General features: G+C 72.7%; 51 protein-coding genes, 1 pseudogene and 1 riboswitch (1 of these 53 only partly in view). Of the genes and pseudogenes, 19 read left to right on the top strand and 33 right to left on the bottom strand.

The window, feature by feature from the left end:
* Positions 1-524, bottom strand: the 5' portion of a protein-coding gene (locus AB0H64_RS23045) for a 6-phosphofructokinase (protein ID WP_357627794.1). It extends 502 nt beyond the left edge of the window; the window shows 524 of its 1026 coding nt (coding positions 1-524); the start codon lies at positions 522-524; its stop codon lies beyond the left edge, outside the window.
* Between the two features lie 396 nt (positions 525-920).
* On the opposite strand from AB0H64_RS23045, the pseudogene AB0H64_RS23050 reads away from it, so the two are divergent.
* Positions 921-1660, top strand: a pseudogene (locus AB0H64_RS23050) (NmrA/HSCARG family protein).
* Positions 1661-1745: 85 nt separating this feature from the next.
* Positions 1746-2423, top strand: a complete 678-nt coding sequence (locus AB0H64_RS23055; RefSeq protein WP_357627796.1) for an SDR family NAD(P)-dependent oxidoreductase — start codon at positions 1746-1748, stop codon at positions 2421-2423.
* Positions 2424-2475: 52 nt separating this feature from the next.
* Here AB0H64_RS23055 and AB0H64_RS23060 read toward each other — a convergent pair whose 3' ends face one another.
* Positions 2476-3648, bottom strand: coding sequence for an MFS transporter (locus AB0H64_RS23060; RefSeq protein WP_357627799.1), 1173 nt, complete (start codon positions 3646-3648; stop codon positions 2476-2478).
* 185 nt (positions 3649-3833) lie between these two features.
* Here AB0H64_RS23060 and AB0H64_RS23065 point away from each other — a divergent pair, with 185 nt between their 5' ends.
* Positions 3834-4589, top strand: a complete 756-nt coding sequence (locus tag AB0H64_RS23065; protein WP_357627801.1) for a Clp protease N-terminal domain-containing protein — start codon at positions 3834-3836, stop codon at positions 4587-4589.
* Positions 4590-4607: 18 nt separating this feature from the next.
* Here AB0H64_RS23065 and AB0H64_RS23070 read toward each other — a convergent pair whose 3' ends face one another.
* Positions 4608-5855, bottom strand: coding sequence for a N,N-dimethylformamidase beta subunit family domain-containing protein (locus AB0H64_RS23070; protein WP_357627804.1), 1248 nt, complete (start codon positions 5853-5855; stop codon positions 4608-4610).
* Positions 5856-5960: 105 nt separating this feature from the next.
* Positions 5961-6863 (bottom strand): beta-propeller fold lactonase family protein, encoded by a 903-nt coding sequence (locus AB0H64_RS23075; RefSeq protein ID WP_357627807.1) that lies wholly within the window; start codon positions 6861-6863, stop codon positions 5961-5963.
* Between the two features lie 118 nt (positions 6864-6981).
* On the opposite strand from AB0H64_RS23075, the gene AB0H64_RS23080 reads away from it, so the two are divergent.
* Positions 6982-7809 carry a helix-turn-helix domain-containing GNAT family N-acetyltransferase gene (locus tag AB0H64_RS23080; protein WP_357627809.1) on the top strand — a complete coding sequence of 276 codons (828 nt, stop codon included), beginning with the start codon at positions 6982-6984 and terminating at the stop codon, positions 7807-7809.
* Positions 7810-7847: 38 nt separating this feature from the next.
* Here the strand turns inward: AB0H64_RS23080 and AB0H64_RS23085 are convergent, their stop codons facing one another.
* A complete protein-coding gene (locus tag AB0H64_RS23085; RefSeq protein WP_357627812.1) occupies positions 7848-10058 on the bottom strand; it encodes an MMPL family transporter in 2211 nt (736 codons plus the stop codon).
* Between the two features lie 98 nt (positions 10059-10156).
* Here AB0H64_RS23085 and AB0H64_RS23090 point away from each other — a divergent pair, with 98 nt between their 5' ends.
* Positions 10157-10759: a TetR/AcrR family transcriptional regulator gene (locus AB0H64_RS23090; RefSeq protein WP_357627814.1), complete on the top strand. Its 603-nt coding sequence runs from the start codon at positions 10157-10159 to the stop codon at positions 10757-10759.
* Here the strand turns inward: AB0H64_RS23090 and AB0H64_RS23095 are convergent.
* Together AB0H64_RS23095 and AB0H64_RS23100 are read right to left on the bottom strand one after the other, a co-directional pair.
* The gene (locus AB0H64_RS23095; RefSeq protein ID WP_357627817.1) at positions 10753-11787 is read right to left on the bottom strand and encodes an alkaline phosphatase PhoX; all 1035 of its coding nucleotides are present in this window, start codon (positions 11785-11787) and stop codon (positions 10753-10755) included. The genes AB0H64_RS23090 and AB0H64_RS23095 overlap by 7 nt on opposite strands.
* Positions 11788-11977: 190 nt before the next feature.
* Positions 11978-12445 carry a DNA starvation/stationary phase protection protein gene (locus AB0H64_RS23100; RefSeq protein WP_357627820.1) on the bottom strand — a complete coding sequence of 156 codons (468 nt, stop codon included), beginning with the start codon at positions 12443-12445 and terminating at the stop codon, positions 11978-11980.
* A gap of 107 nt (positions 12446-12552) precedes the next feature.
* On the opposite strand from AB0H64_RS23100, the gene AB0H64_RS23105 reads away from it, so the two are divergent.
* The 3 genes from AB0H64_RS23105 to mmuM all read left to right on the top strand — a co-directional run bounded on the left by AB0H64_RS23105 (position 12553) and on the right by mmuM (position 16971).
* Positions 12553-13275, top strand: a complete 723-nt coding sequence (locus AB0H64_RS23105; protein ID WP_357627823.1) for a MerR family transcriptional regulator — start codon at positions 12553-12555, stop codon at positions 13273-13275.
* Positions 13272-15662, top strand: a complete 2391-nt coding sequence (locus AB0H64_RS23110; RefSeq protein WP_357627826.1) for a VIT domain-containing protein — start codon at positions 13272-13274, stop codon at positions 15660-15662. Before AB0H64_RS23105 ends, AB0H64_RS23110 begins: the two co-directional genes overlap by 4 nt.
* A gap of 433 nt (positions 15663-16095) precedes the next feature.
* A complete protein-coding gene (gene mmuM, locus AB0H64_RS23115; RefSeq protein WP_357627939.1) occupies positions 16096-16971 on the top strand; it encodes a homocysteine S-methyltransferase in 876 nt (291 codons plus the stop codon).
* A 123-nt stretch (positions 16972-17094) separates the two neighbouring features.
* On the opposite strand, the gene AB0H64_RS23120 is transcribed toward mmuM, so the two are convergent.
* Complete coding sequence (locus AB0H64_RS23120; protein ID WP_357627828.1) at positions 17095-17526, bottom strand: DoxX family protein; 432 nt, start codon at positions 17524-17526, stop codon at positions 17095-17097.
* 85 nt (positions 17527-17611) lie between these two features.
* Between AB0H64_RS23120 and AB0H64_RS23125 the strand changes: the two genes are divergently transcribed.
* Complete coding sequence (locus AB0H64_RS23125; RefSeq protein ID WP_357627830.1) at positions 17612-18067, top strand: MarR family transcriptional regulator; 456 nt, start codon at positions 17612-17614, stop codon at positions 18065-18067.
* A 10-nt stretch (positions 18068-18077) separates the two neighbouring features.
* On the opposite strand, the gene AB0H64_RS23130 is transcribed toward AB0H64_RS23125, so the two are convergent.
* The gene (locus AB0H64_RS23130; RefSeq protein WP_357627942.1) at positions 18078-18779 is read right to left on the bottom strand and encodes a lysophospholipid acyltransferase family protein; all 702 of its coding nucleotides are present in this window, start codon (positions 18777-18779) and stop codon (positions 18078-18080) included.
* A 146-nt stretch (positions 18780-18925) separates the two neighbouring features.
* On the opposite strand from AB0H64_RS23130, the gene AB0H64_RS23135 reads away from it, so the two are divergent.
* Both AB0H64_RS23135 and AB0H64_RS23140 read left to right on the top strand, forming a co-directional pair.
* Positions 18926-19684 (top strand): alpha/beta fold hydrolase, encoded by a 759-nt coding sequence (locus AB0H64_RS23135; RefSeq protein ID WP_357627833.1) that lies wholly within the window; start codon positions 18926-18928, stop codon positions 19682-19684.
* A gap of 46 nt (positions 19685-19730) precedes the next feature.
* Positions 19731-20186: a hypothetical protein gene (locus AB0H64_RS23140; protein ID WP_357627835.1), complete on the top strand. Its 456-nt coding sequence runs from the start codon at positions 19731-19733 to the stop codon at positions 20184-20186.
* Between the two features lie 27 nt (positions 20187-20213).
* Here the strand turns inward: AB0H64_RS23140 and AB0H64_RS23145 are convergent, their stop codons facing one another.
* The 7 genes from AB0H64_RS23145 to AB0H64_RS23175 form a co-directional block, all read right to left on the bottom strand.
* Positions 20214-21320 (bottom strand): hypothetical protein, encoded by a 1107-nt coding sequence (locus AB0H64_RS23145; RefSeq protein ID WP_357627838.1) that lies wholly within the window; start codon positions 21318-21320, stop codon positions 20214-20216.
* A gap of 48 nt (positions 21321-21368) precedes the next feature.
* On the bottom strand, positions 21369-22091 hold the full coding sequence (locus AB0H64_RS23150) for an endonuclease/exonuclease/phosphatase family protein (protein WP_357627841.1): 723 nt from the start codon (positions 22089-22091) through the stop codon (positions 21369-21371).
* 18 nt (positions 22092-22109) lie between these two features.
* Positions 22110-23042, bottom strand: coding sequence for an ROK family glucokinase (locus AB0H64_RS23155; RefSeq protein ID WP_357627844.1), 933 nt, complete (start codon positions 23040-23042; stop codon positions 22110-22112).
* 12 nt (positions 23043-23054) lie between these two features.
* A complete protein-coding gene (locus AB0H64_RS23160) occupies positions 23055-23609 on the bottom strand; it encodes a hypothetical protein (RefSeq protein WP_357627847.1) in 555 nt (184 codons plus the stop codon).
* 38 nt (positions 23610-23647) lie between these two features.
* A complete protein-coding gene (locus tag AB0H64_RS23165) occupies positions 23648-24868 on the bottom strand; it encodes an ArsA family ATPase (RefSeq protein ID WP_357627850.1) in 1221 nt (406 codons plus the stop codon).
* A complete protein-coding gene (locus AB0H64_RS23170) occupies positions 24852-25289 on the bottom strand; it encodes an SRPBCC family protein (protein ID WP_357627853.1) in 438 nt (145 codons plus the stop codon). Before AB0H64_RS23170 ends, AB0H64_RS23165 begins: the two co-directional genes overlap by 17 nt.
* A gap of 69 nt (positions 25290-25358) precedes the next feature.
* On the bottom strand, positions 25359-26126 hold the full coding sequence (locus tag AB0H64_RS23175) for a metallophosphoesterase (protein ID WP_357627856.1): 768 nt from the start codon (positions 26124-26126) through the stop codon (positions 25359-25361).
* Between the two features lie 206 nt (positions 26127-26332).
* On the opposite strand from AB0H64_RS23175, the gene AB0H64_RS23180 reads away from it, so the two are divergent.
* Complete coding sequence (locus AB0H64_RS23180; RefSeq protein WP_357627860.1) at positions 26333-28111, top strand: AMP-dependent synthetase/ligase; 1779 nt, start codon at positions 26333-26335, stop codon at positions 28109-28111.
* 37 nt (positions 28112-28148) lie between these two features.
* Here AB0H64_RS23180 and AB0H64_RS23185 read toward each other — a convergent pair whose 3' ends face one another.
* The gene (locus AB0H64_RS23185; RefSeq protein ID WP_357627863.1) at positions 28149-28517 is read right to left on the bottom strand and encodes a MerR family transcriptional regulator; all 369 of its coding nucleotides are present in this window, start codon (positions 28515-28517) and stop codon (positions 28149-28151) included.
* A gap of 270 nt (positions 28518-28787) precedes the next feature.
* Here AB0H64_RS23185 and AB0H64_RS23190 point away from each other — a divergent pair, with 270 nt between their 5' ends.
* Positions 28788-29096: a hypothetical protein gene (locus tag AB0H64_RS23190; protein WP_357627866.1), complete on the top strand. Its 309-nt coding sequence runs from the start codon at positions 28788-28790 to the stop codon at positions 29094-29096.
* A gap of 26 nt (positions 29097-29122) precedes the next feature.
* Here AB0H64_RS23190 and AB0H64_RS23195 read toward each other — a convergent pair whose 3' ends face one another.
* The 8 genes from AB0H64_RS23195 to AB0H64_RS23230 form a co-directional block, all read right to left on the bottom strand.
* The gene (locus tag AB0H64_RS23195) at positions 29123-29953 is read right to left on the bottom strand and encodes a carbohydrate ABC transporter permease (protein ID WP_357627868.1); all 831 of its coding nucleotides are present in this window, start codon (positions 29951-29953) and stop codon (positions 29123-29125) included.
* Positions 29950-30906 carry a sugar ABC transporter permease gene (locus AB0H64_RS23200; RefSeq protein WP_357627871.1) on the bottom strand — a complete coding sequence of 319 codons (957 nt, stop codon included), beginning with the start codon at positions 30904-30906 and terminating at the stop codon, positions 29950-29952. The genes AB0H64_RS23195 and AB0H64_RS23200 overlap by 4 nt, the downstream gene beginning before the upstream one ends.
* A gap of 7 nt (positions 30907-30913) precedes the next feature.
* Positions 30914-32209, bottom strand: a complete 1296-nt coding sequence (locus AB0H64_RS23205; protein WP_357627873.1) for an extracellular solute-binding protein — start codon at positions 32207-32209, stop codon at positions 30914-30916.
* Positions 32210-32463: 254 nt separating this feature from the next.
* Positions 32464-33564 carry a glycosyltransferase family 4 protein gene (locus AB0H64_RS23210; protein ID WP_357627876.1) on the bottom strand — a complete coding sequence of 367 codons (1101 nt, stop codon included), beginning with the start codon at positions 33562-33564 and terminating at the stop codon, positions 32464-32466.
* A complete protein-coding gene (locus AB0H64_RS23215) occupies positions 33561-34892 on the bottom strand; it encodes a M48 family metallopeptidase (protein ID WP_357627878.1) in 1332 nt (443 codons plus the stop codon). The genes AB0H64_RS23210 and AB0H64_RS23215 overlap by 4 nt, the downstream gene beginning before the upstream one ends.
* A gap of 12 nt (positions 34893-34904) precedes the next feature.
* On the bottom strand, positions 34905-35744 hold the full coding sequence (locus tag AB0H64_RS23220) for a hypothetical protein (protein ID WP_357627881.1): 840 nt from the start codon (positions 35742-35744) through the stop codon (positions 34905-34907).
* A 115-nt stretch (positions 35745-35859) separates the two neighbouring features.
* The gene (locus AB0H64_RS23225; RefSeq protein WP_357627883.1) at positions 35860-36795 is read right to left on the bottom strand and encodes a hypothetical protein; all 936 of its coding nucleotides are present in this window, start codon (positions 36793-36795) and stop codon (positions 35860-35862) included.
* Between the two features lie 927 nt (positions 36796-37722).
* Entirely contained in the window at positions 37723-38031 is a 309-nt protein-coding gene (locus AB0H64_RS23230) for a hypothetical protein (protein ID WP_357627886.1), read from the bottom strand.
* 36 nt (positions 38032-38067) lie between these two features.
* Between AB0H64_RS23230 and AB0H64_RS23235 the strand changes: the two genes are divergently transcribed.
* The 3 genes from AB0H64_RS23235 to AB0H64_RS23245 are packed head-to-tail and all read left to right on the top strand — an operon-like array spanning position 38068 to position 40308.
* Positions 38068-38997: an alpha/beta fold hydrolase gene (locus tag AB0H64_RS23235; protein WP_357627889.1), complete on the top strand. Its 930-nt coding sequence runs from the start codon at positions 38068-38070 to the stop codon at positions 38995-38997.
* Positions 38998-39030: 33 nt separating this feature from the next.
* Positions 39031-39486, top strand: coding sequence for a transcriptional regulator (locus AB0H64_RS23240; protein WP_357627891.1), 456 nt, complete (start codon positions 39031-39033; stop codon positions 39484-39486).
* A gap of 9 nt (positions 39487-39495) precedes the next feature.
* The gene (locus AB0H64_RS23245) at positions 39496-40308 is read left to right on the top strand and encodes a class I SAM-dependent methyltransferase (RefSeq protein ID WP_357627894.1); all 813 of its coding nucleotides are present in this window, start codon (positions 39496-39498) and stop codon (positions 40306-40308) included.
* An 857-nt stretch (positions 40309-41165) separates the two neighbouring features.
* Here AB0H64_RS23245 and AB0H64_RS23250 read toward each other — a convergent pair.
* The 3 genes from AB0H64_RS23250 to AB0H64_RS23260 all read right to left on the bottom strand — a co-directional run bounded on the left by AB0H64_RS23250 (position 41166) and on the right by AB0H64_RS23260 (position 44795).
* A complete protein-coding gene (locus tag AB0H64_RS23250) occupies positions 41166-41693 on the bottom strand; it encodes a C40 family peptidase (protein ID WP_357627896.1) in 528 nt (175 codons plus the stop codon).
* Positions 41694-41766: 73 nt separating this feature from the next.
* Positions 41767-41923, bottom strand: a riboswitch (cyclic di-AMP (ydaO/yuaA leader).
* A 450-nt stretch (positions 41924-42373) separates the two neighbouring features.
* The gene (locus AB0H64_RS23255; RefSeq protein ID WP_357627898.1) at positions 42374-43348 is read right to left on the bottom strand and encodes an NlpC/P60 family protein; all 975 of its coding nucleotides are present in this window, start codon (positions 43346-43348) and stop codon (positions 42374-42376) included.
* Between the two features lie 124 nt (positions 43349-43472).
* Complete coding sequence (locus tag AB0H64_RS23260) at positions 43473-44795, bottom strand: NYN domain-containing protein (protein ID WP_357627901.1); 1323 nt, start codon at positions 44793-44795, stop codon at positions 43473-43475.
* Between the two features lie 141 nt (positions 44796-44936).
* On the opposite strand from AB0H64_RS23260, the gene AB0H64_RS23265 reads away from it, so the two are divergent.
* Complete coding sequence (locus tag AB0H64_RS23265) at positions 44937-46055, top strand: phosphotransferase family protein (RefSeq protein ID WP_357627904.1); 1119 nt, start codon at positions 44937-44939, stop codon at positions 46053-46055.
* Between the two features lie 71 nt (positions 46056-46126).
* Here the strand turns inward: AB0H64_RS23265 and AB0H64_RS23270 are convergent, their stop codons facing one another.
* Entirely contained in the window at positions 46127-46795 is a 669-nt protein-coding gene (locus AB0H64_RS23270; RefSeq protein WP_357627907.1) for a response regulator transcription factor, read from the bottom strand.
* Positions 46796-46964: 169 nt separating this feature from the next.
* Complete coding sequence (locus AB0H64_RS23275; protein WP_357627910.1) at positions 46965-48194, bottom strand: histidine kinase; 1230 nt, start codon at positions 48192-48194, stop codon at positions 46965-46967.
* Positions 48195-48427: 233 nt separating this feature from the next.
* Between AB0H64_RS23275 and AB0H64_RS23280 the strand changes: the two genes are divergently transcribed.
* Together AB0H64_RS23280 and AB0H64_RS23285 are read left to right on the top strand one after the other, a co-directional pair.
* Positions 48428-48934: a PH domain-containing protein gene (locus tag AB0H64_RS23280; protein ID WP_357627913.1), complete on the top strand. Its 507-nt coding sequence runs from the start codon at positions 48428-48430 to the stop codon at positions 48932-48934.
* Positions 48931-50769, top strand: coding sequence for a PH domain-containing protein (locus AB0H64_RS23285; RefSeq protein ID WP_357627916.1), 1839 nt, complete (start codon positions 48931-48933; stop codon positions 50767-50769). Before AB0H64_RS23280 ends, AB0H64_RS23285 begins: the two co-directional genes overlap by 4 nt.
* Before the next feature lie 385 nt (positions 50770-51154).
* Here AB0H64_RS23285 and AB0H64_RS23290 read toward each other — a convergent pair whose 3' ends face one another.
* From AB0H64_RS23290 to AB0H64_RS23300, 3 genes are all read right to left on the bottom strand, one after another.
* A complete protein-coding gene (locus tag AB0H64_RS23290) occupies positions 51155-52702 on the bottom strand; it encodes a hypothetical protein (RefSeq protein ID WP_357627919.1) in 1548 nt (515 codons plus the stop codon).
* Between the two features lie 1023 nt (positions 52703-53725).
* Positions 53726-55171, bottom strand: coding sequence for a serine/threonine-protein kinase (locus AB0H64_RS23295; RefSeq protein ID WP_357627922.1), 1446 nt, complete (start codon positions 55169-55171; stop codon positions 53726-53728).
* The gene (locus tag AB0H64_RS23300; protein ID WP_357627926.1) at positions 55161-56663 is read right to left on the bottom strand and encodes a serine/threonine-protein kinase; all 1503 of its coding nucleotides are present in this window, start codon (positions 56661-56663) and stop codon (positions 55161-55163) included. Before AB0H64_RS23300 ends, AB0H64_RS23295 begins: the two co-directional genes overlap by 11 nt.
* Positions 56664-56740: the final 77 nt, after the last annotated feature.

The raw sequence follows: 56740 nt of genomic DNA on the forward strand, positions 1-56740 counted from the left end.
CACCCGGCGTGACGGCCCATCACCTCGCAGATCAGCGCGCGGTGGTGGGACTCGGCGGTCGTGTGGAGCCGGTCGATGGCCTCGGTGGCGATGTTGACGGCCGTGTCGAAGCCGAAGGTGTAGTCGGTGCCGGACAGGTCGTTGTCGATGGTCTTGGGCACGCCCACGACCTTGACGCCGCGCTCGAACAGCTGCCGGGCGACCCCCAGCGTGTCCTCGCCGCCGATGGCGATCAGCGCGTCGACGCCGCCCGACGCGAGGTTCTCCTTGATCCGGTCGACGCCGCCCTCGATCTTGATGGGATTGGTGCGCGAGGACCCGAGGATCGTGCCGCCGCGCGGCAGGATGCCCCGCACGGCCTGGATGTCCAGCGGCATCGTGTCGCCTTCGAGGGGCCCGCGCCAGCCGTCGCGGAACCCGACGAACTCGTGCCCGTAGACGCTGACTCCCTTGCGGACGACGGCCCTGATGACAGCGTTGAGACCGGGGCAGTCGCCGCCCCCGGTCAGCACTCCAATACGCATGACGGGTTCCTCCCGTTGGGCTTCACACGACCAGAACCGCATTGTGCCCACATCCGCGGGCACTGGTCTAGACCAAACGCGGGGCGTAGTGATCGCCAGACCCTCAGGACGTCGCCTGCCGCATCCCTACCCGGGTCGCATACGGCACAATCCGGAAAGACGATCTTCGCCGTGGGTCCACCGGCCCGTCGCCGTCGTGGTTGCCGCTGACGGCCCCGGCCGGCGGGGCCAGGACACCGAAGCCGAAAGCCGCCCTGTCAGGTGTCCATCAGCCGGACCGTTGCGGGCCGGGCCGCGACGCGTTCCATCGAGTCGACGCACAGCCGCTGGAGAAGCTCTTCCCTGGTGCGGTGCCGGCGCACCCTGCTTGCTCCGATAAGAGGCGGTTATCCCACCATGTCTGCTTCCCGGGTAGTTCTCGTCACCGGCGCCACCGGCAACCAGGGCGGAGCCACCGCCCGCCGGCTGCTGGACCGCGGCTGGGCGGTCCGCGCGCTGGTGCGCGACCCCGGCAAGCCCGCCGCCCAGACGCTGCGCGACCAGGGCGCCGAGCTGGTCCGGGGCGATCCCGACGACCCCATCGCCGTGACAGCGGCATCGACCACCTGGGCTACAGCTCCGCCGGCGGCGCCGAACGCCACACCGGCATCGACCACTTCGATAGCAAGGCCGAGATCGAGCGGTACATCCTGGCGCTGGGCATACCCGCCACCATCCTGCGGCCACGGCCGGGTTCTTCACCGGTGTTCTTCATGAACAACCTGCTGCACTACGCCGACGCCGAGGGCGAGCGGCTCCTGTCCCTGCCGGCCAAGCCGGACCAGCCGATGCAGTTCATCGCCGCCGACGACATCGGGGTCTTCGCCGCGGACGCCTTCGACGATCCCAGCCGCTTCGTCGGCCGCCAGGTCGAACTCGCCGGCGACGAGCTCACCTTCCCCGAGGTAGCCGAGATCTACGAGCCCGTCACCGGGACCCCGACCCGGTTCGAGGCGCTACCGATCGAGGAGCGCATGTTCGAGTGGTTCGCCGAAGAGGGTTACCAGGCCGACATCCCGGCCCTGCGCCGGCAGCACCCGGACCTGCTGACTTTCGAGCAGTTCCTGACCCGGCGGCTGCATCCGGGCCGGTCCTGACCCCGCGCCCACCCCGGCCAGGGCTGGCCAATCGTTCCCCCGACGGCGATGATCAGCCTTTGCACCGCGGAGAACGGGAGCCGTCATGGGAGACGTACTGGTGACCGGAGCCACCGGAGGGATTGGAACGGCGCTGGTCAGCGCGCTCGTGGAGGCCGGGCATCGGGTGATCGCCGTGGGGCGCGACGTCGGGCGGCTGGACGTGCGCGGGATCGAGGCGGACCTGGCCGAACCGGAGACGCTGGCCGCCGCCGTGGCAAAGCTGGAGGAGACGGGCGAACTGGCGGACGTGCAGGCGGTGGTGCACTGCGCGGGGATCTCCCCCGTCGAGGCCGTCGCCGAGGCCGGCCCCGAGACGTGGCGGCGGACGATGGCGGTGAACGTGGCCTCCGCCGCCGAGCTGGTACGGCTGACCCTGCCCGCGTTGCGGCGGTCCAGGGGCCATGTGGTCTTCGTCAACGCCTCACCCGGGATGACCGGCGTCCCCCGCTGGTCGGCGTTCGTCGCCAGCAAGGCGGCACTGCGCGAACTGGCCGATTCGCTGCGCGAGGAGGAGTCCGTCCATGGGGTACGCGTCACCACGATCTATCCCGCGGCGACGGCGACCGACCTGCTGGGTGAGGTCAGGAGCGCGTTCGGGCGCCCGTACGATCCCGAGGCCTGCATCCGGCCGCAGACGCTGGCCGCGATGATCGTCTGGGCGCTGAGCGCACCGGCCGACGCCTACGCCTGCGAGCTGTCCGTCCTGCCATCGCCGCGCTGACCCTCCTGCCAGAAGTGGACCATCGCCCGGCCCCCTTGGCTCTCGATTCCGACTACGTAGTGTCGCGGAAGAGCCGCCACAGGGCCAGGTCGTAGCCGATCTTCGTGACCCCGGCGAACAAGAACGGCGCGGCCAGGCTGACCGATTGCAGTACGCCTGCCAGCGCCGGTCCCAGGGGCCTGGTGAGGTAGCGGGCGGTGTTGGTGATCGCGGCGGCGGCGGTGCGTTCCTCGGGCGGGACCATCGCCATCACGTACGCCTGCCGGGCGGGCACGTCCATCGACGACAGGCAGGCACGCCCGAGCAGGAGGGCGATCGCCGGCGCGAGGGAGGGAGCGAACGGCACCGCGGCCAGCATGACGTTGGCGGGCAGGTGGGTGAAGACCATCGTGGGCAGCAGCCCGATCCGGTCGGCCACCCGCGGCGCGGCCAGCAGCGAGGCGGTCTGGAGGATCCCCGCCACGGCGAAGGTGATCCCGATCGTGTGGGTGGTGGCCCCGAAGCGGACCGCGAGCCAGTAGCCGACATAGGCCTGGATGACGAACCCGCCGGCGAGGCTGTCGGTGGCGAACAGCCCCGCCAGGCGGGCCACCGGGCCGTGGGAGCGGGCCAGTATGCGCGATTGCGGTGGTCCGGGTGCGGGAGTCGGCGCCGGAGCTTCGACGGTGGCGGGCAGCCGGCGGGCGAGGAGCATTCCGGCGGCGGCTGTGCCGGCCAGGATGCCGCCGAGCAGTACCCTGCCGGCGGGCAGGCTCCCCAGGAGCGCGCCGAGCGTCCCGGCGACGGCGGCGATCGCGTTGTAGAGGCCGAATCCCCGCACGATCTGCCTCTGGGGGCGGCCGGTGCCGGCCAGCATGACCTGTTCCAGCGTGGTGAACGGCCCGGACTCGATGACCTCGACCGACATCGCTCCGCTGAAGGCGGCCACGGCCAGCAGCCACCAGGGCAGACCGGTGGCGATGACCAGGCCGCACAGGAGCAGGGCGGCGTACAGGCCCGCGTAGGCACGGCGGCGGCCGAGACGGTCGCCCCACCGAGCCAGGACCAGACTGGCGAGAAGACTGCCGACCAGAACCGCCGCCAGCACCAGACCGACCTCGGTGGCCGACAGCCCGTCGCTGCCCATGAGCGCGCCGAGCTGGACGGCGGCCACGCCGTACCCGAGACCGCGAAACGCCTGCGACGCCAGCAGCACGCCCACGGTGCGGTCGTGGGCAGCGCTCATGCCGGTTCGCTAGCCGACACGCTGACCGGCGAAAGAATGTACGGAAAGGTCCATGATTCGATCATGGACCGAAACCCGTGGCTGTGACGGCTGTTTCCTGGCATTGACCCCAGACGTCTGGACACGCGGCCTCAAGGCGTCAACCTTCGGTTGACGTCCGAGTGTCGTCAACCTATGGTTGACGCATGGATGGAACCGTTCGCCTCGACGAACTCATCAACGCGATCAAGAGCCGTCATCCCGACGGCGACCCGCTGGGGCAGCTCGCCGACGCCGTCGTGCTGGGTGAGCAGCTCGGTGAGGTGGCCGACCACCTGATCGGCCACTTCGTGGACCGGGCCCGGCACTCCGGCGCCTCGTGGACCGAGATCGGGCGCAGCATGGGCGTGACCAAGCAGGCCGCTCAGAAGCGCTTCGTGCCCAAGGAGGCCTCGCTGGCCGAGGACCTGCGCTCGTACGGGCGCTTCACCGAGCGGACCCGGGCCGTCATCGTGGCCGCGCAGACCGTGGCCCGGGAGGCCGGGGCGGGGCACATCGAGCCCGAGCATCTGGTCCTCGGGCTGCTGAGCGAGCCGGGGTGCCTGGCCGTGAAGGCGATGGACAAGCTCGGCGCGCCGCCCGGCACGGTGCGTGAGGCCATGGAGGCCTTCGCGTCCAACCGGCCCGGTGACGACTCGGCCGCCGGGGCGGAGCCGGGTGCCGGGGGGCCGCCGTTCTCGCCGCAGTCCAGGAAGGCGCTGGAGCTCACGCTGCGCGAGGCCCTGCGGCTCGGCCACAACTACGTCGGCACGGAGCACGTGCTGCTGGGCGTGCTCTCGCTGGACGACGGCCCGGCGGCGCACCCGGTCGCGACGGTGCTGGAAGGGCTCGGCGTGACCAAGGAGGCGGCGGAACGGGAGATCAGGGAGGCCCTCGCCGGCATCCTCCGCGACCGCGGTTGACCGGCCTCCGGGGCTCAGCTAGCCGGCGGCCGGCGGGGACGGGAGCAGGCGCGGGCCCGGCGCGCGGTCGCGGGCGATCCGTCGCAGCAGCTCGTGCAGGCCGAGGGGCGTCCGCGCCGGTCCCGGCGCCTTCCAGCGGGGGCACGGGCCCTCGCAGCGGATCAGCCGCCCGTACAACCCGACGCGGGTGCGTCCGGGGCCGGGGTGCAGGAAGGCCAGGGGCGCGCCGCTCCGGCCGGCACGCGTGAGGGCGGCGCGCATGTCCGGCGACCAGTACGCGTCCCACCCGGGGGACACCACGGCCCGCGCCCCGCGCAACGCGCCCGGTGTCAGGTCCACGCTGGTCAGGTACGCCAGCGGCACCCCGCTCCGCTCGGCCACGGCGACGGCGTGCCGCTCGTAGGCGGTGAAGAAGTCTGCGCCCGTCCCGTCGTAGGGCCGGTCGAAGGTGACCTTCGGCGCGGGCCCGCCGCCGGTCGCGAGGTCCTGGCCGCCCCAGGTGTTGTGCGCCTGCCAGGTGGTGACCGCGTTGACGAGGACCACGCGGCCCTGCGCGGAGGCGGAGCGGACGGTGATCGGCACGTACCGGCCGCCTCCGGTGGAGGCGTCGAGCCGCACCAGGTAGGCGCCCTCCCTCCAGCCGGTGGTGTCCACGGTCAGGGAGGGCCGCCAGTGGGCGGCGGTCACCATGCCGCCGACGATGATGGGCGCCGCCTGGCGTACCCCCGGAACGGCCTCGGACCGCCAGACCGGCTCGGGACTGGCGCCCATGCGGAAGGCCCGCGCGGTGAAGGTCGGCGCGGTCGTGGACACCAGCAGCCGGAACCGCTCGCCCGGCAGCACGCTGACGCGGTCCGCGTAGCCCTCGATCTCGTGCTCGCCGCCCTGCTCGCCGACGCGCCACGCGGCCCGCGCGCCGCGCGCCCCCTGCCGCTCGAGGACCGGCCCGGCCGCCTGTTCACCATCACCCGGCCTCCCGGCGTCCGGGCCCGCCCCGCTCCCGGAGGGCCGGCCGGAGACGGCGGGGGTGGGCAGCGGCGAGGGGCTCGGGGGCGGGGCGAGGCCGGGCGGCGGGGCGGCGCCGCACCCGGCGGCGAGCACGAGCGCCAGCCCGGCGGCCGTGACCCTGAACGCCGTGACCCTGAACGCCGGGAGCCTGAACGCCGGGAGACCGGACGCGGGAACACCGGATGCGGGAACACCGGATGCGGGAACACCGAGGGTGAAGCCCCGCGACGACGCCTTGGCGGCGGGAGACGTACGCACGGGACCCCATCGTCACGACCCCGGACCGGACCGGCCGCCACTTGACCCACTCCTTACGACCCCCGTACCCCGCCGCGACACGGCCCCCGTACCCGGCCGCGACCGTCACACCGGCAGCACGCAGCCCGGGCTCTCCACCTCGTAGGCCTCCCCCGTCGGCACCGGCACCCCGTCCTCCAGCGCGAACACCGTCACCACGCCCGCGTGCTGGTTGGCCACGTACATCCGGTCGCCGTCGATGGCGAAGTGGCGCGGCCAGGCGCCACCGGAGGGCACCTCCGCCACCAGGGTCAGGTCGTCGGCCCGCAGCACGGAGACGGTGTCCGGGCCCCGGTTGGCCACGTACACGAAGTCTCCCGCCACCTCCAGGTGGGACGGCTGGTTGCCGGAGCCCGCCCGCGAGGCGGAGCCGGTCACGCGGCTGTCGCCGTCGATGGCGGTGACGACGCCGTCAAGCTCTCCCACGACGTACAGGCGCGACCCGGCGAAGGCCATGTGGCGCGGGCCCGTGCCGGGCGGGAGGCGCAGCGGCTCCAGCGGCTCCCCGTCGAGCGTGTAGCGGCGGATCTCGTCCGTGCCGAGGTCGCTGACGTGCAGGACGTCCTCGTGGAAGACCGCCTGGTGGGCGTGCGGGCCCTCCTGGCGGTCGGTCACGGGGCCGGAGCCCTCGTGGCGCAGGGCGGCCGCCGCGCCGGTGAAGGCTCCGCGCTCGTCGAGCCGGTGCAGGGAGAGGGTGCCGTCGCCGTAGTTGGCGACCGCGAGGAGCGTGCCGGACGGGTGGACGGCCACGTGGCACGGGAACCGGCCCTCGCTGGGACGCTCGGCCAGTGGCGACAGGCCGTCCTCGGCCCCGAAGGCCGTGAGCCAGCCCTGCTCCAGCTCCCCCACCGCGTACAGCACCGGCAGATCGGGATGGGCGGCCAGGAATGACGGCGAGGCGATGCGGGTCAGCTCGCCGTCACCCGTGACGATGCCCGGGCCGTATCCGCCTATGTACAGGTGCTTCACGACAAGCGTCCTCTCATGGTTGACTGGGGCAATGAATTCGTTGACCCAAGCAAAGGTTTCTGAGATCAGAGCCTTCAACCGGTTCTATACGAAGGTCATCGGGGTTCTCCAGGCGGGGATGCACGACTCGGCGTACTCCCTCACGGAGGCGCGGGTGCTGTACGAGCTGGCGCACGCCGAGCCGATGGAGACCGGGGAGCTGCGCGGGCTGCTGGGGCTCGACGCGGGCTACCTGAGCCGAATCCTCGCCCGGCTGGAGGGCGACGGGCTGCTGTCGCGGGAGCGGTCGGCCGCCGACGCGCGCAAGCAGGTCGTACGGCTCAGCGACGCGGGCAGGACCACGTTCCGCACGCTCGACGCCCGGTCCGGCGAGGAGATCCAGCGGATGCTCGGCGGCATGGCCGAGGGCGACCAGGAGCGGCTGATGGCAGCCATGGCCGCGATCAGGCGACTGCTCGGCGACGCCCCGGAGCGCGAACCGTTCGTGATCCGGCCGCCGCGCACCGGCGACCTCGGCTGGGCCGTCCAGCGGCACGCCGACATCTACAGCCGCGAGTACGGCTGGGGCATCGCGTTCGAGCGGATCGTGGCCGGGCTCATGGGGAAGCTGGACTTCTCCTCCCGCGACGCGGGCTGGATCGCCGAGGCGGGCGGCGAGCGGCTGGGCTGCGTGTTCTTCGAGCACGTCGACGACGGCACCGCCAAGCTGCGGATGCTGCTGGTCGAGCCGTCCGCCCGGGGGCTGGGCCTCGGGCGGCGGCTCGTCGAGGAGTGCGTGCGCCACGCCGCGGACTCCGGGTACGAGCGGATCACGCTGTGGACCCGCGACTGCCTGGTGAGCGCCCGGCGCATCTACGCGGGGCTGGGATTCGTCCTGGAGTCCAGCGCGAAGGGGCAGGAGAACGGCGTCGAGGTGATCGACGAGATCTGGTCCCGCGACCTGTGACGGGCGCCGCCCGTCAGCACGCCGGCAGGCCCGGCCCGTCAGCGCCGCCGGCCCGGCCACCAGTTGAGCGGCCCGGCCAGCCGCATCAGGCTGGGCACCAGCACCGCCCTGATCACCGTCGCGTCCACCAGCACGGCAACCGCCATGCCGACGCCGAGCATCTGCACGAACGTCACCCCGGCGGTGGCGTACGCGGCGAAAGACAGCGCCAGGATGCCGCCCGCCGCGGTGATCAGGGGCGCGCCCCGCTGGAGGCCGGCCGCCACGGCCTCCGTGGTGTCGCCCGTCCTGGCGTACTCCTCCTCGATCCCGGACAGCAGGAACACCTCGTAGTCCATGGACAGGCCGTACGCGATGCACAGCATGAGGATGGGGATGCTGGGGTCGAGGCTGCCCGTGGGCGTGAACCCGAGCAGGCCGGACAGGTGCCCGTCCTGGTAGACCCAGACGAGCGCGCCGAACATGACGCCGAGGCTGAGCAGGTTGAGCACGGTCGCCTTGACCGGGATGAGCAGGCTGCGGGTCATGGCGAACAGCAGGACGAACGTGACGCCCAGCATCAGCCCGAGGACCAGGGGCAGCCGGTCGACGATCGAGGCCCGGTAGTCCGCCAGCTCCGCCGGATAGCCGCCCACCAGTACGGGGAACGGCGGCTCGACGGCCCGCACGGCCGCCACCAGCCGCACCGGGTCGCCGGCCAGCGCCTCGGCCGAGGGCACCACCGACAGCCACGTGCCCTCCTCGCCGGTGAAGCGGGCCGTGGTGAACCTGGACGGGTCTCCGGCGCCGGTCCGCCGACCCTTCGCGTACGAGCCGGCCGCCGAGTCGACCTGGGCCACGCCGGGCAGCCTCGACAGCGCCACGGCGTAGGCGTCCACCGGCCCGCCGGTGCCTGGTGCGGCGGCCCGGCCCCGTGAGACGACCTGGATGGCGTCGGTCTCCTCGGCGGGGAAGCCCTGCCGGATCACCTCCTGCGTCTGCCGGGCCGGGGCGTCGGCCGGCAGGATGCGGTCGTCGGCCACGCCGAACCGCAGCCCCATGAACGGCGACCCGAGCAGGAGCAGCAGCGCGGTCGCCAGGCCCCCGAAGATGAGCGGCCGGCGCATCACCCGGCCGGCGAGCGCGTGCCAGAAGCCGCCGGCCCGCTCCCGCCCGCCCCGCCGGGGCAGGAACGCGCCGCCGGCGTAGGCGAGGACAGCCGGCAGCACGAGCACGGCCGCGACCATCCCTCCGGCGACGACGGCGATGCCCGCGTACGCGAACGAGCGCAGGAACCCGAACGGCAGCGCGAACAGCACCGCCAGCGAGGCGGCCACGGTCAGCCCACTGAAGAGCACGGTCCGCCCCGCGTGCTCGACGGCCGCGGCGACCGCCTCCACCCGGTCCAGCCCGCGCCGCGACTCCTCGCGGAAGCGGGCGATCATGAACAGGCAGTAGTCGACGCCGAGCCCGAGGCCCATCGCCAGCGTGAGGTTGAGGGCGAAGGTGGAGATCTCCGCGAACGCGAGCACCCCGCGCAGCAGCGCCAGCCCGACGACCATGGCGAACACCCCGGCCAGGATCGGCACCAGGGCCGCGGCGACCCGCCTCTGGTAGAGCCAGAGCAGGACGAACACCAGCGGGAAGACGATCAGCTCGGCGCGGACGAAGTCCTGGCGGGCCAGCGGCACGGTCTGGCGGAACACCTCCTCCCCTCCCCCGGCCCGCACCTGGAGGAGCGCGTCGCCCCGGGTGATCTCGGGGACCAGGCGGGGCAGCACGTCCTGCCGGACGTGGCCGGCGTCTCCGGGGACGCGCACGACGATCAGGGCGTGCCGGCCGTCCTCGCTGCGCAGGGTCGCCGGGTTGCCGCGGGTCCAGTACGAGGCGGCCTCGGCCACGCCGTACGAGCCGGCCACGCGGGCGGTGAGCGCCCGGCCCGCCTCGGCGACGGCGGGGTCGTCCACGGTCCCGATCCTGGGGCTGACCAGGAAGATCAGGTCGGGGCTGCCGGTGGCGAACCTCGCGGCCAGCTCGGTCTGCGCCTGGTCGGACTCGGAGCCGGGCGCCTCGAACCTGGCCAGGGACAGGCGCGGCACCGTGCCTGCCGCGAGGGCGGCGGCGGCCACCAGCAGGGCAAGGGCGAGCGCGAGAACCGTACCGCGCCGCCGGGCGAGGAGGCGGCCGAGCCGGCGCAGTGGCGGCCCGCCCTCGCGTACGGGCGGCGGAGGGCCGGTGTCCGGGACCACAGGCGCCGTCGGGTTGGTCATGCGGGCTCCCCGAAAAAGTCGGTAATCTACTCGTGTTTCGTTCTTCGAGGCTCAGGAATACAAGTAAATGCTCGTATTTGTCAACGGGGAGGGCCGCCATGACTGAGCGCGTGGTGCGCAGGCAGGCGCGCGGGCTGAGGCGCATGGCGGAGATCCTGGACGCGGCGGAGCTGGTGATCGCCGACGTGGGCTATCCGGAGCTGACGACCAACCAGGTCGCGGCCCGGGCCGGGCTGTCACCGGGGTCGCTGTACCAGTTCTTCCGCAACAAGGAGGAGATCCTCGACGGGCTGGTGGCGCGCTACACCGACGAGCGGGAGGAGTTCTGGGCGGCCAGGCTGGCGGAGGTCACGCCGGAGGTGCCGCTGGAGGCGCTGGTCGGCCGGCTCGTGGACGAGAGCGTGGCGTTCAAGACGCGCTCGCCCGCGTACTGGGCCCTGCTGTACGGCTCGGCGACCGGCGACAAGCTGGCCGCCGCGGCGGCGCGGCTGCACGAGGCGATCGCCGGGCAGGTCGCGGCCATGCTGCGGCGCCGCTCCCCCGGCCTGGAGCCGGCCCGGGCGCTCACGCTCGGCACGATGGCGGTGGCGGCCGTGAAGGCGGTCATGCCGCTCGTCACCACGGCTCCGCCGCAACGGGCGGAGGAGCTCGTGGCCGAGCTGAAGGTCATGCTCGTGCGCTACCTGGGCGGAGATCAGTGACGGAAGGGGCCGGCCACCTCGAAGGTGTGGCCGTCCGCCGGGTCGCCCGCCGGGCCGCGCCGGGAGGAGAAGTACAGATGCGAGCCGTCGGGCGAGAACGCGGGCCCGGCCAGCTCGGACGCGGCGTGGCCCGTCAGCAGCAGGAACGGGCTGATCGTCCGGTCGGGGGTGATGACGTCGATCTGCATGGTGTCCCTGGCCACGAAGAGGTCGCCGGACGGGGCGGCGGTGACGGCCCGCACGCCCTCGCACAGCCGCTCGATCGTGGACGTCTGCGCGTCGTAGGCCCACAGGCCGCGGTCGCCCTTGGTGGTGAACCAGCAGACGCCGCCGGCGTAGTGGCAGCCCTCGGCGCCGTCGAACCGGCGCGCCTCCTCCACCTGGTGGCGCGCGGCCTTCAGCAGCGCGGCGGGTGACGGCACCGGCCGCCACGCGCCCGAGACGCACAGCACCTCCAGCCGGCCCTCGGTCAGGTCGCCCCAGTCGCCCGGCACGAACCGGTAGAAGCACCCGTCGGCCTCCCCCTCGGTGAGGTAGACGACCTCCCGGTCGGGGTCGCACGCGGCGGCCTCGTGCTTGAAGCGGCCCATGGCCAGGCGGGGGCGGGCGGCGCGGGTGCCGTACGGGTCGCACTCGAAGACCCGCCCGCGGTGGCCGAGCTCGCACGACAGCCACGTGTTCCAGGGGGTGGCGCCGCCCGCGCGGTTGAGGTCGGTGCCGGACAGGATGCGGTAGGCGTCGGCGACCGCCCCGCCGGGCCCGAACCTGATCGCCGCGGCGCCGCCGAGCAGCGGCAGGTCGGAGTTGGAGACGTAGATCCAGCCGGTGCCGTCGGGGAAGCAGGCGCCGCCGTCGGGCGCCGCGTGCCACGTCAGACCGGCCACCCTACGGCCCGTGCGCGCCACCACCCGGCCGGTGAACCCGGCGGGCAGGACCAGCCCGTCGCCGCCGTACGGTGCGAGCGGGCCGTACGGGCCCACCGCCTCCCGGCGGAGCGGGCCCGTGCGGAGGAGAGTCTTGCGGGACATGGTCAGGCCTCCCTCTGGGTCCACGCTAGTCGACAGCATGGACATGAATGGCGGGATCCCGGACACCGAACAGCACGCGAACCGCGGCCCACCGGCCCCTCGCAACCGTGCATATCGCCCACGCCCCCGCCCTCCGGCAGCAGAAGCCCGGGGGCCGCACGGGCTCCCGGGCTTCGCCGGCGCGACGCGGTCAGCGCTGGGCCTGGAACATCCAGCGTTCCTTGTCGATGTCCTGCGCTATCGCGATGAGCACGTCTTGGGTGACCGGGTCGGGCTCCTCCGTCTGCTCGATCCGCTCCCGCATCCGCCGTCCGACGCCGTCGAGGATGTCGGTGATCGTGGCGATGACCTTGCCGTCCTCGACCCAGCCGCTCTCCGGCTGCGCCAGCTTGGTGCTCTTGGCCAGGGTGGAGGAGCGGCCGTCGGGGTTGATCCCCAGCGCCGCCGCGCGCTCGGCCACGGTGTCGGCGTGCTCGCGCGCCAGCGAGACCAGCTCGTCGAGCTGGAGGTGGATCGAGCGGAAGTTCGGCCCCACGATGTTCCAGTGCATCTGCTTGCCGACGAGCGACAGGTCGATGAGGTCGACCAGGGCGCCCTGCAGGCACTCGGCCACCGTGCTCTTCGCCTCGCCCGAGAGCGGTCCGGTGATCTGCACCATGATGTTCTTCCTCCCCGTAGTAGGACATCTCTCCTTCTTCTGAACCAATTCGCCCGCTTTAATCCTGCACATTGACACTGCAACAGTGACAGTGTCATCGTGGAGACATGGATGACACCTGGACCATCGGCGAGCTGGCCGAGCGGGCGGCCGGCCTGCTGCGAGCCGGCGGGCCGAACGGCAACGGCCGGGTGCGGGAGGTGCCGGGCGAGCGTCTGATCAGGTGGTACACGACGATCGGCCTGGTGGACCCGCCGCTGTCCCGGCGCGGCAGGGTCGCCCGGTACGGCCGGCGCCACCTGCTGCAGCTCGTCGCCGTCAAGCGCCTGCAGGCCGCCGGGCTGTCGATCGCCGACATCCAGGTGGCCCTCGCGGGCGCCACGGACGCCATGCTGGAAGCGGCCACCCACCCGGACGCCACGCTGGAAACGGCCGCCCGCCCGGAAACCGCTCCACCGCAGACCGGCCGCCCGGACGCCGCCGTGCCACCGGCCGCGCGGCTGGACGGGAAGGCCGTCTCCGTGTCCCGTCCCGATGGCGCCTCTTCCCCGGGCCCTACGGCCGGGGGCGGCGGGTCGCCCGAGGGAGAGGCCGCCCGCTTCTGGGCCCGCACCCCACGCGACCTGCCCCCTGCCCCAGCCATCGCATCAACCGCCCGACAGGCCGCCGGAGAGGCGGCAGGCGGGCTGGTGCGCGGGATCAGGATCGCGCCCGGCGTGACGCTGGTGCTCGACGGCGCGGGCCGCGTCCCTTCCACCGACGACGTCCAGGCCGTGCTCGGCGCGGCCGCCCCGCTGCTGGCGGTGCTCGAAGAGAGGAAGCTCGCATGAAGATCGTTCCACTCGAGGCCGAACGGTGCCGGCCCGTGCCGGACGCCGGGTTCGGCGCCCTGCGCACCGACCGGGGCAACCTGCCGCTGGACAGCGTGGACGTCACGGCCGCGATCTCCGGCCTGGTCGCCGGGGTGGAGGTGGCCCAGGGCTTCCGGAACCCGTTCGACGTCACGCTGGAGGCGACATACGTCTTCCCGCTCCCCGACCGGGCGGCCGTGACGGCGTTCCGGATGGAGGCCGACGACCGGGTGATCGAGGGCGTGCTCAAGGAGCGCGGCCAGGCGCGGGCCGACTACCACCGGGCGCTGCGCGAGGGCAGGCGGGCGGCGATCGCCGAGGAGGAGCGGCCGGACGTGTTCACGATCCGGGTGGGCAACATCCTGCCCGGCGAGCGGGTCACCGTCCGGATGTCGCTCAGCCAGCCGCTGCCGTACGAGGACGGCGCGGCCACGTTCCGCTTCCCGCTGGTGGTGGCGCCCCGCTACATCCCGGGGACACCGCTCGACGGCGCGCCCGCCGGGGACGGCACGGCACCCGACACCGGCGCGGTGCCCGACGCCTCGCGGATCACCCCGCCGGTGCTGCTGCCCGGCTTCCCCTCGCCGGTGCGGCTGTCGCTGGCCGTGACCCTCGAACCCACCGGGCTGGACCTGCGCGACGTCTCCTCCAGCCTGCACGTCGTGGAGGAGGACGCCCACACGGTACGGCTGCGCCCCGGCGAGCGGCTGGACCGGGACTTCATCCTCAGGCTGGCGTTCGACGCCTCGACCTCACTCCAGCTCGACACCAGCGAGAGCACCGGCGAGAGCACCGGCGAGAGCTCCGGCGCCGGGGGGACGTTCGCGCTGACCGTCGTCCCGCCCGCGCTGGAGGCGCCGCGCGCCCCCCGCGACCTGGTGCTGCTGCTGGACCGTTCGGGCAGCATGGCGGGCTGGAAGATGGTCGCCGCCCGGCGGGCCGCCGCCCGCATCGTCGACACCCTCACCTCCGCGGACCGGTTCGCGGTGCTGACGTTCGACTCGGTGGTGGAGCAGCCGTTCGAGGGGCTCGTGGAGGCGTCGGACCGCAACCGGTACCGCGCCGTCGAGCACCTGTCCCGCGTGGACGCCCGGGGCGGCACCGAGCTGCTGGAGCCGCTGCGCGAGGCCGTGTCGCTGCTGCCGCCGGCCGAGGGCCGCGAGCGAGTGCTCGTCCTCGTCACCGACGGCCAGGTGGGCAACGAGGACCAGATCCTGGAGCAGGCCGGCGGCGCGCTGTCGGCCATGCGCGTCCACGCCGTCGGCATCGACCGCGCCGTGAACGCCGGCTTCCTCGGCAGGCTCGCCGGGCTCGGCGCGGGCCGGTGCGAGCTGGTCGAGTCGGAGGACCGGCTCGACGCCGCCATGGAGCAGATCCACCGGCGCATCGGCGCGCCCCTGGTCACGGACCTGGAGCTCAAGGGCCTCGACGTGGAGCCGGGCACGCTCACGCACCTGGGCTCGATCTTCCCGGGCGTGCCGCTGCGGGTGTACGGGCGTCACCGGGGCGGCGGGCCGGTGACCGTGCGCGGCCTGGCGGCGGGCGAGCCGTGGGAGCGGCAGGTCGCCGGGACGGCCGTGGACAACCCGGCCCTGCGCGCCGTCTGGGCCCGCGCGCACCTGCGCGAGCTGGAGGACCGGTACGCGATGGGCGAGCACGAGCTGGAGGAGCGGATCGTCCGCGTCTCCCTGGAGCACGGCGTGCTGTGCAGGTTCACGGCGTACGTGGCGGTGGACAGCAGGACGGTGGCCGAGGGCGGGCCGGAGCACCGGGTCATCCAGCCGGTCGAGCCGCCGAGCGGGTGGGAGATGCCGTCGGCGCCGGCGATGCCCGGGTTCATGGCGCAGGCCGCGGTGATGGCGGCGCCGAGCCCGATGCGGGCGTCCGCGCCGACGTTCGAGGCGGCGTTGGACCAGGGGATCCCGATGAGCCCGGGCGGCGCTCCGGCCGCGGGGGACGCCGGAGGCTACGGAGGCTCCTCGGGCGGTTCGGTGGGGCCGCGGGGCCCGATGTTCGGGCGGCCGGGGGCGGTGCCGCGTCCCGCCCGCCGCGCCTCGCGCGAGCTGGGGTCGGTACGGGGACAGCTCGTGGCGGAGCTCGACCGGCTCAGGGCGCTGCACACGGCCGACGCGCTCTACCTGGCCGACCTCGGCTCCCGGCTGGCGGCTCTGTCGGCGTACCTGGGCGGTCAGGCGGAGCTGTCGGACCTGGCGCGCGAGCTGGAGGCGGCCGAGCGTCCGGGCACGGACCTGATGGCACTGCGGCGGCACGCCATCGAGGTCCTCACGTCCCTGACGGACGGCGGCGGCCCCGGCGGCGGCCCCGGGGAGGAGCCGCCGCGCGCTCCCTTCTGGAAGCGCGCCTGACGAGCCGGTCCCGTCCTGACCATGACCCGGTCAGGACGGGACCGGCGTTCCGGCGATATTCCGACGTGCGCGGCAATGCGGAGAGAACCGGCGAAATCGCACAGCGTGCCGAATGCGTTCCGCCATCATGACGGCGCGGTCCGGCACAACAGAAAGAGGCCCGAATCTCTCCCGAGAGCGCCGTGCGGGAAATGTCACGACTCGCGCCCCAGCGTGACGCGACCCTGCGTGACACCTTCCCCATGCCCTGTGACCTGCCGCCGCGCCTCCCGGGCCGGACCTCAGGCAAGGTGCCACCACAATCGCCGAAATCCGCCGATAAATACGGACCAGGAACGACGGTCGCCTTTCCCGGTAAACGCGGAAAACCCGCGCCCATCGGCGCCCCCGAAATACCGCACACCGTCCGGTCCGGTACGGCGCGGCCCATAGGCTGGAGCGTGTGAGCACTCTTGTCCTGGATGGCGGCCTGGCCACCCACCTCGAAACGCTCGGCGCCGACCTGAGCGACGAGCTGTGGTCGGCGCGGCTGCTGATGGAAGACCCGGACCTGATCCGGCGCGTCCACGCCGACTACTTCGCGGCGGGCGCCCACGTGGCGACCACGGCCAGCTACCAGGCGTCGATCCCCGGCTTCCTGCGGCGCGGCGCGAGCGTGGCGCAGGCCGAGCGCCTCATCAGGCTCTCGGTCGAGCTGGCCGCGCAGGCGCGCGACGAGGCCGGGGGCGGGCTGGTGGCGGCCAGCGTGGGCCCGTACGGGGCCTGCCTGGCCAACGGCGCCGAGTACACCGGCGACTACGACCTCGGCGAGGAGGGGCTGCTGGCCTGGCACCGGCCCCGCTGGGAGATCCTCGCCTCGGCCGGCGCCGATTTGCTGGCCTGCGAGACCATCCCGTCGTACGCGGAGGCGCGGGCGCTGGCCCGGCTGCTGAAGGAGACGCCGGGACTCAAGGCGTGGGTGAGCTTCTCCTGCCGGGACGGCGAGCACATCAGCGACGGCACGCCCATCCGCGAGGCGGCCGCCCTGTTCACCGGCGACCCGCAGGTGGTGGCGGTGGGCGCCAACTGCATGGCGCCGCGCCACGTGCCCGGTGTGATCGCGGCCCTGTCCGGAGGGCTGCCGGTGGTCGTCTACCCCAACTCGGGTGAGACGTGGGACGCGGAGGGCCGCCGCTGGCTCGGGCTGACCGATCCGGTGGAGTACGGCCAGGCGGCCAAGGAGTGGGAGCGCGCGGGGGCGTCCCTGATCGGCGGCTGCTGCCGCAGCACCCCCGACCACATCAGGCAGATCCGCACCCACCTGTCCTGACCCCTCGGCCGGCCCCGACCCCTCGGCCTGCCCCGACCTCCGGCCGGGCGCCGAGCGAGGCGGGCAGCCCCCTCCGGGCGCGGCGCGCCCCGGCCCTGGCCGAGGCGCGCGGCCCGAACCGGGTCAGGCGGAGGCGTTCACCGATGTGTCGCGGCGGCGGCGCAGCAGCGCGTCCACCGCCAGGGCGCCGCCCCCGGTGAAGCCGACCGCCAGCGCCCCGGCGGCGAGCGACAGCACGAACTCGTAGCCGCCCTTGTCCGCGCCGAACCCGCTGGCCCCGTGGACGAACACGATCGCGCCCACCATGTCGAGCGCCAGCAGCGTGCCCGCGACGGGCAGCGCCGCGCCGAGGATCAGCGCCAGGCCGCCGGCCACCTCCAGCACCGCGACGGCCGGAGCGGCGACACCGGCCAGCGGTACGCCGATCGACTCGAAGAACTTCGTGGTGCCCGCGATGCCCATGACGGCGAACTTCTGGTAGCCGTGCACGAGGAAGATGACGCCGAGCGCCACCCGGGCGAGCAGCAGGGCGACGGGGCGCGCCTGGTCGATCATGCTGTCTCCTCAGACAAGTGAGTCGTTCAGTTTTGAACGACTGTAGCAGGATGGTTCAAATCTGAACAACAAGTACACTTGGGCCGTGACGGACACCCGGTGGCTAGACGACAGGGAAATGGCGGCGTGGCGCGCCTTCCTGTCCACCTCTCACCTGCTGGAGCGGCGCATCGAGGAGCAGCTCAAGGCCGCGGCGGGGCTGACGCACCCGCAGTACGAGATCCTGGTGCGGCTGGCCGACGCCCCCGGCCGCCAGTTGCGCATGACGGAGCTGGCCCGGGACGTGGTGGTGTCGAAGAGCGCGCTGACGTACCAGATCACCCGCCTGGAGCAGGCGGGCCTGGTGGAGCGCGCCACGTGCCCGTCGGACGACCGCGGCGTGCTGGCCGTGCTCACCGAGGCCGGCCTGCGCTGCCTCGAACGGGTGGCGCCGGGCCACCTCGGCGTCGTGCGCTCCTACCTCATCGACCGGCTCACCCGTGACGAGCTGGAGGTCATGACCACGGCCATGACGAAGACGGAGCAGGCCCTGCGGGATTGAGGAGCGAAGGTCAGTTCTTGGCGGCCCGGGCCGCGCGCTCCATCTCGACCTTGGCGCTGGCCGCGTACTTGTCGACGTACTCCTGGCCCGACAGCTCCATGAGCGCGTACATGATCTCGTCCGTCACCGCGCGCAGAACCAGCCGGTCGTCCTCCATCCCGTAGTAGCGGGAGAAGTCGAGCGGCTTGCCGAACCGGACGCCCGGCCGGATGCCCAGCTTGGGCAGCGGGCGTCCGGGGGGCATCATCTCGAACGTGTTGACCATGGCCCACGGGATGACCGGGGCGCGTGACTCCAGCGCGAGCCGGGCGACGCCCGTCTTGCCCTTGTAGAGGCGGCCGTCGGGCGAGCGGGTACCCTCGGGATAGATGCCGAGGATGTGGCCCTCGCGCAGCACCCGCAGGCCGGTGCGCAGCGCCGCCTCGCTGGCCTTGCCGCCGGAGCGGTCGATCGGCACGGTGCCGACGCCACTGAAGAACAGCCGCGTGAAGAAGCCCTTGACGCCCCGGCCGGTGAAGTAGTCCGACTTGCCCAGCGAGATGACCTTACGGCGCAGCTGCAGCGGACCGAAGAAGTGGTCGGCGAACGACAGGTGGTTGCCGGCGAGGATGACCGGCCCCTGCTTGGGCACGTTGTCCACGCCCTCCGTCCAGGGCCGGAACACAAGACGGAGGAACGGCCCCAAGATGGCCTTGACCACCCAGTAGAACACCCGGCCACCTCTTCCTCTGCGCTTCATCTGTGAGCAACGTCATCTTCGCATCTCACACTCGATGCTCCTACCCACCTCTCGCACAAAGGGCCTGGATCGTGCGACGATCAGGCAATTCCGGGATGAAATCCCTTCGAGGAGCTGTTATGCCGCTCATGCCAGGCGCGGAGCCGTACCATCACGAAGCAGGCCAGATCGGCGTGCTGCTCTGCCACGGGTTCACCGGCACGCCGCAGTCGCTGCGGCCGTGGGCGGAGTTCCTCGCGGAGCACGGCCTGAGCGTCTCGCTGCCCCGCCAGCCGGGCCACGGCACGACCTGGCAGGAGATGAACCACACCCGCTGGGAGGACTGGTACGCCGAGGTGGAGAAGGCGTTCAAGGACCTCCAGGGGCGCTGCGCCGAGGTGTTCGTGGCGGGCCTGTCGCTGGGCGGCTGCCTGGCGCTGCGGCTGGCCGAGGTGCACGGCGAGGCGATCAAGGGGGTGGTGGTGGTCAACCCGTCGATCGCGAACGACGTGCCGCTGATGCGGCTGGCCCCGCTGCTCAAGTGGTTCGTGCCGTCGGTGCCCGGAGTGGCGAACGACGTGAAGAAGCCGGGCGTGACCGAGCTGGCGTACACGCGCACCCCTGTGAAGGCGGCCGCCTCGCTGCCGGAACTGTGGTCGCTGGTGCAGGCCGACCTCGCCCGGGTGACACAGCCGCTGCTGGTGTTCCACAGCACCGACGACCACGTGGTGAAACCCACCAGCGTGACCGTCATCCGGCAGAGGGTCCCGCAGGCCACGATCGAGGAGCTTACGGATAGCTACCATGTTGCGACGCTCGACAACGATGCCGACAGGATCTTTGCCGGTAGCCTCGGCTTCATCAGGACACATGCCTCGGTACCCTTGCAGCGGGACTGATCGCACCCAGGGGGAAGTCGCGATCGCTGCGGAGAGGCCCATCTAGGTGACGCCCCAGAGTGACGAGGACGAGGTCTGGCGGCAGATCGTCGCGTCCTTCAACGACACCGCCGAGCGCGACTCGGCCGATCAGCCGTGGCCGGACAGCGAGAACGTTCCTCTCGACCAGACGCACCGGGTGATCCAGCCCGCGGAGTCCGCGCCGGCCGAGGACCCTGAGCCGGAGCGGGACGAGCACGACGATGAGGACGACGAGGGCCATTTCGAGCCCCCGCCCCCTCCCCCGCTGCCCAAGCTCGACCTGACCACCAAGCTGGCCTGGGCGGGGCTGTTCGGCGGGCCCGCCTACCTGCTGCTGGCCGCGATGGCCGACTGGCGGATGGAGGGCTGGGCGCTGTTCACCGCGGTGGCGGCGTTCATCGGCGGCTTCGTGGCGCTGGTGGTCCGCATGGGGGACGGCCCGCCCAACGACTCCGGCTGGGACGACGGAGCCGTCCTCTAGCTCCGGTCAGAAGGGGCGGAACGCGGTTCAGGAGTCCTTCGGCGGCGGGCCGCCCGGGCCGAAGGTCTCCACCACGTCGGTGTAGCGGTCGGCCGCGTCGACGGCGTGCCCCACCGCCCACACCGCGCCCTTGCCGGGCAGGTAGGTGACGGCCTGCAGCCGCACGCTGCTGCTGCCCTCCGCCGCCGCGCCCCGGATGATCTCGCAGTCGCCCTTCTCGCAGCGCATCATGAACGGCTCCGTCTCATGGGACGGGTCGTAGCCGGAGATCCAGTAGCGGCCCTTGCCGTCGCCGGTCACCCCGTACAGGCGGGCGTCGGTGCCGGGCAGCGGCACGCGCCGCCAGTGCTTGCCGTCCCACGACAGCACGAGCGGCTCGACGTCGCTGGGCCCGTGGTAGACGCCGCCGACGGCCATGGCCCGCTTGCCGCCGTCGACCTGGACGTCGCGCAGGTAGCCGCCGGGCACGTCGGGCACCGGCATGGCCTTCCAGGTGTCGCCCGACTGGTGCATGATCAGCGGCTGGGCGCCGGTGTCGCCCACCGCGAAGCCCTCGGACACCGCGTAGAGGGCGCCCTCGATGTCGGTCTCCTGGACGGTCCACCTGCCGCCCTGCCCGGTGACGATGAGCCCGACCGTCCAGTCCTTCTTCTTCGGGTCGGTGTCGCGGGTCTTGCCGCGGCCCACGGCCACCACCCGGCCGGGCCGGGCGTCGACGCCGCCGAGCCAGTCGCCCGCCCACAGGCCCGGGGCCCGCACCCGGTCGAAGCCGTTGACGTCGCCGTGGGCGATGTACGGGACGCCGTCGTGGCCGTCGCCCACGGCCCACACGTCGGAGGACGAGGCGGCGGCGACGCCGCGCAGGTTTCCCGCGCCGCTGGCGTCGCGGATCGTCACCTCGGCCCAGCGGGCGCCGTCCCAGTGGCGGATCGTGCCGCGGTTCTTCCAGACGTCCCAGATCTCCTGCTGCCCCACGGCCCACACGTCGTCGGCGGACAGGGCGGCCACGTCGGACAGCGAACCGTCGGCGACCAGACGCGCGCTCGTCGAGTGCTGCCACGCCTCGACGGAGGCGGGGCGTGGCTCGGCATGCGCGGCGGGCGTGACCTGGGACCAGGCCACGGACGTCGCCATGATCAAGGAAAGCGCACACCGCCGGAAGCGACGGGTCATGAGCAAATGCTACGGGTTCACGACAGGTCCCCGGAGCCCAGCCCCCGATTCCAGCTCCGCGACCACCGGCAGGTGGTCCGAGGCCGCGGCCAGGTCGGCCGGGGCGGCCTCCGCCCCTCCGCAGGCGTGAACCCGCAGGTCAGGAGAGGCGAAGACCGCGTCGATGCGCGCCTGGGGATTCCGGGCGGTGAAGGTCGGCCCGTCGCCCCGCGGCGCCGCCGGGTAGCAGTCGGTGAGGCGGGTGGCGGCGTAGCGCCAGGCCGGCTGGTGCTCGCGCTCGTTGAAGTCGCCGCACAGCACCGGCGCCGCGCCGAACCGGGCCGCCGCCGCCTCCAGCAGCGCCATCGCCTCGGTCACGTGGCGCAGCCGGGCCGCGCCGTTCAGGTCGAGGTGGGTGGAGCCGACGGCCAGCCGCGCCCCCTCCACCTCGACGACGGCGATCGCCAGCCCACGCGCCTCCAGGCCCACGAAGATCCGCAGTACGTGGCTCTCGGCGTCGATCAGCCGCACCCGCGGCGCGGCGAACACGGCCACGCCGCCGAGCCGCCGCCCGGCCACGACCCGCAGCCCGCACGACCCCGCCAGCGCCTCCCGCCGGCTCCGCCAGCCGAGCAGCCGCGGCGCCTCCTGGACGCACAGCAGGTCGGCGCGGAGCGCGCCGATCACCCGGGTGAGCGCCGGGACGCTGTCCTTCATCCCCCGGACGTTGTACGTCGCCAGCCTGACCGTCACGGACGGACTGTCATCCCGTCAGCGGTGCCTGGCCAGGTCGGCGGCGCCGACCATCCCGGCGGAGGCGCCCAGCTCGGCCAGGCGGACCTCGGCGAGCGGCCGGTGCCCGCGGCCGGTCAGCCGCCGGGTGAACGTCTCGCGGGCGCGGTCGAGGAACAGGTCGGCGGCGCGGGACACGCCGCCGCCCACGATGAAGCAGCCCGGGTCGAGGACGGCGGCGAGGTCGGCCATGCCCTGGCCGAGCCAGTCGGCGAGGGTGGCGAACGCCGCCAGCGACGCCTCGTCGCCGCGCCGGGCCGCCTCGGTGACCTCCTCGCCCTCGATCTTGCCGCCGGCCAGGCCGAGCAGGATCTCGGCGCGCTCGGGCTGCTCCTCGGCGATGCGCCTGGCCTCCATGACCAGCGCGTTGCCGCTGGCGTACTGCTCCCAGCAGCCGTGCTGGCCGCAGCCGCACTGCCGCCCCTCGGGCACGACCTGCATGTGGCCGAGCTCGGCCGCCATGCCCCAGTGGCCGCGGAACAGGACGCCGTCGAAGACGAGCCCGCCGCCGATGCCGGTCCCGACCGTGAGGCAGACGATGTGGGACTGCCCGCGGCCCGCGCCGAACCGCGTCTCGCCCCAGGCCATGGCGTTCGCGTCGTTCTCGATCACCACGGGCAGGCCGACCATGCCGCTGATCTTCTTCTGCAGCGGCTCCTCGCGCCAGGCGACGTTGGGCGCGAAGCGGACGACGGACCGGGTCTCGTCCACGAAACCGGCGGCGCCGACGCCGACGGCCTCGATCTCCCTGCCCTCGGCCAGCTCGCGGACCACGTCGGCCACGGTCTCGGCGATGAGGTCGGGCCGGTCGGCCGGTGTCTTGCGCAACGCCTGCTCGACGATCGTGCCGTTCTCGTCGACGACACCCGCCCCGACTTTCGTGCCGCCGATGTCCACGCCGATCGTGAGCATTGCCGTAGCCCCCTATCCCAGGTCGATGTGCTGCACGGTATCGTGCCCGCGCTCCCGGTCGTCGCGCGGCCTACGGGGGGAGGCCGGCTTGCTGAACGCGTCCAGCGTCTGCCGGAAGGCGGCGAACAGCTCGCCGCCCGCCGCCACGAGGTGGCCGGTCACGTCGCCGCCGGACTCGCGCTGGGCCGCGATGGCCCGGCACACCGGGCAGGCGCGGCAGATGTACTCGTCATGGGGCTCGGAGACGGCCTCGCCCCACACGTCCTCCTCCTTGCGCCCGCCGCCGCCGAACGAGCCGCCGGCGAAGGAGTTGAGCACCGTCCGGCCGACCTGGCGGGTGGCGCGTCCCTGGATCGTGTCGAACAGCTTGCGCGCCTCGTCCGCGACCGTGCCGATCGGGTCACGGCCCAGCGGGTCACGGCCGCCCGCGTCACGGTTGCCCGCGTCACGGCCGCCCGCGTCACGGTTGCTCGCGTCGCGGAGCGGATCCCCGTGGGGGCCGGTGGCGCCGGCGTCCGTGTCGCGGGGGTCCCGCTCGCGGGGGTCGCTGTCGTTGTTCTCGGTCATCTGGCCCTCCCTGGCTCCGGAGCGTCCGCCCGTCTCGCTCACGTGGCGGCCGGCCCTTCGTCGTGGCCGCCGGATCCGCTCGTCGCGCCGGATCGGGCTCCCGAGCTGAACCGTACCCGCAGGACGCCGTCGAGGAGCACCGCGCCGGCGATCTCCCTGCGGGCCAGTGCCACCGGCAGCGCCAGGATCCTCCGGTACGGCCCCGCGGTGACGATCAGCTCGTCGCCCTTGCGCGCCAGGTCGACGTCGTCGCGGTCGGCGCCGGGCAGGTCGAGCTCCAACTCGTCGGCGGCCAGCCGCAGCGGCGGGCGCACTCGGGGCGGCCCGAACGGGTCGGTGTCGCCGTACAGGCGCTCGCCGACGGCCGCCAGCGCGTCGACGCCCACGGGCTCGGCCGGCAGGTACGGCACGACGTGGACGGGCAGCGGCGCGAACGACTCCTCGGCCTCGGCCAGCAGCCTCGTCTGGGCGTCCACCCACTGGGCGCGCCACTCGTCGGCGCCGCCGGCCGGGAACACCCGGTTGGCGATGACCGCGTCGACGCGGTAGCCGTACAGGTTGAGCGAGGTGAGGGTGCGCCGCGCCTCGGCGAGCACCACGGACTCCGGCGTGAGCACGAGCCGCACGGACGCGCCGTCGCCGGTGAGCAGCTCGCGCACCTCCAGCAGGGCGCGGTGCAGGCGCTCCCCCGCGCCGACCACCTCGTCGCCGGGGGTGCTGACGCGCGCGACGCTCCGCACGAACGGCGACGCCAGCTTCATGATCTTCCGGCCGACGGGGAGCAGCCTGCTCACGTGCCAGTCGAGCGCCTCGGGCAGGGCGAGCAGCCGCAGCGTCTCGGCGGTGGGCGCGCAGTCGACCACGATGACGTCCCAGACCCCGGACCGGGCGTGCTCGCGCAGCTCCAGCAGTGCGATGATCTCCTCGGCGCCCGGCAGGACCGTCACCTCCTCGGAGGTGATCTCGTCCAGGCCGAGCTCGGTGAGCAGGCCGCGGGCGTAGTCGCGCAGCTCGCCCCAGTGGCGTTCGAGGGACTTCTGCGTGTCGACCTGGTGCAGGTGCAGGCCGGGAGCGACCTCGCCGGGCTCGACGGCGAGCGCGTCGGCCAGCGAGTGGGCCGTGTCGGTGGACACGACCAGCGTCTTGAGGCCGCGCCGGGCGGCGAGCGTGGCGGTCGCCGCGGCGGCCGTGGTCTTGCCCACGCCGCCCTTCCCGGTGAACAGCAGGACCCGGGGCCCCACCTCAGCGGCCTTCGACACGCTTCTTCAGGCCCTTGAGGGCGGTGTCCACGATGACCTTCTCCGCCTTGCGCCGCAGCATGCCGATCATCGGCACCTTCAGCTCGGCCGCCAGTTCGTACGTCACCTCGGTGCCCGTGCCCGCCTCGGCGAGAAGGTAACTTCCGGCCAGCTCGGCGACCATCTTGCCCGGCTCGACGACCCGCCAGGAGACGCTCTCGTCGTCGTGCCAGGTGTAGCCGAGGGTGTAGGTGTCGCTGATCACGCCGGCGTCGAGGACGAAGCGGACGGTCTCGGCCCTGCCGTCGGCGCCCGTGGTCAGGACCTCGGCGCTCTTCACCTGGCCGGCCCACTCCGGGTAGGCGGGGAAGTCGGCGATGATCGCCATGACGCGGGCCCGGCCGGCGTCGATGACGGTGCTCGAAGTCGTGCGATCAGCCATGCGACCACCGTAATGCAGAAACCGCCGCTTGCGGCGGACCGCCGGACCCCGCTGATCACTATTCGCCGATCACCATTCGAGGACGTACGGAACGCCGGTTCCCCGGAAGTGGCCGACGTTCACGCACTCGGTGCGGCCGATGCGGGTGCGCCGGTACAGCGGCTGGTGGACGTGGCCGAACAGGGCGTAGCGCGGCTGGGTGCGGCGGATCGCCTCCAGCGTGGCCTCGCTGCCCCGCTCGAAACGCCGGGCGACCACGTCGTACAGGAGCTGGGGCACCGCGGGCGGGATGTGGCAGCACAGCACGTCGACCTCGCCGACGGCCTCCACCTTCGCGGCGTACTCCTCGTCGCTGATCTCGTACGGCGTGCGGTAGCGGGTGCGCAGGCCGCCGCCGACGAACCCGAACCGCAGGCCGCCGATCTCCACGCTCTCGCCGTCGAGCACCCGGTGGCCGTCGCGCGTGTAGTCGGCCCACAGGCGCGGGATGTCGACGTTGCCGTAGGTGAGGTAGGCGGGCGTGGGCATGGCCGCGAACAGGCGCTCGTACTGGGCCCGGACCCGGCCCTCGATGTGCTCGCGCGGGTCGCCGCCGAGGCTCGCCCACAGGCGGGCGGACATGGCGCGGGCCTCGTCGAAGCGCCCGGCGGTGCGCAGGCCGATGAACTCCGCGGCCCGCTCGGCGCCGAACAACTCGGCGAAGATGCCCCGCGCGTGGTCGGCGTAGTCGACGAACAGGATCAGGTCGCCCAGGCAGACGAGCGCGTCCGCGCCCTCGCCGGCGGCGGCCAGCGCGTCGGCCCGGCCGTGCACATCGCTGATGACGTGAACCCGCATGCGGAAGATCCTAGGCGCGCCTTCGGCTCTGCCGGTGGCGGCCCGCGAGCGGGAATCCCGGGCGGCTGCGAACGGGCCGCCGCACGATCGACGGCTGCTAGCGTGAGAAATGCTTCATAACGCCTGGATGACGAGACTACCGATGGGTAACTTCTCCCGGTAACGTCCAGGCCGTCCCCGAAGCGTGCACCTGGAGGAGTTGGTCCGTGCGCGAGTACAGCGTTCCCGTGCTGGTGGATGTTCCTGCCACCGCGAGCCTGCCCGACACAGTGTTCGACAGGGCCGAGCGGGAGCCTGGCAGGGTCGTCATGCGGCGCAAGGTGGACGGCGCGTGGGCCGCCGTCACCGCCGGAGAGCTGCGGGACCAGGTCGTCGCCCTGGCCAAGGGGCTCATCGCGGCGGGCGTCGAGCACGGCGACCGCGTCGCGCTCATGTCGCGCACCCGCTACGAGTGGACGTTGATCGACTACGCCGTCTGGTCGGTGGGCGCGGTGCTCGTGCCCATCTACGAGACGTCCTCGACCGACCAGGTCCGGTGGATCCTGACCGACAGCGCGACCCGGGCGGCGTTCGTCGAGCTCGACGCGCACGAGGAGACCGTGCGCGAGGCCGCGCCCGGCCTGAAGGACCTGTGGCGGGTCGAGGCCGCGCTCGACGGCCTGCCGGGCGCCTCCGAGGTCTCCGACGAGGACGTGGCCGAGCGCCGCCGGCGGGTGTGCGGGGCCGATCTCGCCACCGTCGTCTACACCTCGGGCACCACCGGCCGCCCCAAGGGCTGCCGGATCACCCACGACAACCTGCTCTACACCGGGCGCAACGTGGTGCGCGGGCCGCTGGAGCCGCTGTTCACCGGCGAGGCCCCGGCCGCGCTGCTGTTCCTGCCGCTGGCGCACATCTTCGCCCGCATGATCCAGGTCGCGCTGGTCGAGGCCGGCGCGGTCCTGGCCCACACCCCGAACATGAAGAACGTGGCACCCGACCTGGTCGAGTTCGGGCCGACGTTCCTGCTGGGCGTGCCTCGGGTGTTCGAGAAGGTCTACAACGGCGCCGAGCAGAAGGCCATCACGGGCGGCAAGGGCGCGATCTTCGCCCGCGCCGTCGACACGGCGGTGGCCTGGAGCCGCGCCGAGAGCTCGGGCGGAGCGCCCCTCGGGCTGCGCCTGCGGCACGCCCTGTTCGACCGGCTCGTGTACGGCAAGCTGCGCGCGGCCACCGGCGGGCGCCTGTCGGCGGCCGTGAGCGGCGGCGGCGCGCTCGGCGAGCGGCTCGGCCACTTCTTCCGCGGCGCCGGCATCGAGGTCTTCGAGGGGTACGGCCTGACCGAGACCTCCGCCCCCTGCACCGTCAACATGCCGGGGGCCAACAAGGTCGGCACGGTCGGCAAGCCGCTGCCCGGGGTGACGATCCGCATCGGCGACGACGGCGAGATCCTGGCCAAGGGCCGCCACATCTTCCGCGGCTACTGGAACGACGAGGACGCCACCCGCGAGGTGCTCGACGGCGACGGCTGGTTCCACACCGGCGACGTGGGCGAGCTGGACGCCGACGGCTATCTGCGGATCACCGGGCGCAAGAAGGAGATCCTGGTGACGGCGGCCGGCAAGAACGTCGCGCCGGGGCCGCTGGAGGACGCGCTGCGGGCCCACCCGCTCATCTCACAGGCCGTGGTGGTCGGCGACGGCCGCCCCTTCGTCGGCGCCCTGGTCACGCTGGACCCCGAGGCGCTGGAGCACTGGCGGTCCACGCGCGGAGGAGCCGGGAAGGCGGCGGAGCCGAGCGCCGACCCGGAGCTGCGCGCCGAGATCCAGCAGGCGGTCGACCGGGCCAACGCGACGGTGTCGAAGGCGGAGCAGATCAAGAAGTTCGCGATCCTGGACGCCGACATCACCGAGGAGAGCGGGCACCTGACGCCGACCCTCAAGATCAAGCGCAACATCGTCCTGCGTGACTTCGCCGCCGACGTGGACCGCCTGTACGGCTCCTGACCCGTCCCCCAGACGTCATCAGCCCACGGAGGTCTCGTCAGCCCACGGAGGTGAGGCGGGCGCCGGTGCCCTCGACGGACGCGACGAGCCCGGCCAGGGCGTCACGGGTGGCCTGAAGGCCGGCGAGCTGCTCGTCGAGCCCGCTCAGCCGGCCCCGCAGGTGGACGAGCGTGCAGGCGGCGAGCTGCTCGTCGCCCTCCACGCACGGCAGCACCTCCCTGATCACCCGGGTCGGGAGCCCGGCGTCGAGCAGGGTGCGGATGCGCCGCACCACCAGCGGGGCGTCGGGCTCGTAGCGCCGCTGCCCGCCGCTGCCCCGCTCGGCCACCAGGAGCCCCTGCTCCTCGTAGTAGCGGAGCAGGCGGACGCTCACGCCGGTCTCGCGCGACAGGTCGCCGATCTTCACGGGGCGCTCCTCACGTCGGTGTCATGACGGAATTCTGCACGACACTGGCGTGAGCTTCTGTCCGGTATCGCGGCGGGATGACCGTCGACGCCTGGTGAACTTTTCCGGACATCTCGGCATTTGCCCAGGTAGACGCCTTGAAAATGTCGAATCGACGTCCGGAAAAGGCTCTCGGATTCGTCGTCCGCCTGAGTACTCTTGCCCCAAGAATTCGGGACCGGAGATCCTGAACATCCCCGGTCCCTACCGACGACGGTAGGGGAGATTCCCTTGAGCATCAAGGACGCGGCGCTCCAGTTCGGCACGGCGATCGAGAACAAGCTGATCCAGGCCCGCGCCGACCAGATGGAGCTCGGCCAGCAACTGACCGAGCGGATCAACAGCGTCGCCAACCAGGTCAAGATCCTGGACGGCAAGGTCACGGCCCTGGACAGCCGGGTCACCGCGCTGGACACCAAGGTCGAGGTTCTCAGCCGTAGGTTCACGACGATGGAAGGCACGATGACGACGATGCAGCAGACGCAGTTCGAGATGAGGGACATCCTCGTCGCCATCCAGAGCAAGCTCGAGCTCAACTAGCGCCACGCAGCGGCCCACGGGAGGCGTCAGCCCTTGGTGGCGCCTCCCGTGAGGCCCTTGACGAACTGCTTCTGCAGCAGCAGGTAGAACACCAGGATCGGCAGCGTGGCCAGGAACATCAGGGCGAACATGCCGCCGAAGTCCGCCGCGTACTGCCCGAGCGACTTGTAGATCCCGGTCATGATCGTGGTGCCCTCGCGGGGCCCGTAGATGATGAGCGGGTTGATGAAGTCGTTCCAGATCCACACCCCGAGGAAGATGAGCACGCTGGCCGTGGCGGGACGCAGCAGCGGGAAGACGATCCGCCAGAACGTCTGCCACCGCGTGGCCCCGTCGATGGCGGCGGCCTCCTCCAGCTCCTTCGGGACGCCCTTCATGAACCCCGAGAAGACGAAGACCCCGAACGGCACGTAGTAGCCGACGTTGAACAGCACGAGCCCCTGCAGGGTCGACATGAGGCCGAGGGTCCGCAGCACCTGCGTGATGGGGATGAGGATGACCTGCGGCGGGATCATCAGCCCGCACAGCAGCAGCACCATGATGGCCCTGGACCACCGGGCGGAGCGCCGGGCCAGGTAGTGGCCGAGCATGGCCGACAGCAGGGTCAGGATGACGATCGACAGCCCGGTGACGAGCACGCTGGTGCGCAGCGACGACCAGAAGAGGCTGTCGGGGCCGGTCAGGACGCGCCACAGGTTGTCCAGGGTGGGCGGCGCGGGCAGCGTCATGGCGCCGCCGGCGACCTGCCGGCTGTCCTTGAAGACGTTGATCAGCGCGATGTAGAGCGGGATGAAGAAGACACCGCCGACGGCCAGCGCGACGAGGGGGCGCAGCCACGGCACGCGCGATCCGGTCACAGCTGGACCTCCCGGCGTTGCAGGAACCGCAGGGTGACGACCGACAGGGCGGCGATGAGGACGAGCATGACGATGGCCTCGGCGGAGGCGTAGCCGGTGCGGTTCTCCACGAACCCCTCCTGGAGGACGACGAACGCCACGGTCGCCGTGGTGCCCGTGCCGGGGCCGCCGTTGGTGATGACCTTGACGTGGTCGAAGATCTTGAACGCGGAGATCAGCAGCACGACGGTGTTGATGGTGAGCGCGGGCGCGAGCAGCGGCCAGGTGACGCTGCGGAAGCGCCGCACCGGGCCGGCGCCGTCGATCGCGGCCGCCTCGGCCAGCTCCTGCGGCACGCCCTGGAGGCCGGCGAGGTAGACGACGACGCAGAAGCCGAGCATCTGCCAGCAGACGATGGACGACAGCGAGTAGAGCGCGAGGTCGGGGTCGGACAGCCAGCCGGGCGGCTCGGCCACGCCCAGGCCGCGCAGCGCCTGGTTCACGGGGCCGTCGTCGGCGAGGATGCGGGTCCAGATGACGCTGATGACCACGGAGCTGATCACCATGGGGGTGAAGAACACGCTGCGCAGCGCGTTGTAGAGCCAGCCGCGCCGGTCGAGCAGCACGGCGATGGCGACGCCGAGCACGTTCGGCACGATGACCACGATGAGGGTCAGGATCGAGGTGACCCGCAGCGACTCCAGGAACGTCTCGTCCTGCAGCAGCAGCCGGTAGTTGCGCAGCCCGACGAACTGCGTGTCGGGCCGCAGCAGCGCCTGGTTGGTGAGGCTGTAGCCGAAGCTGAGCCCGATGGGCAGGACCACCAGGCACAGGTAGATGAGCGTGCCGGGCGCGGCGAAGGTCAGGAAGTGCCACAGCCCAGGCCCGGCCGGCCGCCGGGGTGCGCTCCGGCGGCCGGGGCTCCCCGACGTGGCGCGGCCGGGCCCGCGCCTGGTGGTGTCGACGGCCGTCAAGAGATCGTCACCCGGTCTTCTCCCATTCGGTGTCGAGGAACGCGAGCGCCTGGTCGACGTTCTTCTTGCCGCTGACGAGGTCCTGGGCGGTGGACCAGAACTTGCCCTGCATGCCGGGCAGCATGGCCGCGTCGCCGGCCTCCCAGCCGAACGCGGGCACGGTGGCCTTCTCGGTGACCGCCTTCTGCCACAGGTCGTACACGGCCTTGAAGACCGGCCCGGTGTCGGAGGGCGGGGTGTAGCCCTTGACGGCGGGGAAGAGCGCGTCGGCCTTGACCGAGGCGTCGAGGTTCTCCTTGGTGAGCTGGAAGGCGAGCGCGAACTCCTTGGCGGCGGCCGGGTTGCGGGCATCGGCGCTGACGGACAGGCCGCCGCCGGTGAAGGCCGGCAGGTGCAGGCTCCCGTCGTCGCCGGGCCAGGCGAACACGCCGATGTCGTCCTTCATGTCCGACTGGTCGGCCGCGGCGGCGAACCAGCTGCCCATGGGGTACATCGCGCCCTTGCCGCCGAGGAAGGCCTCCTGCGTCTTGGGGTAGTCCTGGCCGATCTGCCGCTTGTCGAGGTAGCCCTTGGCGGCGAGGTCGGCGAACTTCTGGGTGGCGGCCTTCATGGCGGGGTCGGTGGCGAACGTCGCCTGGCCGCCGCGCCGCTTGGCCATCCAGTCCGGCGTCCTGGCGTACAGGTCGGTGGCGAGGATCGCCGTCCACGGCTGTGAGGTGACGAACGCGCCGCCGCTGACGAACGGGGTGATGCCCTTGGCCTTGAGCTTCTCGGCGGCGGCGAGCAGCTCGGCGTAGGTCTTGGGCGGCTCGGCGATGCCGGCCTGCGCGAACAGCTTCTTGTTGTAGAAGACGTTCGGGATGGTCTGCGTGTTGGTCGGCAGCTGGAGGACCTTGCCGTTGACCGCGCCGCAGGTGGGGCAGAGGAAGTCCTTGAGCTCGGCCTCCGTCCAGGGCGCGAGGTGCGACTCCAGCGCGACGAGGTCCTGCATGCCGATCTGCACGTCGGGAAGCTGCCCGGAGGCGGCGAGCTGCTTGGCGTAGTCGTTGCGCTCCGACTCCGACGGCGCGGCGACCAGTTCGACGTCCAGGTCGGGGTGGGCCTTGGTGACCAGCTCCACCTGGGCCTTCCAGTACGACTCGGGCAGGTTGGGCGAGGGGAAGACGAGGAAGGAGACCTTCTGTTTGCCGCCCGCCGAGGAGGGCGCCGAGGACTGCCCGGTCCCGGAGGTGCCGCTGGAGCAGCCGCTGGATGCCAGGGCCACGGCGACCGTGATCGCACCGGCCGCTAAGAGTTTGTTCACTCGTGCCACCCTTCCGAGGGAGACCCCGACTCATCCGACCATTATGGGAGCGCGCTGCGGCGCCGGCCGAGCGGCAGCCGCCTGTTTCGCGCAATAGGTAGGATCACTTGTACGTGCGCCCGCGCTCCATTGTCAAGGCACATCGGGGATGTACGAGCTTGGCATGCGCCAAAGGTAGGATCACTGGCGGCGATGGCGTGCGGGCGGTGGTCGGAGTGGTCCCGCACGATCGGCGCCGTCAAGAGGTGACCGGCTCAGAGGAGCGTCTGGAAACGGGTGGCGACCAGGTCCCAGGACCACTCATGGGTGGTCCAGTCGCGGCCGGCGGCGCCCAGCTTGCGGGCCCGTTCGGGGTCGCCGAGCAGCTCGGCCAGGGCCGCGGCCACCTCGCCGGCGTCCTGCCCGTCGACGAGCAGGCCGGTCTCGCCGTGGCGCACCGCGTCGGGCGCCCCGCCGGAGGCGCCCGCGACCACGGGCAGCCCGGTCGCCGACGCCTCCAGGAACACGATGCCGAGCCCCTCCACGTCCACCCCGCCCCACCGCGTACGGCACGGCATGGCGAACACGTCGCCGGCCGCGTAGTAGCCGGGCAGCGCCGAGGCCGGGACCGTGCCGGTGAAGCGGATCGACTCCCGCCCGGCGGCCATCCGTTCCAGCCGGCGACGGTACGGGCCGCCGCCCACCAGCAGCAGCACGGCGTCCGGAACCGCCGCGACCACCTCCGACCAGGCCGCGATCAGCAGGTCCTGCCCCTTGCGCGGGACGAGCCTGGACACGCACACCACCACCGGCCGGCCGGCCAGGCCGAGCTCCTCCTTGGCCCGGCCGGGCACCGCCTCGGGCCGGAACCGGCCGGTGTCCACGCCCGGGGCCAGCTGTACGAGCTTGGCCGGGGGGATGGCGGCGACCAGCCGGGCGCGCGTGTACTCCCCCAGGTAGGTGACCACGTCGGCGTGCTCCCCGATGCGGCGCAGCACCGAGCGGAACCCCGGTCCGGCCGCCCATGCCGCCTCGTGGCCGTGGGTGAGCATCACCACCCGCCGCGCCCCGGCGGCGCGCAGCCGCGGCGCCAGCAGCCCGAGCGGGGCCGCGGCGCCGAACACCACCGTCCGCGCCCCGTGCTCGGCCACCAGCCGGGCCGCCGCGCGGGCGACGGCGGGCGTCGGCAGCATGAGCGAGGTCGGGTGACGCACGATCGGGTACGGCTGGCGGCGGTCGAACTCGGCGCAGCCCGGCCAGGAGGGCGCGTAGACGGCCACGCCGGGGGTGCGCACGGCCAGGCCGTGGACGAAGGACTGGATGCCGCCGGGGCGCGGCGGGAAGTCGTTGGTGACGATGACGACGCGTGGGGTCACGGCGTGGGCACGCCGTTCAGCCGCGCCCACGCGCGCGCCAGGGCGATGCGCTCCGGGGTCGAGGGATGGGACGCGTAGAGCACGTACTCCACGGCATCGGGTGACAGGTCGGAGATGTTGGTGAGCGCCAGGCGTTTCTGCATGGCGACGAAGGTGGCCGGGTCCCTCGTCAGGCCGAGGGCGTGGACGTCGGCGCGGGCCTCGACGTGGCGGCTGACGACGTTCTGGGCGGGGCCGGACAGCACGGTGGCCAGGCTCATCAGGCCGAGCAGCGCGCCCACGGCCTTCGGGTCGGCCGCCGAGGCGACTCCGGTGCGCCGCCGTACGAGCTGGAAGGCCAGGTACAGCAGCACGGTGCCGGCGGCGGCGCCGAGCCCGCCGACGAGCGTGCCGCTCAGCACGTCGCCGTTGTCGGCGTGGCCGAGCTCGTGCGCGACGACCAGCTCCACCTGCGGGCCCGGGGCGCGCAGCAGCGTGTCGTAGACGACGATCCGGCGGGTGGCGCCGAAGCCCGACACGTACGCGTTCAGTGCGGTCGTGCGGCGGGAGGCGTCGGCGACGAGCACGTCCTCGACCGGCACGCCGTCGCGCTCGGCCATCCGCAGCAGGCTCGTGCGCAGCGGGCCCTGCGGCATGGGGCGGAAGTCGTTGAACAGCGGCTCGACCACCACGGGATAGATGAACGAGAGCGCCACGGTCAGCGCGAACGCGCCCACGGCGGCCGGGATCCACCATCGCCGGACCTTCCGCGCCAGCCAGACCAGGACGACCATCGTGAGGGAGAGCACGGCGGCGTTGACGCCGATGCTCTTGAGGCGGTCGCCCGTCCAGGACGCCCAGTCCTGCGTGGACAGGCCGTACGCGCGCAGCTCGGTCTCGAACCACATGCCGAGCGGCCACCTGACCGCCTCGACGATCGCGGTGAGCAGCAGCACGCCCAGGACGACGCGCAGCCACCACGGGCCCCTGAGCCGTCCGAGCAGCCGGCCGCCGAGCGGGGTGAGGACGAGCAGGCCGGCGAAGAGCAGGCTCAGGCCGAGCGACAGGTAGCCGGGCGCGCCGGTGGCGGCGTCGAACGCGGCGGCGTGCGCGATCTGGGCGGCGCTGAAGTCACGGGCGGCGTCGGGGGCGACGTGCGGCGCGGAGGGGGGCAGCGCCCGCCACGGCGTCGTGACGACCACCACGGCCAGGGTCGCGATCCCCAGCCCGGCGCACACCAGCCCGGCCTGCCGCGCGGTGGCAGGCCCCGTGGCGCTGCCGCCCGGAGTCGTGTCGGTGCCGGTCGCGTCCGCCCCGCGGGCCGCGTCCCCCACCTGGCCGTCGTTCATCACGTGATCCCCCTACGCCAGCTTCTCACGCACGTACGCGCGCCACCCCGCCGTCAGCCGCGCGGCCGGGAGTCCGGCGGCGGCGAGCGCGCGGTCGGCGCCCCGCGTCCTGGCATCACGGTAGAGCCTCACCAGCGTGTCCTCCCCGCGCCGCTCGGCGACGTACCGGCAGGCGAGCCACGCCTCCTGGTAGACCGCCGCCAGCCGGGCCGAGCCGGGCGCGAAGTCGCCGGGCCCGGGCAGCCGGCGCGGCGCCCGCGCCGCCCGGACCTCCGCGGCCAGCTCGGCGGCGGCCACCGGCACGCTCAGGCCGGCGTCGCGGTAGGCGACGTAGTCGGCGAATCCCTCGTACAGCCACGGCGGCAGCCCGCCGGTGCCGGCGGCGACGTGGGTGAGCTCGTGGGTGAGCACGATGTCGCGGCCGGTGGGGGTGAGGCGGTCGAACGCGCCGGGGACCACGATGACGCGGCTCCCGTCGGCCACGGCGGCCAGCCCTTCGACGCCCGCCACGCCGGCCAGGCGCGCGGCCTCGGCGGCGGAGGCGGGCACGAGCACGAGGGGCCGCACGGGCACGCGGAGAACGCCGGAGACACGCTCCCCCGCGATGTCGGCCCGGCGCGCGAGGTCCTGGAGCAGGCCCGGATCGGCCCGGTGTCCCAGCACGAGGGACCGCGTGCCCCGCGCCACCCGCATCTCCCCCGGCCACGGCTCGTCCCGCGTGCCGGCGAGCCCGGCGGCCTGGTCGGTCTGAATGGCGTGAGGGGCCTCACGAGTCGGCGAGGAGGCGGCGGCCAGCGCGAGCAGGGGCGCCACCCCCGCCAGCACGGCTCGACGACTCACCCCGGCGGACACGCTGTCCGATCGTACCCGGCCGCTCCTGCCCGCACGTTCCTGTAGGTCGACTGGGGGACGAGAGCCAGGAGCAGCGCGGGCCCCGTCACATGCCGTCCCATGCGGAAGGCATCGATCAGATGGCGCACCAGGGATAGTAGGGAGAGGGAGTCGGCGGCCAGACGCATTCCTCGTGAGTGAATCCCCGCCTGAAGTAGAGGCTCGGTGACGACTGGTAGGACTTGGGAGCGCCGAAGGCGACGAGGGCCGCCGTCTGTCGCACATCCTCTTCGTAGTACGACTTGCCCACCCAGGTCGCTCGCCAGTCGGGAATCCCCGGGTTCGGGCTGTCCGACGGGACGATCTTCTCGCAGCTGTTGATCGTGTAGGACGTCGAGAACGGGCCCACAGAGAGGCCGATGGGAATGGATCCACAGGGATTGAATTCCAGGGTCGCCTTGGGATCCCAGTCGTTCCACACGATGTTCGGGTCGTTCCCGAAGGGCTCCGCGGCCACGTAACACTCGTTGACCTGATCGAAGGCGTGACCCGCCAGCGCATGGCATGACGCGTACATGCGGAAGGCGTAGTTCTTGTGCGTCGCCGCCGCGTAGTCCATGCGCGCCCACTGCCCGCACGCTCTCATCCAGCCGATGTGCTCCGCGTCCTCCCATTCGTAGCAACTGGGGGCTTGCCAGGCCACCTCCTGCTGGATCGTCGCGTCGCCGTCCGTGGGCGTTGCCGAAGCCGGCATCGTCTCGACCGTGGTCATGCTCGTCGTCGTCGAACCATCGGATCGCGCCTCGGCCCCACTGGTGACGGGGCGAGTCCCCTTGGGCTGGATGACACATTCGCCGCCGTGCGCCTGAACCTCGTAGTCGCGGGCCTTGACGTCGAGGTCCCAATCCTTCTTGATGCCTTCCACGAAATCGCGGATGGCGGCGTCCTTGTCACCGATGTGGCCGCACGCGGACGGCGACGTGCGCGAGGCCGTCGCAGACCCGGCAGGCGCCAGCGCGGCGACCAGCGTGACTGCGGCGGCTGCCGCCACGGTGGAGAGTAACTTTCCCATGGAACCCCTTTCCGACGTCTTCATGCTCTTCTCAGGCTCCTGTCCTCGGGCGACCGTGAACAGGACACAAGCAGGGCATGTGCCGGACAAATGCGACAGCGGATGATCACCGGCATTGTTCACGCTGCGCGCCTGGCCGGTTACTGGTATCCAGGCGGTGCGGTCCGGCTGGAGGCGGCGTTACGGTGCGCGCGTGCAGCCCAGTGGCTCCGGTGTGAAGCCACGCCGCGGCTTCGTTCTCGCCAGGCCTCCACCACCTCGCCAGTGGCGGCCTGGGCTGGAACGGCGGCGGCCAGCAGGCTGAAGGAGACGCCTGCGGCAGCGACGGCGATGGACGCGAGGCGAGATTTCATGGGGGACTCCTTTGCGTTTGTGGCGTGGGCGGGACGGTCGCGATTCATGACCTTCAGGGCAGTCCCAGCCGATCACAAAAAGTGATCGAACAACTACTAATAGCAGTGATTCTCGTTGGCCGATGCCGGCGTCTGGAGCGGCGCGCCACCGTACGCCGCGGCGACCGCGCCATCCCCGCCGCCCGGCTGGAGAAGCCGTTCACCGACGACCGTCGCGCTCGCGAGGGGACCGACCAAATGGGAGACACAGGGCCGGCCGGTTAACCGCTGCCCCGGGTCAGCGTCGGCATCGGAGCTTTCGGAAGAACTTCGGGGAGGTCAGCGGAGCCGGCGGCGTGCTGCGGGGTCGGGTTCGGCGGTGACGCGCGCGGAGGTCTCCTCGCTGAGGCGGACGTAACGGCCGAGGCTGGACAGGTGCCGGTGGCGGGACTTGGCCTGCAGCTCCAGGGCGGTGCGGCCGGCGGCGGCCAGGTGGGTCAGCGCGCTGTGCCGGAGCTGGTGCAGGCGCGGGCGCGCCGGAACGCGCGCCCGCAGCCGCCGACATCTGCCCCATCACCGGCCGCGGCCGCCTGTCCTACCCGCGCGCCGAGCCGGCCAGGAGGTCCTGACGCTGGGCCCAAGTGGTGAAGGAGACCAGAGCCGACAGGGGCCGGTTCCAGGTCGCCGCGGCCGCATCGTCCCAGTGGGCCATGGTAGCGGCGTAGTGGTCGCAGTCGAGGTCGGCGACCGGGTGGTGCGGGCCGGTGACGGCGGCCAGGCGGGCCAGGGTGCGGACGCGGCTGCGGCGGGTGGCGGATGCCGCCGATGCGCCGGAGTGAGCGGCGGTGCGCCACCTCTTCCCTGTACAGCCTTCCGGATTGACATTGCTAGCTATTTCAGTCATGTTTGAAATTACTAGCTATCTTGTAGGGAGCGAGCCATGGAACATGTGACCTTCAACAGCCTCGGCACCCGCTGCGCGGGGGATCTCTACCTGCCCGAGACGAGCGACCCGGTCCCCGGGCTGGTGCTCGGGCACAGCGGGGTGATGGTCAAAGAGGCGCTGGCGTTCTTCGCGCCGCACTTCGTCAAGGCCGGCTTCGCGGTGCTGGCCATCGACTACCGCACGGTCGGCTCCAGCGAAGGCGAGCCGCGCGGCCTGGACTACCCGCAGCGGCAGGTGGAGGACTTCCGCAGCGCCGTGTCCTACCTGCAGACCCGCCCCGAAGTGCAGCCGGAGCGGATCGGGGTGTGGGGGGTGAGCATCGGCGGCTCGGTGGCGGCCCAGGCCGCAGTGCTCGATCGGCGCATCAAGTGCGTCGTGGTGCAGAGTCCGAGCGTGTGGAACGGCTGGCGGTACCTGGAACGCCTCCTGGGCCGCGCCGGTGTCCACGCGCTGCGCGACCAACTGCAGCAGGACTGGCAGCGGCGCTACGAAGGCGGGCAGAGCGCTCGCGTGCCGCACCTGACGCTGGAGGGCGACAGCGTGAAGGACACCCCGGACATGTCGACCCGCCTGTTTCCTGCCTACCGCAACGAGAAGACGCTCGACTCGGCCGAGCACCTGCTCACCTTCGCCCCGGAGAACCTCATCCACCGGCTCGCGCCGACACCGCTGCTGATGATCGCCAATGGCGGCTGGGACCCGTACCACGTGCTCGAGGAGGCGCAGAGCGCCTTCGCCAAGGCGGGCGAGCCCAAGCGGCTCGCGGTGCTGCCCTACGACGTGCTCGGCCTCTACACCGGCCCGGGCCTGGAAGAGGCGATGGCGCTCGCGATCGACTGGTTCGACCTCTACCTGCGCAGGACCCGGCTCGCGGACATCACCCCGACACCCACCTACGAGTCGGTGGCCGCCATGAAACAGTGAACCGGCGCACGATCAACAACGGAGGACGCGACGATGAGCACTGAGGAACAGCAGGACCGGCTGCTCCGCTGGGTGGAACGGGTGGCGGCCTTCTGCGTCGAGGAGTGGGGGCTGCCGCCCATCACCGGACGCATCCTCGGCTGGCTCATGATCTGCGATCCGGCCGAGCAGTCAGCCGGCCAGATCGCGGACGTGATCCAGGCCAGCCGGGCCTCGCTCACCTCGAACATGCGCTTTCTCACGGCCATCGGCCTGGTCAAGAAGGTGAGAAGGCCCGGGGATCGCGTCTCCTACTACCGCATTGAAGACGACGCCTGGCAGAAGGTCATCCAGCGCAAGCTCGAAAGCCTGAGCGCGTTCGGCGAGATCGCTGACGAAGGGGTCGACATCGCGGGCGGCGAGGGGCACCGCACCGAGCGCATCAAGGCCGCCCACGACTCCCTGACGTGGCTGCAGAACCTCGCGGCCCGTCATCCGCTACGCCGTTAAGGAACCCCCATGCACCGCTGGCAACCCAAGCTCGGGCTGATCCAGGAAACGCTGCTGCTCACTCTTCACGCCAGAGCCCTGGACGCCGGGCAGCCCAGCCCGATCCTCGGCGATACGCTCTCCGCCGACCTGGCCGGCAGAATCGATTACGACTTCGGCAAGCTGAAGGTCAAGCCCAACCTCGTCCTCACCACGGCACTGCGCGCCAAGAAGCTCGACGGCGTCGTCCGCGCCTACATCGCCGCTCATCCCGGATGCGTGGTGCTCGACCTGGGCTGCGGCCTGGACACCAGGATGTTCCGCTGTGATCCCCCGCCCGGCGTCGACTGGTACGACATCGACTTCCCGGAAGTGGTGGACCTGCGATCCGAATGTCTGCCCGGCCGTTCCCACCTGGTCGGAGCCGACCTCACCGGCTCGGACTGGCTCACAGCCGTCCCCGGTGACCGGCCGGCGATGATCGTCGCCGAGGGGCTGCTCCCCTTCATGCCCGGCGACTCCTTCCAGACGATGACCCGCGCGCTGGCCGGCCATTTCCCATCGGGCGAGCTCGCGCTGAACGGCTACACCCGCTTCGCCGCCTGGGCCATGAAGTACCACCCGACCATCAAGGCACTCGGCATCACAGCCGCCCAGGGCTTCGACGACCCACGCGAACCAGAGTCCTGGCACGCCGGCCTCGAACTCATCGAGGAGCAGATCCTCACCCGCGCACCGGAAATAGCCCGGTTCCCGCAACCCCTGCGCGCGCTGACCCGTCTCACCGCCCGCAGCACGGCCTTGTCCCGGCAAGGAGCACGCATTCTCCGCTACCGGTTCTGAGCCCGTGCGGGCGGCGGTGGCGACAAGCGACGTTCCTTCAGGTTGTGGACCCGCCGCCGAAGGCGCTGGGGTGATGGAACGGAAATGTGCGCGAGTGCGCCCGCCCAACGAGATCGCGCGCTATCAGTGACCTGGACGGACGGGCCTGGCGTACGTTGCCGTTCGCGCCCACTCCGACGGCCGGAGCTGCAGGGGGCCGTTACTTGTGCGGCCGCTGCTTCCCGCCGGCTGTTCCCAGCGGCTTGGGTCCGTTCAGCAGCGGTGGAGATGTGCAGGCCGAGGAGCTTGCTGACGACAACGGCGGGCAGCTGCGAGGCGAGGTCCATCAGCGCGGTGCTGCGTCCGGGGCGGCTGTGCGCTCCGACCGTGTTCAGGAGGCGGTTCAGACTCGCAGGATGAATGTGCTTTCCGGCGTACTGGCCGGGGAAGAGCCAGCGGTGGCCGGATTCTCCGAGGACGGCCGGATGGTGGTCCGCGGTGGTCAGCTGGGCATCCTCACCGCGAGCCGGTACGGGGAGATGCCGGCCGGCCTGCGTCGTGACCACCTCGGCAGGACGGCGCTGTTCTACCTTGATGTGTCCTGGGGCGAGACGCTCCGCCGTCACCAGACGCGGCCTCAGCGTTCCCGATTCGGTCCCGACGAGATGCGGCAGTGGTACGTCGAGCGTGACGTGCGGTCGGGCGGTGGAAGCCGCGGTAGCGGGTCCGCGTCTGGGAGGGACGCGGGTGCCCGCGAGAGGGCCCTGAGGGCCGCTGAGCGCCGATCTCGGCTCCGCTGGAGCCAGGGGGCCCCGGGAGTTCCTCCCAGAGCGCGCGAAGACCCCGTCCCCAACCCGGGACGGGGTCTTCGTGCGTGCTCACAGGCCGGGACGTACCGCCCCCACGAACGACGACTTGCGCCATCCGCTGATCTTCTCGACGCGTACCGTCAGACCTGTCCGCGGCGAATGGACCATCTTGCCGTGGCCGACGTACATGCCCACGTGACCGAGCCCCCGGAAGAACATCAGGTCACCCGGCTGGAGGTTCTTCCAGGAGACCTTCTTCTTGACGCGTGCGAACTGGCTGTTCGTCACGCGGGGAATGCTCACGCCGGCCTTCTTCCAGGCGTACTGGACGAGACCGGAGCAGTCGAACGCGCCAGGGCCGGTGCCGCCGTAACGGTACGGGTCACCGATCTGCGCCTTGGCGACGGCGACGGCCGTACGGGCCTTCGCCTGCTGCCGGACGGCCTTGGAGGCCTTCGCCGTCTTGCCCGCGGCCGGCTTCACCGGCGCGGCGGCCGTGCCCGCCGAAGCCGTGGAAGGACCGGCCGTGGTGCTCGTCGTCCCTGCCGCCTGGGCCGCCGGAGCATGGAGGACCAGACCTCCGGCCGTCACGGTCATGGTGAGAGCGACGCCGCTCAGGGCGATTCGGGACAGACGGGGGTTGTGCGAGTGGGTAGACAGGATTTCTCCTTGGATCTTCCACGAACGCCTACCGGGTTAGCTGACGGATTCGGGCCTGGAAGTCGCCCTACGGCGCGTTACGCGCCGATTCACCCCTGATCCCGCTCGGGATCGCTGGGTCCCCGGCTCCGTGCCTCCTGGCTGCACGGACTCGGCAGGCCACCACCGCAACAAGTACGGATATCTACGGCGGCGACCGATGGATTGCTATCTCGTCCACATCGGTGGGACCGATGTTGGTTCGCGGCGCCATGGCTTGTTCGCCGCGACGCCAGAAGTTACGCCGAGAAGTCATGGCACGGCAAAGCACAGGTCAAGCTGTAAAGATCGCCATAAGGTGTCAGTAAGGTGACGACGCCCAGCTAGCCACCATGATTCGTTACGTAAATGTGACTCTGCTCACACTTGACGAATCAGGCGCCTGTCAGGACTCTTTCGTCACATTTGTCAGGTTTGTCCCCGGCATGACGGCAGGCCACGTGGCCATGAGCGGTCACTGATCGCTTCACTTCTTTACTGGCGTTCCCGTCACGAGAGGCGCGCGCGGCCGCTACACTGCCTCGCCACAGCGGGGCAGCGCCGTCGGTTCAGGGGTGAGGGACCCGCCGCGTGGCGCGCTACGGGCGGATGGCGCCGACGAGGGCGCCGCCGTACGAGGAGAGGGTGGCGACCTTGACGACGTCGCCCGTCTGCGGCGCGTGAACGATCTGGCCGTTGCCCGCGTAGATGCTTACGTGACCGAGTCCCGAGCTGAAGATGAGGTCCCCGGGCTGGAGCGCGTTCAGCGCCACCCTGCGCGAGGCACCCCACGCCCACTGCTGCCAGGTGGTGCGCGGCAGCGAGACGCCGGCCGCGCGCCACGACGCCTGCGTCAGCCCCGAGCAGTCCCAGCCGCCGGGGCCCGTGCCGCCGAACACGTACGGCTTGCCCACCTGCGAGTACGCGAACCTGAGCACGGCCGCCGCGTTGCCCGAGGCCGAACCGGTGTACTTGATGCCGGTGCTGTTCGGGTCGCCCGCCCGGTAGGCGCCGAGCCGGTCGAGGAGCTTCTTCTGCTGGGCGATGAGCTTGAGGACCTCGGCGCGTTCCTTGCGGACCGCGTCGCGCTCCTTGTCGGCGGCGGCCAGGGCCTCCTCGGCCTTGTCACGCTCGGCCTTGAGGCCGCGGTTCTCCCGGTCGAAGGCGGTGAGCTTGTCAGCGCGCTCGCGGGTCACCTGATCGGCCAGGGCGAGGCCGCCCAGGGTGTTCATGGGATCGTCGGAGCCGATCACGCCGGGCATGGAGGTGACGTCGCTGCCCAGCTTGTAGCTGTTGACGGCCATCGAGATCACCTGCTGGCGCAGGTCGGCCACGGTCGCGAGCTTGCGCTTGTAGCTATCGTTGAGCTTGGTGTAGGCGGACTGGGCCTTCTTGTGGTTCTCGGTCGCCGTGTTGTAGCGGTCGACGACCTTGTCGGCCTTGTCGTTGAGCTTGGCGAGCTTGGCCTTGGCCTGCTTGATCGTGGGCTTCGGCGCGGCCTGGGCTCCACCTGTCGGCGAAAGCAGCAGCCCGATCGCGAGACACGCGACCATCGGCACCCGGCCCAGACTCACAGCGTCGCCTCCAAGGGATCATACCTGGGGCGAAATAGTACAGAAGTTATGGCGTTGATCTCACCTAAACGCCAGATTCCTTATACCGTCGCTTTGCCATCCGGCGCTATGCCCGGACCGTGGCCTACGCGCGGCCCAGCCTGCGCAGAAGCAGTCCCGACGGTACGGGGCGGGCGCCCATCCTGCGGACGGATTCGGCCACCTCGCGGTCGGAGGACACCACGGCGATGGCCCGGCCGGGCGGCTCGGCGCGGACGAGCTGGCGGATGAGGTCGTCGGCGATCTCCCCCGGTGCGCTGAACAGCACGCGCACCCCGCGCGGCGCCACCACCTGGACCGGCGCGTTCAGCTCGGCCCCGTCGAAGACCACGGTTACCTCGACGCGGGTCTGCGCGACGAGCCCGCCGAGCCCGGTCATGAGCCGGTTGCGCTGGTCGGCCAGCGTGAGGGTGCCGTAGCCGGCCTTGGTCACGTTGTAGCCGTCGATGATCAGGTGCACCTGGGGCAGCCCGAGGAGCTGGTCGAGGAGCTGCGGGTCGTCGTCGGCCAGCGCGCGGGCCGGCACGCCGCGCACGCTGGGGCGCTCGCCGGTGACGGCCGCGACCGAGTCGGCGGGCCTGCTGATCATGGTGGGCAGGGCCAGCTCCCTGCGCAGCCCGGCGGAGGCGTCCTGGAGGGCGTCCAGCAGCACCCGGATACGCGCGTCCTCGATGCTGCGGCCCTCGCGGGCGGCCCGGCGCGAGGCTTCGAGCTGTTTCTCGGCGTCGGCCAGCCGCTCGCGCAACCGCCGCAGCTCGGCCTCTCCCGCGCTGCCCGCCGCCGAGGCCGCCGACCGCGCCTCCTCGGCGACCTGCTCCATCTCCTCGGCGCGCCGCTGCGCCTCCCTGGACTTCTCGCGGGCCTCGTGGAGGCGGCGGCGCAGGTCGGAGTTCTCCGTGCGGGCGGCCTTGAGCTGCTCGCGCAGCCGGTCGGTCTCCTCCTTGGCGGCGGTCTTCTGGGCGGCGAGCTGCTCGCGCAGCCGGGACACGACCTCCTCGCGCTCGGACCCCTCGGCGGCCACGGCGGACCGTTCGAGGTCGGCGCGGGCCGCCTCGACCATGTCGGCCCAGCCGGGCGGGCGGGTGAGGTAGGCGGCGGCCGCCACGAGCACGGGGTCGGCGGCGGGCGGCACCTGGCCGTCCGCCAGCGAGGCGACCAGCTCCGGCCAGCCCGCCGCGACCGACTCGGCGACCAGCTCGCGGAACTCCTTGTCGTTCTCCAGCTGCGCGGCGATGGGGGCGCTGCCCAGGCGGGCGCGCTTGCGCGGGTCGAACTTGGCGATGCCCCGCAACGGCGGCGGCACGGACGCAGCGGGCATCGAGCCGAGAACCTGGGCTGCCAGGTCGACGACGTTCAGCCGCACCGGCTCGGGAAGCGGGCGAGACAGGCCTTCACCCGCTGAGCTCATCCCACTGTCCCTTCGTGACATGCCCTTTCAGACAAGGGTACGGCTGCCCCGTACCTGACCGTAACGCTCGCCCCACGTAGACAAGCGCTTGCTAGGGGTATACCACTGGTGCGGGACCGGAACTCACCCGAGGAGGCCGCCGTGCCGGAGGAGATGCGGACGTCCACCCGTGACCTGGGCCGGCTCCGCGAGCGGATGGCATCCTGGCTGGCCGGCCGCACCGGCGGCCCGGTGGACGTGTCGGAGCTGTCGCGGCCCGCGGCCAACGGCATGTCCAGCGAGACGGTCTTCTTCACCGCCTCCTGGCCGGGCCGGCGGCGCGCACGGTGTGTGGCCCGGCTGGCGCCGGCGGCCGAGGCGGTGCCCGTCTTCCCCTGTTATGACCTGGGGGCCCAGTTCGAGGTGATGCGGCTGGCCCGGGACCGGGCCGGGATCCCGGTGCCGAGGGCGCTGTGGTGCGAGCCGGACCCGGGGCCGCTGGGCACGCCGTTCTTCGTCATGGAGCGGGAGGACGGCGACGTGCCGCCGGACGTCATGCCGTACACGTTCGAGGGCTGGCTGCTCGACGCGCCGCCGGGCCGGCGGCGCGCCCTCCAGGACGCGACGGTACGACTCCTCGCCGCGCTGCACGACGCGCCGTTCACCCGTGAGGACCTCTCGGTCCTGTCCCCCACCGGCGCACGGCGCTCGTACGGCGACGAGCGGGCCGCGGGCGGCAGGAGGAACGGCGGGCTGCGAGCCCACGTGGACGCGCAGCGCGCCTACTACGCGTGGGCGCACGCTGACCACCCGATCCCGCTGCTGGAGCGCGCCTTCGGCTGGCTGGAGGCGCACTGGCCCGACGACCCGGGCCCCGACGTCCTCACCTGGGGCGACGCCCGCATCGGGAACGTGATGTACCGGGACTTCCGGCCGGTGGCCGTGCTCGACTGGGAGATGGCCGCCGTGGGACCGCGCGAGCTGGACCTGGCCTGGATGATCTTCCTGCACCGGTTCTTCCAGGACCTCACGGAAGGGCTGGGCCTGCCGGGGCTGCCGGACTTCATGCGCGGGGACGACGTGTGCCGGACGTACGAGGAGCTGACCGGCCACACGCCGGCGAACATGGACTTCCACCTGACGTACGCGGCGCTCAGACACGGGGTGATCATGGCCCGGGTGTGGCGACGCCGCGTTCACTTCGGCGAGCAGCCCATGCCGGACGATCCGGACGACCTGGTCATGCACCGCCGCACACTGGAACGCATGGTCGAAGCCTGACCCCACCCTGGACGGCCGCCCCCTGGGCCCCCGACCACCGGGCACGTCTCCCCAGGCGCGGTCGCGTCCCGCTACCTGCGCGGCTGCTCCCCCGACCCGGCGTCGTGGACGAGCAGGGCGATCTGCACCCGGTTGTTGAGCCCCAGCTTGGTGAGGATGCGCGAGACGTGCGCCTTGACCGTGGCGACGCTCATGTACAGGTCGGCCCCGATCTCGGCGTTGGACCGGCCCTGACCGACGGCCACCGCCACCTCCCCCTCGCGCTCGCTCAACCGGCCGAGCAGGGCCCGGGCCCGCCCGGCGCGGCTCTCGGCGCCGCCGCCCGACACGTGGGTGATGAGCTGCCGGGTCACCGCCGGCGACAGGATCGGCTCCCCCGCCGACACCTTCCGGATCGCCCCGACCAGCTCGGCCGGCGCGATGTCCTTCAGCAGGAACCCCGCCGCCCCGGCCCGCAACGCCCGCAGCACCTGGGCGTCGGCGTGGAACGTCGTCAGGACCACGACCTCGGGCGGCTCCCTGGTGGCGCGCAGCGCCTCGGTGGCGGCGAGCCCGTCGACGTCCGGCATGCGGATGTCCATGAGGACCACGTCGGGACGGTGCTCGGCGACCAAGGGCGGCACCTGGGAGCCGTCACCGGCCTCGCCGACGATGCGGATGTCGTCCGCGCCGCCGAGGATCATCGCCAGCCCCGCCCGGACGAGCGGATCGTCGTCCACGATGAGCACCTTGATCGTCATGCCGTCCACCATGACTCGCCCCCGCCCACCGTCCGGACGCCCACCGATTCCGCCCTCACACCGGCTCCTTCCTCCCTCACAGCCGCGACCCACGGCTCGTCGTCACGATCCCGGCCCCGGCCGTGGTCCGGGCACGAGCGCCGGGACACCGCACCGTCATGGGCCACGGTCACGGGGCCCACGGCAGCCACGCGTGCAGGCGGAAGTCGCCCCCCGCCACCGATCCGAACTCCAGCCGGCCACCCGCGAGCCCGACCCGCTCGGTGAGCCCGATGAGCCCCGCTCCCGCTCCCGGGAGGCGGGGGCTCTGCCGGGCCCACACCGCGTTGCGCACCTCGACCGTCACCCCGTCGCCGGGCAGCCCCGCGACGGTCACGCTCACCGGCGCGCCGCCGGCGTGCTTGCGCGCGTTGGTGAGCGCCTCCTGGACGATCCGGTAGACGGTACGGCCGAGCACGTCCGGCACCACGGCCTCTCCCCCACCGGCGGCCCGGGTCGCGGCCCCGTCGAAGCCGTTCATCGTGAAGGACACCTTCATGCCCGCCTGCCGGCACTCCTCGATCAGGGAGCGCAGGTCGCCCAGCGTGGGCTGGGGCGGGGCGGGCACGGGGCCGTTCTCGTCGCCGGAGGAGGACGGATGGCGCAGCACGCCGATCACCTCGCGCAGGTCCTGGAGCGCCTGGTGGGCGCTGTCGCGGATGGCGCCGGCCGCCCGGGAGACCTCCTCGGGCGGCGCGTCGGGCCGGAACTCCAGCGCGCCCGCGTGCAGGCTCAGCATGGAGATGCGGTGGGCCAGCACGTCGTGCATCTCGCGGGCGATCCGCTCGCGTTCGAGCCGTTTGGCCTCGTCGGCCGCGATGACCGCGCGCTGCCGTAACGACCAGACGAGCTGCCGCCGGGCCCGTACGACCACGCCCCAGGCGAACACCGTCAGCACGATCGCCACGCTCAGCGTCGCCGTCCCGGCCGGCCCCAGCTCGGGATCGGGCCGGAGCAGCGCGTACGGGCCGATCGTCATCATGCCGAGCGCGGCGACCGGCCCCGACACCTTGAACGGCCGGTGCACCGCCACCGTGAACAGCCCCACCACGGACGCGCCGCCCACCATCAGCAGGTACGTCGACAGCACCCCGGTGACCACCGCGAACCACACCGGCCACCTGCGGCGCAGCCACACCGCCACGCACGACAGCACCCCGGCGACCTGCTCCGTCACCACCAGCGCCCGCGGCATGCCCTCCAGCTCGGGCGCCGTCATCAGCGTGATGCCGCACGCGGCCAGGAACATCAGGATGTCCACGATCCAGTCGCGGGTGGAGCGCCGCACGGGCCGCCCGGCGGAGCCGTCGCCCAGGAGGACGGACGGCAGGGCCCAGCGGTATTCGTGGTGGTCGCTCACATGTCCCGAGGTTAGGGGGTGGAGGGGCGGGCGGACAGCGACCAAAGTCGATACACCGCGCGACCTCCGGCCGACGCGCCGGGCTCGCCGGCCGCGCCATGGTCGGTGGCATGGAACGTCACGACGAGCAGCCGGTCCCACGGCCGGACACCCTCCCTGACCCGCGCCCGCCCCTTCGGCGACGGGCGCGGACGGAAGCGCGGGCCGGGATCGGGGCCCCAGCGGGCACGAGGATGGGCGAGGTGGGAACGGGCGGGGTGGCGTTGAGGCCGCCGCGTCGCCGGGCCGATCCGCGTGCCGTCACGTGGTGGACGGCGCAGGCGCTCATGCTGGCCGTCCCGGTGGCCGGCGGGACCGTGGCGGCGTACTGGCTGTTCACCGGGCATCCGGTCCTGCTGGGCGTGCTGGTGGCCGGGTTCGCGGGCTGCTGCCTGGTGCTGGCCGTGGCCGGGCCGCGCGCGTCGTACCGGAGGGAGCGCTGGGAGGTGACCGCCGAGGCGGTGTACACGCGCAAGGGCTGGATCACCCACACCTGGCGGGTGGCGCCGATGTCGCGCATCCAGACGGTCGACACCGCGCGGGGGCCGGTGCAGCGGCTGTTCGGGCTGGCGGACGTGACGGTGACCACGGCGTCGGCCGCGGGACCGATCACGATCGAGGGGCTGGACCACGAACTGGCCGCCGAGCTCGCGGCCCGGCTGACCGCGATCACGCAGGCCACGCCGGGGGACGCGACATGACCTGGCGTCGTCTGCCCGGGCGGAGCGTGGGTGTCTCGGCGGTGCTGTCCCTCGGCGCCGTGGTGGCCGTGGACGTGGTCGTGGTGCGGGTGCTGCACGGCCTCGACCGGCCGTGGGGGACGGTCGCGGCCGTGGCAGGGGCGGCCGCCGTCCTGATCGTGGCGGCTGTCGTCGCGTACGACGTGACGCGGCTGCGCGTGACGCGCTGGCGGCTCACGCGGGACCGCCTGGAGCTGCGCTCCGGCGTGCTGTCGCGCCGGCACCGGTCGGTGCCGCGCGACCGGGTCCGCAGCGTGGACCTGCGCGCCGATCCGGTACGGCGGGCGTTCGGGCTGACCGTCGTCAAGATCGGCGCAGGCGGCCATGGGGACGAGCGTACGGAGCTGACCCTGGACCCGCTGCCGAGGGCCGAGGCCGAGGCGCTGCGCCAGGCCCTCCTGTCGGGCGCCCCCGCCGGCCCCTTCCTCCCGGCCGCGGGATGGGAGGACCTGCCGGCGGCGAGCACGTTCACCGGCCCGGGAGCCGGTCAGGCGGCCGGCGACCGAGTCACCGGGGGCGCCGCCCAGGGTGTTCCGGGTGCAGCCGGGTGGCCGGGCGAGGGCCGGGCGGCCCGGGGCGGGCCGGACGGCCGGGAGGCGGTGATCGAGGCGGGGACCGTCGAGGCAGGGGCCGTCGAGGCGGGGGCCGTCGAGGTGGTGGCGCGGTTGCGGTGGTCGTGGGTCCGGTACGCGCCGCTGACCGTGTGGTCGTTCGCCGGGGCCGCGATCGTGCTCGGGGTGCTGTACAAGCCGCTCGACGCGCTCGGGGTGGAGGTGTTCTCCGGCGAGACGGCGGGTGTCGTGTGGGACTGGCTGACGGAGCGGCCCTGGGTGACGGTCCCGCTGGTGGTCGCGGGCAACGTGGTGGCCGGCGTGTCGGGGGCGCTGCTGATCTTCGTGGAGTCCTGGGGCGGCTACCGCCTGGAACGCGAGCCAGGCCGCCCTGGGCCGACCACGGCCACCGATCCGGACCCGGTGCGCGGCCCGGCCGCTGACCCGGCGCGGCGGGACGGGCGGTTGCGGGTGCGGCGGGGGCTGCTGACCAGCCGGTCGCTCACGCTGGACGAGGGGCGGCTGCGGGGCGTGGAGATCCGCGAGCCGCTGCTGCTCAGGCTCGGAGGCGGGGCCCGTGTCAAGGCGGTGGCCACCGGCCTGGGCAAGGCCGAGGAGGGCGAGACGGAGGACGTGGCGGCGCTCACCCCGCCCCTGCCCCGCGGCGAGGCCGCGCGCGTGGCGGCCCGGATCGCGGGCGGACCCCTTCCGGAGCCCGTTCCGCACCCGGCGGCCGCCCGGCGCAGGCGGGTGCGGAGGGCGCTGGCCGCCGTCGTCGCACCGGCCGCGGCGCTCGCGATCGCCGTGCCGGTGATCTCCCGCTCCGGCTGGTCCTGGGCGTCGGAGGCGGGGGCGTGGACGCGGGCCGCGTTCACGGAGGCGTGGGTCTGGGGTGTGGCGGCCTGCGTCACGGCGACGGTTCTGGCGGCCGCGCTCTGGCTGGCCGTGGCCGGTTACCGGGGGCTGGGGCACGCGCTCGGCGGGCGCCACCTGGTCGCCCGGTCGGGTGCGGTGGTGCGCCGGACCGTCGCGCTGGACCGCGGCGGCATCGTGGGCTGGAAGATCAGTCAGTCGTACGTCCAGCGCCGCGCCGGGCTGCTGACGGTCTCGGCCACGACGGCCGCGGGCGACGGCCACTACGACGTCGTCGACGTGGGCCGTGCCGCCGGCCTGGAGCTCGCGGCAGGAGCCGTGCCCGGCCTCCTCGGCCCGTTCCTGGTCCGCGACGGAGGCGCCGAGGGGTGAGCGGGCGAACGCCCTCGAACGGAGGGGCCTCGCGCGCGCGGGCCCGGCTCCCAACGGGCGGGCGCGCGCGAGGCGGTGTGAGTCGCGGGATCCCCCACGGCTTGCCCGCGCCCCTGTCACGGTCAAGCGAGATCACGCGGCTCACGCTGTTACGTGATCAACGCTATTTGCCCCGCTTGCAGATCAGTTGCAGGCTCGTAAACCCTTCGCGTCAAGCGTCCAGGTGTATGCCCGTTCACCGTCTCCGAGAAGGCGCGCGGTCGTGCCGCGCCGGCTGGACGCCGGTCACCTGCTCGCCGGGAACGCCGCGCTCGGGCCGCTGCCGGTCGTCGGGCCCGGCCACGTGGTGCCGGGCCCGGCGAAGCCAGGACGGGAAAGGGGAAGGTCAGCCGCCGGTGGACTGGCCTTCCAGTCCCGCCAGGTAGGCGCGGGCCACCGACAGCGCGCCCGCGACCGCCTCCTTGCTCGGCATGAGGCGCACCTTGGGCGAGTTGGCCGGCTCGCTGTCGGGCCGTTGCTGCCCCGCGTAGTCCACCGCCACGACCAGCGCCCCCTTCTGGATCATCACCGTCGCGCTGCCCGCGAAGGTCGCTCCACGCCGGTAACTGACGTACTGGCTGCAGGCGGCGTCCCCCATGCCCTTGATGTCGTCCAGCTTGGCCCAGTCGACGTCGCGCGCGTCGAAATCCTCCATGGACTTGGCGCTGCCGCGCCGGCTCGCGTAGAAGGTCTTGGCGGCGCCGACGTCGGGGGCGCCCGCCCGGTTCGTGAACCGGTGCGTGGTGATCAGCACGCTGCGGGTCTTCGTGGCGTCGCCACCGGCGTCGATCTTGCGATTGAGCCAGCGGCACTCGTTCTGGGCATCCGCCCCCGTGCCACCGCCCGTCGCCCTGGTCTCCGCGCCCGGCACCAGCTTGGTCGCGGCCTTCCCCACGGCCACGCAGTCGGCGGGCATCGCCGCGAGCTGCGTCGGCGAGGGCGTGGGCGTCGCCGACGGCGAGGAGGCCGTGGGCGTGGCGGAGGGCACCTTGAGCGGCTGGGCCAGCACGTCGGGGTGCTGCGCCTTCCACGCGGCCACGCCCTTGGCGATCTGCCCGGCGAGTCCGGTGACCTCGCGGATGGCGTTGTCCTCGGTGACGGACTGGACGGTGTCGCTGCTGAAGATCTGGGCGTCCTTGCGCTGCTGGTTCGCCTGGTACTTGACCACGATGGTCATGTCGGCGACCCGGGCGTGGGCCTCGCCGTACGAGTACCACAACACCTTGCCCGACCGGCGCCACACGTACTGGGCGAACGCGCCGTCACCCACCCCCTGGATGTTCCTGACCTTGGAGGTGTAGTCCTTGTCGCCCTTCTTGAGGGTCGGCTTGGCGGTCTCGCCGTACTTGGCGCTGCCGTAGTCGATGTCGAACGAGTTCTGGGCCATGAAACGGCCGGTCTTCTCGCCGTCGCCGCGGTGCTGGTCGACCTTGACCTCGACCTGGCGGCTGCGCCAGTACTCGCCGAACGAGATCCGCTGGTTCGCCCAGGTGCAGTTGAAGGTGACCGTGTACTCGCCGGACCTGGAGTCGGCGGTGACCGTCGCCTGCGGCACGAGCCGGTCGACCGTCTCCTTGGGCAGCATGGCGCACACGTCGGGGCCGGTCACGGCGGCCGCCTTCGGGGCGGAGGCCTTGGCGGCGGGCTCCTCCGAGGCGGACGTCCCGCCGAACACCAGGTAGGCGCCGCCGGCCGCGCCCGCCAGCAGGACCGCGACGCCGGCGGCCACGGCGGGCATCACCCAGGGGCGGCGCGCCTTCGGACGGCCCTCCGGGTGGCCTCCCGGGCGGTTCTCGGGGCGGTTCGCCGAGCTGGGGGACGCGCCGGTGGGGACGTCCACGCCCACGAACGACGGCGCGGTCTCCGACGCTCCGCCTTCGGGCTGACCGTACACGGGGCCGGGGGCCCCCGGCGCGGGCTGACCGGGCGGACCGGCCGGGCCGTACTGACCGGCCGGGCCGTACTGGCCGGGCGGGCCGTACTGGCCGGGCGGGCCGGGCGGGCCGTACTGGCCGGCCGGGACTCCCTGGCCTGGTGGGACGTACTGGCCCGGCGGGGGGTGCTGGCCTGGTGGTGGGTACTGGCCCGCCGGAACGATCTGCGGCGGGCCGCCGTACGGGGAGCCGGGCGTGCCCGGGTCCTGCCCGCCGTACGGACCGGCGGGCGGGACGGGGAAAGACCCGGCGGGGGAACCGGGGGCGGACCAGACAGGCGGACCGGGCTGAGGACCGGAAGGCAGCCCGACCTGAGGACCCGAAGGCGGACCGGGCTGAGGACCCGCAGGCGGACCGGGCTGAGGACCCGAAGGCGGCGCGGCCTGCGGACCGGAAGGCGGCCCGGAAAACGGTCCCAGCTGAGGACCGGAGGGCGGTCCGGCCTGGGGACCCGAGGGCGGCTGGCCCGACGGACCTGCCTGAGGGCCGGAAGGGGGCGATGCGGGAGGCCAGACCGGCGTCCCAGCGGGCGGCCCCACCGAGGGACCGTCGTGAGCACCGCCGTGAGGACCTGGGGGCAGACCCGCGTGAACACCTGAGGGCGGACCGCCGTGAGGACCTGAGGGCAGACCCGCGTGAGGGCCCGCGTGAGGACCTGTGTGAGGCCCGGCGTGAGGACCTGAGGGCGGGCCGGCTTGCGGCGCGGCGGGCGGGCCCGGCGGGGGCGGGGTGGCCGGGCGGCCCTCGTACGGTCCCGCCTGCGGCTCCCAGGGCGTGAACCCCGGCCCCACCGGTGACGGGGCTGGAGGCTCGGACGGCCCGCCCGGCCCCGGGTGGGGCTGGTGCGGCGGCTCGTTCCGGTTACCGGCATTCACGAGGCACTCCTGGGGGTTCGCCATGACATGCGACTGAACATGGTAGTAAAACCCGTGATGCGGCACTCCCCGATCCGCCGAGAGGGACACTGCCGCAACCCGAAGCCCTCATCCCTTGAACGACGCCACCAGCGCCCGCGCCACGACGAGCGCCGGCTCCTTGCCCCCCGCGACGTCCTTCACCGGCACCTTCTCGCGGTGCAGGATCACCTCGCCCATGAGGTTGCTCAGGCGGAACAGCAGGACGTCGTTCGTCCGCCCCTCCCGGTCGGTGGGGAAGAGCTCGAACGAGGTCTGCGCGAACGCCGCCTCGCCCACCCCGGGCACGTCCCGGCCCTGCCCGGTGACGGTGCGGAACGTCGTGCCCGCCGCGCCCCCTCTGCTGGCGCGCTCGCTGGCGTACCTGCGCGCGGCCACCGCGGGGCCACTGAGGTCGCCGGTCGGCTGCTCGACCCAGACCCGGACGGTCAGCTTGCGCGCCGGACGGGAGGCATCGTCGAGCCGCCACTCGCACCAGCCGGGCAGGGGCGCCTGGCGCACCACCGGCCCGTCCAGCAGCTCGGCGGCCCGGACGTCACCGATCGCCCCGCACGGGTCGGGCGTCTTCGCGAACCTTCCCACCTCGGGCGTCCCCTTGAGCGCCGTGAAGCCGTACCAGCCGCCCGCGGCCAGCAGCAGGGCCGACACGACCGCCAACGGGGCGCGCCACCAGCGGCGACGGCGCCGGGCGGGCTCGGCCACAGCGCTCAGCCGCTCCCGGACCTCGCCCGCCGACGGCCGCGCCGCCGGGTCCTTGGCGAGCATCGCCATGAGCAGCGCGCCGAGCTCCGGGCCCGCCCGCTCCGGGAACGGCGGGTCGTGCAGCAGCACCGCCGCCGCCACGGCGGCCGGCATGGCCCGCTCGAACGGCGCCCTGCCCTCGGCGGCCGTGTAGAGGGCCGCGCCCAGCGACCACAGGTCGGAGGAGGAGCCGGCGGCCCGCTGGTTCAGCCGCTCGGGCGCCATGTAGCCGAGCGAGCCGGCGCCCGAGGCCGTACCCGGGCCCGCGCCGTCCTGGCCGTACAGGGGCACGGCGATGCCGAAGTCGGTGAGCATCGCCGAGCCGTCGGCGTCCAGCAGGATGTTGGCCGGTTTGACGTCGTGGTGCAGCATGCCGTTCAGGTGCGCGGTCTCCAGCGCCGACAGCACCCGCAGCCCGACGCGCGCCACCTCCGCGGGCGGGAGCGGCCCGAGCTCCTTGACGACCTTGTCCAGCGACCGTCCCACGACCAGGTCCATGATGATCCACGGCTGGTCGCCGTCGAGCACCACGTCGTGGACCATCACGATCGCCGTGTCGCGCAGCCGTCCGGCGGACCTGGCCTCGTGGATGGCGCGGTCGGCGAACGCGGCCCGCTCCTGCGGGGTGAGGCCTCCGGGGATGCGCACCTGCTTGACCGCGACCTGCCGGTCGAGCGTCTCGTCGATGGCCCGCCAGACCGTGCCGGCGCCGCCCTCGCCGAGCCGCTCCACCAGGCGGTAGCGGCCGGCCAGCCGGTAGGGGTCAGCCCGCACGGCGCAGCGCCTGTTCGGTGACGCGCGCCGCGTCGAGCACGGTGTTCCTGATGTCCGCGTCGGTGGGCCGGTCGTCCAGGTTGGTGTACTCGACCCGGACCACGAGGTTGGCCAGCCGGTAGTAGACGTGGGCGGAGTGCATCCGGCCCGTCGGTCCCTTCAGCTCGTAGCCGAACGCCTCCTCGCCGATCCCGCTCACCGCGTGGATCGGGGTGACGGCCGCCTTGTTGTAGCCCTTGGCGCCGATCTCGGGCCAGGTCCAGTCGATCTGCGGGTACTTTCCCCATTTGACCCGCTGGTTCGCGAACAGGATGTGGGCCGACGTCCGGGTCATCGACCACGGGTCGGCCGTGTCAGAGTCCTTCTGGAGCTGGAGCCCGAGGCCGCGGTTCTGGACGGTCCAGCCGCAGTTGGGGCCGATCCCATCAGAACTCCGCTCGGCGGCCGGGGCCTTCTGCAGGCGCAGGAGACGGCTCACGTCCTCTCGCGGCAGCAGCGAGCACACGTCCATGGGAACGGCGAACGCCTCGGGGAGGCCGTCGCCCTGCTGGCGTACGAGGAAGAAGGCGCCCGTGCCCACGGCGGCGAGCAGGACCGCCACGGCCGCGGCGCCCCACAGGAGCCCCTTGCGGCGGCCCGGCAGCCGGCGGGGCGCCGTGACCTCCTGTGTGGACGTGAGACGGGGGACCTGGCCGGCCACGACCTGCCGCAGCGCGTCGCGGGCGGTCCGCGCGTCGGGCCTGGTGAACGGGTGACGCGAGGTCAGCGCGGCGATCACCGGCCCGATCGGACCGGCCGTCTCGGGCGGCGGCGTGGTGAGCGTGGCCGTGATCCGCTCGCTCGCCGTGCCGCCGTACATCGGCCGGCCCTCGACCGCGTAGAACAGGGTGGCCCCGACCGACCACAGGTCGCTGGCCGGGCCGCCCGCGTCGCCGTCCAGCCGCTCCGGCGCGATGAACCCCGGCGAGCCGATCGTCAGCCCCTGCTCGGTGAGGGCGGCCTGGCCCTCCTGACGGGCGATGCCGAAGTCGGTGAGCACCACCCGGCCGCCGTCGGTGATGAACACGTTGCCGGGCTTGACGTCGCGGTGCTGCAGCCCCTGCGCGTGGGCGGCGGCCAGCGCCTCCAGCAGGTCGGCGCCGACCCGCGCCGCGTGCTCCTGCGGCATCGGGCCGTGCCGCTTGACGACGTCGGCCAGGGTGCCGCCGCGCAGCAGCTCCATCACCAGCCACGGGCGGCCGTACTCGACGATGACGTCGTGCAGCGCCACGATGCCGGGGTGACGCAGCCGCGCGGTGGCCTGCGCCTCCCGCACGGCGCGAGTGACGAGCTCGTTCCGCTCGCCGTCGGGCAGGCCCTCGGGCAGCGTCAGCTCCTTGACCGCCACCTCGCGGTCGAGCATCTCGTCCCTGGCCAGCCACACCTTCCCCATGCCGCCGGAGCCGAGCGGGCGGATCAGGGAGTAGCGACCGGCGAGTCTTCCGCCAGACATAACCGGAAGACTAACTAATGACCAGGATGAAGGGTTATTCATCCCGCTCTTCTCCGGGCGTCCTTCACCGGGCGTCC

Origin of the sequence: Nonomuraea sp. NPDC050733 (assembly GCF_040654215.1) — a bacterium.
Taxonomy (GTDB): domain Bacteria; phylum Actinomycetota; class Actinomycetes; order Streptosporangiales; family Streptosporangiaceae; genus Nonomuraea.

Bases quoted from the DNA above. Each gene is read 5' to 3' on its own strand.
- AB0H64_RS23055 (WP_357627796.1), top strand. From the start codon at position 1,746: ATGGGAGACGTACTGGTGACCGGAGCCACCGGAGGGATTGGAACGGCG.
- AB0H64_RS23060 (WP_357627799.1), bottom strand. From the start codon at position 3,648: ATGAGCGCTGCCCACGACCGCACCGTGGGCGTGCTGCTGGCGTCGCAG.
- AB0H64_RS23065 (WP_357627801.1), top strand. From the start codon at position 3,834: ATGGATGGAACCGTTCGCCTCGACGAACTCATCAACGCGATCAAGAGC.
- AB0H64_RS23080 (WP_357627809.1), top strand. From the start codon at position 6,982: ATGCACGACTCGGCGTACTCCCTCACGGAGGCGCGGGTGCTGTACGAG.
- AB0H64_RS23085 (WP_357627812.1), bottom strand. From the start codon at position 10,058: ATGACCAACCCGACGGCGCCTGTGGTCCCGGACACCGGCCCTCCGCCG.
- AB0H64_RS23090 (WP_357627814.1), top strand. From the start codon at position 10,157: ATGACTGAGCGCGTGGTGCGCAGGCAGGCGCGCGGGCTGAGGCGCATG.
- AB0H64_RS23095 (WP_357627817.1), bottom strand. From the start codon at position 11,787: ATGTCCCGCAAGACTCTCCTCCGCACGGGCCCGCTCCGCCGGGAGGCG.
- AB0H64_RS23100 (WP_357627820.1), bottom strand. From the start codon at position 12,445: ATGGTGCAGATCACCGGACCGCTCTCGGGCGAGGCGAAGAGCACGGTG.
- AB0H64_RS23105 (WP_357627823.1), top strand. From the start codon at position 12,553: ATGGATGACACCTGGACCATCGGCGAGCTGGCCGAGCGGGCGGCCGGC.
- AB0H64_RS23110 (WP_357627826.1), top strand. From the start codon at position 13,272: ATGAAGATCGTTCCACTCGAGGCCGAACGGTGCCGGCCCGTGCCGGAC.
- AB0H64_RS23120 (WP_357627828.1), bottom strand. From the start codon at position 17,526: ATGATCGACCAGGCGCGCCCCGTCGCCCTGCTGCTCGCCCGGGTGGCG.
- AB0H64_RS23135 (WP_357627833.1), top strand. From the start codon at position 18,926: ATGCCGCTCATGCCAGGCGCGGAGCCGTACCATCACGAAGCAGGCCAG.
- AB0H64_RS23145 (WP_357627838.1), bottom strand. From the start codon at position 21,320: ATGGCGACGTCCGTGGCCTGGTCCCAGGTCACGCCCGCCGCGCATGCC.
- AB0H64_RS23155 (WP_357627844.1), bottom strand. From the start codon at position 23,042: ATGCTCACGATCGGCGTGGACATCGGCGGCACGAAAGTCGGGGCGGGT.
- AB0H64_RS23160 (WP_357627847.1), bottom strand. From the start codon at position 23,609: ATGACCGAGAACAACGACAGCGACCCCCGCGAGCGGGACCCCCGCGAC.
- AB0H64_RS23170 (WP_357627853.1), bottom strand. From the start codon at position 25,289: ATGGCTGATCGCACGACTTCGAGCACCGTCATCGACGCCGGCCGGGCC.
- AB0H64_RS23175 (WP_357627856.1), bottom strand. From the start codon at position 26,126: ATGCGGGTTCACGTCATCAGCGATGTGCACGGCCGGGCCGACGCGCTG.
- AB0H64_RS23215 (WP_357627878.1), bottom strand. From the start codon at position 34,892: ATGAACGACGGCCAGGTGGGGGACGCGGCCCGCGGGGCGGACGCGACC.
- AB0H64_RS23225 (WP_357627883.1), bottom strand. From the start codon at position 36,795: ATGGGAAAGTTACTCTCCACCGTGGCGGCAGCCGCCGCAGTCACGCTG.
- AB0H64_RS23230 (WP_357627886.1), bottom strand. From the start codon at position 38,031: ATGACTGAAATAGCTAGCAATGTCAATCCGGAAGGCTGTACAGGGAAG.
- AB0H64_RS23235 (WP_357627889.1), top strand. From the start codon at position 38,068: ATGGAACATGTGACCTTCAACAGCCTCGGCACCCGCTGCGCGGGGGAT.
- AB0H64_RS23240 (WP_357627891.1), top strand. From the start codon at position 39,031: ATGAGCACTGAGGAACAGCAGGACCGGCTGCTCCGCTGGGTGGAACGG.
- AB0H64_RS23245 (WP_357627894.1), top strand. From the start codon at position 39,496: ATGCACCGCTGGCAACCCAAGCTCGGGCTGATCCAGGAAACGCTGCTG.
- AB0H64_RS23250 (WP_357627896.1), bottom strand. From the start codon at position 41,693: ATGACCGTGACGGCCGGAGGTCTGGTCCTCCATGCTCCGGCGGCCCAG.
- AB0H64_RS23260 (WP_357627901.1), bottom strand. From the start codon at position 44,795: ATGAGCTCAGCGGGTGAAGGCCTGTCTCGCCCGCTTCCCGAGCCGGTG.
- AB0H64_RS23270 (WP_357627907.1), bottom strand. From the start codon at position 46,795: ATGACGATCAAGGTGCTCATCGTGGACGACGATCCGCTCGTCCGGGCG.
- AB0H64_RS23280 (WP_357627913.1), top strand. From the start codon at position 48,428: ATGGGCGAGGTGGGAACGGGCGGGGTGGCGTTGAGGCCGCCGCGTCGC.
- AB0H64_RS23285 (WP_357627916.1), top strand. From the start codon at position 48,931: ATGACCTGGCGTCGTCTGCCCGGGCGGAGCGTGGGTGTCTCGGCGGTG.
- AB0H64_RS23300 (WP_357627926.1), bottom strand. From the start codon at position 56,663: ATGTCTGGCGGAAGACTCGCCGGTCGCTACTCCCTGATCCGCCCGCTC.